54 protein-coding genes and 1 pseudogene (1 of these 55 running past the window's edge) are annotated in these 57,671 nt (G+C 53.8%); 21 read left to right on the top strand and 34 right to left on the bottom strand.

Translation table 11 applies throughout. The features are described 5' to 3' along the window. The 9 genes from ACLJR2_RS03505 to fkpA form a co-directional block, all read right to left on the bottom strand. Window positions 1-699: elongation factor Tu (locus ACLJR2_RS03505; protein ID WP_023181209.1), on the bottom strand; the 699-nt coding region annotated here is incomplete at its 3' end. A 71-nt stretch (window positions 700-770) separates the two neighbouring features. Continuing rightward, entirely contained in the window at window positions 771-2,885 is a 2,115-nt protein-coding gene (fusA, locus tag ACLJR2_RS03510) for an elongation factor G (RefSeq protein ID WP_000124693.1), read from the bottom strand. Between the two features lie 96 nt (window positions 2,886-2,981). Next, window positions 2,982-3,452, bottom strand: a complete 471-nt coding sequence (gene rpsG / locus ACLJR2_RS03515; RefSeq protein WP_001138042.1) for a 30S ribosomal protein S7 — start codon at window positions 3,450-3,452, stop codon at window positions 2,982-2,984. Between the two features lie 95 nt (window positions 3,453-3,547). Next, window positions 3,548-3,922 carry a 30S ribosomal protein S12 gene (rpsL, locus tag ACLJR2_RS03520; RefSeq protein WP_000246815.1) on the bottom strand — a complete coding sequence of 125 codons (375 nt, stop codon included), beginning with the start codon at window positions 3,920-3,922 and terminating at the stop codon, window positions 3,548-3,550. Window positions 3,923-4,047: 125 nt separating this feature from the next. Continuing rightward, window positions 4,048-4,335 (bottom strand): sulfurtransferase complex subunit TusB, encoded by a 288-nt coding sequence (tusB, locus tag ACLJR2_RS03525; protein WP_000903397.1) that lies wholly within the window; start codon window positions 4,333-4,335, stop codon window positions 4,048-4,050. Between the two features lie 7 nt (window positions 4,336-4,342). Continuing rightward, on the bottom strand, window positions 4,343-4,699 hold the full coding sequence (tusC, locus tag ACLJR2_RS03530; protein ID WP_000820705.1) for a sulfurtransferase complex subunit TusC: 357 nt from the start codon (window positions 4,697-4,699) through the stop codon (window positions 4,343-4,345). After that, entirely contained in the window at window positions 4,699-5,085 is a 387-nt protein-coding gene (gene tusD / locus ACLJR2_RS03535; RefSeq protein WP_001268016.1) for a sulfurtransferase complex subunit TusD, read from the bottom strand. Before tusD ends, tusC begins: the two co-directional genes overlap by 1 nt. Continuing rightward, entirely contained in the window at window positions 5,085-5,807 is a 723-nt protein-coding gene (locus ACLJR2_RS03540; RefSeq protein ID WP_000091471.1) for a transcriptional regulator, read from the bottom strand. Before ACLJR2_RS03540 ends, tusD begins: the two co-directional genes overlap by 1 nt. Before the next feature lie 276 nt (window positions 5,808-6,083). Continuing rightward, on the bottom strand, window positions 6,084-6,902 hold the full coding sequence (gene fkpA, locus ACLJR2_RS03545) for an FKBP-type peptidyl-prolyl cis-trans isomerase (protein ID WP_000838225.1): 819 nt from the start codon (window positions 6,900-6,902) through the stop codon (window positions 6,084-6,086). A 219-nt stretch (window positions 6,903-7,121) separates the two neighbouring features. Between fkpA and ACLJR2_RS03550 the strand changes: the two genes are divergently transcribed. After that, complete coding sequence (locus ACLJR2_RS03550; protein WP_001152701.1) at window positions 7,122-7,340, top strand: protein SlyX; 219 nt, start codon at window positions 7,122-7,124, stop codon at window positions 7,338-7,340. Window positions 7,341-7,528: 188 nt separating this feature from the next. Here the strand turns inward: ACLJR2_RS03550 and slyD are convergent, their stop codons facing one another. From slyD to kefG, 4 genes are all read right to left on the bottom strand, one after another. Beyond that, complete coding sequence (gene slyD / locus ACLJR2_RS03555; protein ID WP_000861341.1) at window positions 7,529-8,119, bottom strand: peptidylprolyl isomerase; 591 nt, start codon at window positions 8,117-8,119, stop codon at window positions 7,529-7,531. 94 nt (window positions 8,120-8,213) lie between these two features. Next, complete coding sequence (locus ACLJR2_RS03560) at window positions 8,214-8,414, bottom strand: YheV family putative zinc ribbon protein (RefSeq protein WP_001007735.1); 201 nt, start codon at window positions 8,412-8,414, stop codon at window positions 8,214-8,216. Window positions 8,415-8,424: 10 nt separating this feature from the next. Then, window positions 8,425-10,230 carry a glutathione-regulated potassium-efflux system protein KefB gene (kefB, locus tag ACLJR2_RS03565; RefSeq protein ID WP_001533866.1) on the bottom strand — a complete coding sequence of 602 codons (1,806 nt, stop codon included), beginning with the start codon at window positions 10,228-10,230 and terminating at the stop codon, window positions 8,425-8,427. After that, window positions 10,230-10,781 (bottom strand): glutathione-regulated potassium-efflux system ancillary protein KefG, encoded by a 552-nt coding sequence (gene kefG / locus ACLJR2_RS03570; RefSeq protein ID WP_000081820.1) that lies wholly within the window; start codon window positions 10,779-10,781, stop codon window positions 10,230-10,232. The genes kefB and kefG overlap by 1 nt, the downstream gene beginning before the upstream one ends. A gap of 265 nt (window positions 10,782-11,046) precedes the next feature. Here kefG and ACLJR2_RS03575 point away from each other — a divergent pair, with 265 nt between their 5' ends. Further along, a complete protein-coding gene (locus ACLJR2_RS03575) occupies window positions 11,047-12,954 on the top strand; it encodes an ABC transporter ATP-binding protein (RefSeq protein WP_000634754.1) in 1,908 nt (635 codons plus the stop codon). Window positions 12,955-13,116: 162 nt separating this feature from the next. Further along, window positions 13,117-13,338, top strand: coding sequence for a LysR family transcriptional regulator (locus tag ACLJR2_RS03580; protein WP_001054026.1), 222 nt, complete (start codon window positions 13,117-13,119; stop codon window positions 13,336-13,338). Between the two features lies 1 nt (window position 13,339). On the opposite strand, the gene ACLJR2_RS03585 is transcribed toward ACLJR2_RS03580, so the two are convergent. Beyond that, a complete protein-coding gene (locus tag ACLJR2_RS03585) occupies window positions 13,340-13,651 on the bottom strand; it encodes a monooxygenase (RefSeq protein ID WP_000047690.1) in 312 nt (103 codons plus the stop codon). 197 nt (window positions 13,652-13,848) lie between these two features. Between ACLJR2_RS03585 and ACLJR2_RS03590 the strand changes: the two genes are divergently transcribed. Genes ACLJR2_RS03590 through ACLJR2_RS03600 form a run of 3 tightly spaced genes read left to right on the top strand, consistent with a single transcriptional unit; the run spans window position 13,849 to window position 16,052 of the window. After that, complete coding sequence (locus ACLJR2_RS03590) at window positions 13,849-14,916, top strand: hydrolase (protein ID WP_001214116.1); 1,068 nt, start codon at window positions 13,849-13,851, stop codon at window positions 14,914-14,916. Next, the gene (locus ACLJR2_RS03595; protein ID WP_000586568.1) at window positions 14,913-15,131 is read left to right on the top strand and encodes a YheU family protein; all 219 of its coding nucleotides are present in this window, start codon (window positions 14,913-14,915) and stop codon (window positions 15,129-15,131) included. Before ACLJR2_RS03590 ends, ACLJR2_RS03595 begins: the two co-directional genes overlap by 4 nt. Before the next feature lie 51 nt (window positions 15,132-15,182). Continuing rightward, window positions 15,183-16,052, top strand: coding sequence for a phosphoribulokinase (locus ACLJR2_RS03600; RefSeq protein ID WP_001274690.1), 870 nt, complete (start codon window positions 15,183-15,185; stop codon window positions 16,050-16,052). 95 nt (window positions 16,053-16,147) lie between these two features. Here the strand turns inward: ACLJR2_RS03600 and ACLJR2_RS03605 are convergent, their stop codons facing one another. Beyond that, entirely contained in the window at window positions 16,148-16,552 is a 405-nt protein-coding gene (locus tag ACLJR2_RS03605) for an OsmC family protein (protein WP_001148919.1), read from the bottom strand. A 307-nt stretch (window positions 16,553-16,859) separates the two neighbouring features. On the opposite strand from ACLJR2_RS03605, the gene crp reads away from it, so the two are divergent. Then, window positions 16,860-17,492 carry a cAMP-activated global transcriptional regulator CRP gene (gene crp / locus ACLJR2_RS03610; protein ID WP_000242758.1) on the top strand — a complete coding sequence of 211 codons (633 nt, stop codon included), beginning with the start codon at window positions 16,860-16,862 and terminating at the stop codon, window positions 17,490-17,492. 48 nt (window positions 17,493-17,540) lie between these two features. Further along, the gene (locus tag ACLJR2_RS03615) at window positions 17,541-19,628 is read left to right on the top strand and encodes a YccS/YhfK family putative transporter (RefSeq protein ID WP_000269307.1); all 2,088 of its coding nucleotides are present in this window, start codon (window positions 17,541-17,543) and stop codon (window positions 19,626-19,628) included. 42 nt (window positions 19,629-19,670) lie between these two features. Here ACLJR2_RS03615 and ACLJR2_RS03620 read toward each other — a convergent pair whose 3' ends face one another. From ACLJR2_RS03620 to ppiA, 5 genes are all read right to left on the bottom strand, one after another. After that, window positions 19,671-20,888, bottom strand: coding sequence for an aspartate aminotransferase family protein (locus tag ACLJR2_RS03620; RefSeq protein ID WP_000190025.1), 1,218 nt, complete (start codon window positions 20,886-20,888; stop codon window positions 19,671-19,673). Window positions 20,889-20,973: 85 nt separating this feature from the next. After that, complete coding sequence (pabA, locus tag ACLJR2_RS03625) at window positions 20,974-21,537, bottom strand: aminodeoxychorismate synthase component 2 (RefSeq protein ID WP_000601877.1); 564 nt, start codon at window positions 21,535-21,537, stop codon at window positions 20,974-20,976. 31 nt (window positions 21,538-21,568) lie between these two features. Then, on the bottom strand, window positions 21,569-22,171 hold the full coding sequence (locus ACLJR2_RS03630; protein WP_001280665.1) for a putative adenosine monophosphate-protein transferase Fic: 603 nt from the start codon (window positions 22,169-22,171) through the stop codon (window positions 21,569-21,571). Further along, on the bottom strand, window positions 22,161-22,328 hold the full coding sequence (locus tag ACLJR2_RS03635; RefSeq protein ID WP_001519136.1) for a YhfG family protein: 168 nt from the start codon (window positions 22,326-22,328) through the stop codon (window positions 22,161-22,163). Before ACLJR2_RS03635 ends, ACLJR2_RS03630 begins: the two co-directional genes overlap by 11 nt. A 108-nt stretch (window positions 22,329-22,436) precedes the next feature. Then, complete coding sequence (ppiA, locus tag ACLJR2_RS03640; protein ID WP_000920478.1) at window positions 22,437-23,009, bottom strand: peptidylprolyl isomerase A; 573 nt, start codon at window positions 23,007-23,009, stop codon at window positions 22,437-22,439. Between the two features lie 276 nt (window positions 23,010-23,285). Here ppiA and tsgA point away from each other — a divergent pair, with 276 nt between their 5' ends. The 7 genes and pseudogenes from tsgA (at window position 23,286) to ACLJR2_RS03675 (ending at window position 36,602) form a co-directional block, all read left to right on the top strand. Beyond that, on the top strand, window positions 23,286-24,467 hold the full coding sequence (tsgA, locus tag ACLJR2_RS03645; protein WP_000185267.1) for an MFS transporter TsgA: 1,182 nt from the start codon (window positions 23,286-23,288) through the stop codon (window positions 24,465-24,467). 317 nt (window positions 24,468-24,784) lie between these two features. Next, the gene (gene nirB, locus ACLJR2_RS03650) at window positions 24,785-27,328 is read left to right on the top strand and encodes an NADPH-nitrite reductase large subunit (protein WP_000049258.1); all 2,544 of its coding nucleotides are present in this window, start codon (window positions 24,785-24,787) and stop codon (window positions 27,326-27,328) included. Beyond that, window positions 27,325-27,651 (top strand): nitrite reductase small subunit NirD, encoded by a 327-nt coding sequence (nirD, locus tag ACLJR2_RS03655; protein WP_000084817.1) that lies wholly within the window; start codon window positions 27,325-27,327, stop codon window positions 27,649-27,651. The genes nirB and nirD overlap by 4 nt, the downstream gene beginning before the upstream one ends. Before the next feature lie 181 nt (window positions 27,652-27,832). Continuing rightward, complete coding sequence (nirC, locus tag ACLJR2_RS03660; protein ID WP_000493576.1) at window positions 27,833-28,642, top strand: nitrite transporter NirC; 810 nt, start codon at window positions 27,833-27,835, stop codon at window positions 28,640-28,642. A gap of 11 nt (window positions 28,643-28,653) precedes the next feature. After that, window positions 28,654-30,027: a siroheme synthase CysG gene (cysG, locus tag ACLJR2_RS03665; protein ID WP_000349896.1), complete on the top strand. Its 1,374-nt coding sequence runs from the start codon at window positions 28,654-28,656 to the stop codon at window positions 30,025-30,027. Between the two features lie 326 nt (window positions 30,028-30,353). Beyond that, window positions 30,354-36,239: pseudogene (locus ACLJR2_RS03670) on the top strand (autotransporter adhesin BigA). A gap of 192 nt (window positions 36,240-36,431) precedes the next feature. Further along, window positions 36,432-36,602: a YhfL family protein gene (locus ACLJR2_RS03675; RefSeq protein ID WP_000472323.1), complete on the top strand. Its 171-nt coding sequence runs from the start codon at window positions 36,432-36,434 to the stop codon at window positions 36,600-36,602. Window positions 36,603-36,746: 144 nt separating this feature from the next. Here ACLJR2_RS03675 and trpS read toward each other — a convergent pair whose 3' ends face one another. From trpS to ACLJR2_RS03735, 12 genes are all read right to left on the bottom strand, one after another. Further along, window positions 36,747-37,751 carry a tryptophan--tRNA ligase gene (gene trpS / locus ACLJR2_RS03680; protein ID WP_000165562.1) on the bottom strand — a complete coding sequence of 335 codons (1,005 nt, stop codon included), beginning with the start codon at window positions 37,749-37,751 and terminating at the stop codon, window positions 36,747-36,749. Next, window positions 37,744-38,502, bottom strand: a complete 759-nt coding sequence (gene gph / locus ACLJR2_RS03685; protein WP_000359653.1) for a phosphoglycolate phosphatase — start codon at window positions 38,500-38,502, stop codon at window positions 37,744-37,746. Before gph ends, trpS begins: the two co-directional genes overlap by 8 nt. Beyond that, the gene (gene rpe, locus ACLJR2_RS03690) at window positions 38,495-39,172 is read right to left on the bottom strand and encodes a ribulose-phosphate 3-epimerase (RefSeq protein ID WP_000816286.1); all 678 of its coding nucleotides are present in this window, start codon (window positions 39,170-39,172) and stop codon (window positions 38,495-38,497) included. Before rpe ends, gph begins: the two co-directional genes overlap by 8 nt. 17 nt (window positions 39,173-39,189) lie before the next feature. Then, entirely contained in the window at window positions 39,190-40,026 is an 837-nt protein-coding gene (dam, locus tag ACLJR2_RS03695) for an adenine-specific DNA-methyltransferase (protein WP_000742132.1), read from the bottom strand. A 180-nt stretch (window positions 40,027-40,206) separates the two neighbouring features. Beyond that, window positions 40,207-41,484 (bottom strand): cell division protein DamX, encoded by a 1,278-nt coding sequence (gene damX / locus ACLJR2_RS03700; protein ID WP_000343147.1) that lies wholly within the window; start codon window positions 41,482-41,484, stop codon window positions 40,207-40,209. Between the two features lie 97 nt (window positions 41,485-41,581). Continuing rightward, window positions 41,582-42,670, bottom strand: coding sequence for a 3-dehydroquinate synthase (gene aroB / locus ACLJR2_RS03705; protein WP_000439824.1), 1,089 nt, complete (start codon window positions 42,668-42,670; stop codon window positions 41,582-41,584). Window positions 42,671-42,726: 56 nt separating this feature from the next. Next, window positions 42,727-43,248 (bottom strand): shikimate kinase AroK, encoded by a 522-nt coding sequence (gene aroK, locus ACLJR2_RS03710; protein ID WP_000818621.1) that lies wholly within the window; start codon window positions 43,246-43,248, stop codon window positions 42,727-42,729. A gap of 464 nt (window positions 43,249-43,712) precedes the next feature. Continuing rightward, window positions 43,713-44,951, bottom strand: coding sequence for a DNA uptake porin HofQ (gene hofQ / locus ACLJR2_RS03715; RefSeq protein ID WP_000832803.1), 1,239 nt, complete (start codon window positions 44,949-44,951; stop codon window positions 43,713-43,715). Next, window positions 44,866-45,267, bottom strand: coding sequence for a HofP DNA utilization family protein (locus ACLJR2_RS03720; protein ID WP_000648114.1), 402 nt, complete (start codon window positions 45,265-45,267; stop codon window positions 44,866-44,868). Before ACLJR2_RS03720 ends, hofQ begins: the two co-directional genes overlap by 86 nt. Next, a complete protein-coding gene (locus ACLJR2_RS03725; protein WP_000992489.1) occupies window positions 45,257-45,730 on the bottom strand; it encodes a hypothetical protein in 474 nt (157 codons plus the stop codon). The genes ACLJR2_RS03720 and ACLJR2_RS03725 overlap by 11 nt, the downstream gene beginning before the upstream one ends. Then, window positions 45,714-46,253, bottom strand: coding sequence for a PilN domain-containing protein (locus ACLJR2_RS03730; RefSeq protein WP_000951392.1), 540 nt, complete (start codon window positions 46,251-46,253; stop codon window positions 45,714-45,716). Before ACLJR2_RS03730 ends, ACLJR2_RS03725 begins: the two co-directional genes overlap by 17 nt. Then, entirely contained in the window at window positions 46,253-47,032 is a 780-nt protein-coding gene (locus tag ACLJR2_RS03735; RefSeq protein ID WP_000874748.1) for a hypothetical protein, read from the bottom strand. Before ACLJR2_RS03735 ends, ACLJR2_RS03730 begins: the two co-directional genes overlap by 1 nt. A 120-nt stretch (window positions 47,033-47,152) precedes the next feature. Between ACLJR2_RS03735 and mrcA the strand changes: the two genes are divergently transcribed. After that, on the top strand, window positions 47,153-49,705 hold the full coding sequence (gene mrcA, locus ACLJR2_RS03740) for a peptidoglycan glycosyltransferase/peptidoglycan DD-transpeptidase MrcA (RefSeq protein ID WP_000673819.1): 2,553 nt from the start codon (window positions 47,153-47,155) through the stop codon (window positions 49,703-49,705). Window positions 49,706-49,800: 95 nt separating this feature from the next. On the opposite strand, the gene nudE is transcribed toward mrcA, so the two are convergent. After that, entirely contained in the window at window positions 49,801-50,364 is a 564-nt protein-coding gene (gene nudE / locus ACLJR2_RS03745; RefSeq protein ID WP_000045725.1) for an ADP compounds hydrolase NudE, read from the bottom strand. 322 nt (window positions 50,365-50,686) lie between these two features. Here nudE and igaA point away from each other — a divergent pair, with 322 nt between their 5' ends. The 4 genes from igaA (at window position 50,687) to hslO (ending at window position 54,867) form a co-directional block, all read left to right on the top strand. Beyond that, on the top strand, window positions 50,687-52,819 hold the full coding sequence (gene igaA / locus ACLJR2_RS03750; protein ID WP_000104092.1) for an intracellular growth attenuator protein IgaA: 2,133 nt from the start codon (window positions 50,687-50,689) through the stop codon (window positions 52,817-52,819). Window positions 52,820-52,883: 64 nt separating this feature from the next. Further along, entirely contained in the window at window positions 52,884-53,552 is a 669-nt protein-coding gene (gene yrfG, locus ACLJR2_RS03755) for a GMP/IMP nucleotidase (protein WP_001520508.1), read from the top strand. Window positions 53,553-53,562: 10 nt separating this feature from the next. Further along, complete coding sequence (hslR, locus tag ACLJR2_RS03760; protein WP_000660721.1) at window positions 53,563-53,964, top strand: ribosome-associated heat shock protein Hsp15; 402 nt, start codon at window positions 53,563-53,565, stop codon at window positions 53,962-53,964. A gap of 24 nt (window positions 53,965-53,988) precedes the next feature. Beyond that, window positions 53,989-54,867, top strand: coding sequence for an Hsp33 family molecular chaperone HslO (hslO, locus tag ACLJR2_RS03765; protein WP_024134183.1), 879 nt, complete (start codon window positions 53,989-53,991; stop codon window positions 54,865-54,867). Between the two features lie 110 nt (window positions 54,868-54,977). On the opposite strand, the gene ACLJR2_RS03770 is transcribed toward hslO, so the two are convergent. Then, window positions 54,978-56,687: a DUF4153 domain-containing protein gene (locus ACLJR2_RS03770; RefSeq protein ID WP_000446458.1), complete on the bottom strand. Its 1,710-nt coding sequence runs from the start codon at window positions 56,685-56,687 to the stop codon at window positions 54,978-54,980. Window positions 56,688-57,066: 379 nt separating this feature from the next. Between ACLJR2_RS03770 and pckA the strand changes: the two genes are divergently transcribed. Next, window positions 57,067-57,671, top strand: partial view of a phosphoenolpyruvate carboxykinase (ATP) gene (gene pckA / locus ACLJR2_RS03775; RefSeq protein ID WP_001265691.1) — the 5' portion only. 1,015 nt of this gene lie beyond the right edge of the window; only the first 605 of its 1,620 coding nucleotides appear in the window; it begins with the start codon at window positions 57,067-57,069; the stop codon falls past the right edge of the window.

Consider the following 57,671-nt stretch of genomic DNA (forward strand, 5'->3'; position numbering starts at 1 on the left):
TTCTACACGACCGGTAACAACGGTACCACGACCGGAGATGGAGAATACGTCTTCGATCGGCAGCAGGAACGGCTTGTCAATCGCACGCTCTGGTTCCGGGATGTAAGAATCCAGGAAGCCAGCCAGTTCGATGATTTTCGCTTCCCACTCTGCGTCGCCTTCCAGCGCTTTCAGAGCAGAACCACGAACGATCGGAGTGTCGTCGCCCGGGAAGTCGTACTGAGACAGAAGTTCACGAACTTCCATTTCAACCAGTTCCAGCAGCTCTTCGTCATCAACCATGTCGCATTTGTTCAGGAACACGATGATGTACGGAACGCCTACCTGACGACCCAGCAGGATGTGCTCACGGGTCTGCGGCATCGGGCCGTCAGTCGCAGCAACAACCAGGATCGCGCCGTCCATCTGAGCAGCACCGGTGATCATGTTTTTAACATAGTCGGCGTGCCCCGGGCAGTCTACGTGTGCGTAGTGGCGGGTCGGGGTATCGTATTCAACGTGAGAAGTGTTGATGGTGATACCACGCGCTTTTTCTTCCGGAGCGTTATCGATCTGGTCGAATGCACGAGCAGCACCGCCGTAGGTTTTAGCCAGTACGGTGGTGATTGCAGCGGTCAGGGTAGTTTTACCGTGGTCAACGTGGCCGATGGTGCCGACGTTAACGTGCGGTTTTGTACGTTCAAATTTTTCTTTAGACACGGCTATATTCCTTACTATAGCGCTCTCCCCTTCAGGAGAGAGCACGGGATTTTGGTTTTTAACCCTGCGGCTTATTTACCACGGGCTTCGATTACGGCCTGAGCAACGTTGTTCGGCGCATCATCATACTTCAGGAATTCCATAGTGTACGATGCGCGACCTTTGGTCAGAGAACGCAGCTGAGTTGCATATCCGAACATTTCAGACAGCGGTACTTCAGCGTGGATCTTAACGCCTGTAACTTCAGATTCCTGACCTTTGAGCATACCACGACGGCGGCTAAGGTCGCCGATAACGTCACCGGTATTCTCTTCAGGTGTTTCTACTTCAACCTTCATGATCGGCTCAAGCAGAACTGGTTTTGCTTTCTTAAAGCCTTCTTTAAAGGCGATAGACGCAGCCAGTTTAAACGCCAGCTCAGAGGAGTCAACGTCATGGTAAGAACCGAAGTGCAGACGCACACCGAGATCAACTACCGGATAACCCGCCAGCGGGCCAGATTTCAGCTGCTCCTGGATGCCTTTATCAACGGCCGGGATGTATTCGCCAGGAATTACACCACCTTTGATGTCGTTGATGAACTCGTAACCTTTCGGGTTAGAGCCCGGCTCCAGCGGGTACATGTCGATAACAACATGACCATACTGACCGCGACCACCAGACTGTTTCGCGTGTTTACCTTCGATGTCGGTAACTTTCGCGCGAATCGCTTCGCGGTAAGCAACCTGAGGTTTACCCACGTTAGCTTCAACGTTGAATTCACGCTTCATACGGTCAACGATGATATCCAGGTGAAGTTCACCCATACCAGCGATGATGGTCTGGTTAGATTCTTCATCAGTCCATACGCGGAATGACGGGTCTTCTTTCGCCAGACGGCCCAGAGCCAGACCCATTTTTTCCTGGTCAGCTTTGGTTTTCGGTTCTACCGCGATGGAGATTACCGGCTCAGGGAATTCCATACGTTCCAGAATGATCGGGTTTTCCGGATCACACAGGGTGTCACCGGTAGTCACGTCTTTCAGGCCGATAGCAGCCGCGATGTCGCCCGCGCGAACTTCTTTGATCTCTTCACGTTTGTTGGCGTGCATCTGAACGATACGACCGAAACGCTCACGTGCGGTTTTCACGGAGTTCAGTACGGTATCACCAGAGTTAACCACACCGGAGTACACACGGAAGAAGGTCAGGTTACCCACAAACGGGTCGGTAGCGATTTTGAACGCCAGCGCAGAGAACGGCTCGTCGTCGCTTGCGTGACGCTCAGCCGGAGTATCTTTACCGTCGTCCAGAATACCGTTGATCGCAGGTACGTCTACCGGGGATGGCAGGTAATCAATTACCGCATCCAGCATCGCCTGAACACCTTTGTTCTTGAATGCAGAACCACAGGTTACCAGGATGATTTCGTTGTTCAGAACGCGCTGACGCAGAGCTTGTTTGATCTCTTCTTCAGTCAGTTCTTCACCACCCAGGTATTTTTCCATCAGCTCTTCAGAAGCTTCTGCGGCGGACTCGATCAGGTTCTGGTGCCATTCGTTAGCCAGGTCCTGCATGTCAGCCGGGATATCTTCGTATTCGAAGGTAACGCCCTGGTCGGCATCGTTCCAGTTGATGGCTTTCATTTTCACCAGGTCAACAACGCCGGTGAAACCTTCTTCAGCACCAATTGCCAGCTGCAGCGGAACCGGGTTCGCGCCCAGACGGGTTTTGATCTGACCAACCACTTTCAGGAAGTTCGCGCCCATGCGGTCCATTTTGTTAACGAACGCAATGCGCGGAACTTTGTATTTGTTTGCCTGACGCCATACGGTTTCAGACTGCGGCTGAACACCACCAACTGCGCAGTAAACCATTACCGCACCATCGAGAACACGCATGGAACGTTCTACTTCGATAGTGAAGTCAACGTGCCCCGGGGTGTCGATGATGTTGATGCGATGCGGTTCATACTGCTTAGCCATACCAGACCAGAATGCAGTAGTCGCTGCGGAGGTGATAGTAATACCACGCTCCTGCTCCTGCTCCATCCAGTCCATGGTAGCTGCGCCGTCATGAACTTCACCGATTTTGTGGTTTACACCGGTGTAGAACAGAATACGTTCGGTAGTAGTGGTTTTACCGGCGTCGATGTGCGCACTGATACCGATATTACGGTAGCGTGCGATGGGTGTTGTACGAGCCATTTGATTCCTCGTTGATATCTTTAGGCGTTCAGTTAAGTTATCCAAAACGGGCGACTTACCTGAAGCGCCCGCCTGGTGACTATGACTCCGAAGGGATTACCAACGGTAGTGTGCGAACGCCTTGTTGGCTTCTGCCATACGGTGAACGTCTTCACGTTTCTTAACTGCAGTACCTTTGTTGTCTGCAGCGTCAGAAAGTTCGTTCGCCAGGCGCAGAGCCATGGATTTATCACCGCGTTTACGAGCAGCTTCTACGATCCAACGCATTGCCAGAGCATTACGACGGACCGGACGGACTTCAACTGGTACCTGATAAGTAGAACCACCTACACGGCGGGATTTAACTTCTACAGTCGGGCGAACGTTTTCGAGAGCGACTTCGAAAGCTTCCAGTTCAGATTTACCAGAACGCTGAGCCAGGGTCTCCAGCGCGCTGTATACGATTGATTCTGCAGTAGATTTTTTACCATCTACCATCAGGATATTGACAAATTTAGCCAGCAGTTCTGATCCGAACTTCGGATCCGGCAGAATTTTACGCTGACCAATGACGCGACGACGTGGCATGGAAATACTCCGTTGTTAATTCAGGATTGTCCAAAACTCTACGAGTTTAGTTTGACATTAATTTAAAACGTTTGGCCTTACTTAACGGAGAACCATTAAGCCTTAGGACGCTTCACGCCGTACTTAGAACGAGCTTGCTTACGGTCTTTAACGCCGGAGCAGTCAAGCGCGCCACGAACGGTGTGGTAACGAACACCCGGGAGGTCTTTAACACGACCGCCACGGATCAGGATCACGGAGTGCTCCTGCAGGTTGTGACCTTCACCACCGATGTAGGAAGTCACTTCAAAACCGTTAGTCAGACGAACACGGCAAACTTTACGCAGTGCGGAGTTCGGTTTTTTAGGAGTGGTAGTATATACACGAGTACATACGCCACGTTTTTGCGGGCATGCTTCCAGCGCAGGCACGTTGCTTTTCGCAACTTTGCGAGCACGTGGTTTGCGTACCAGCTGGTTAACTGTTGCCATTAAATAGCTCCTGGTTTTAGCTTTTGCTTCGTAAACACGTAATAAAACGCCCTCACACAATATGAGGACGCCGAATTTTAGGGCGGTGTCGAAAAGGTGTCAAGAAATATACAACGATCCCGCCATCACCAGGCCATCTGGTTGGCATACTTAACCGTGAGTCTGACAAACTCAGTATAGTCAACCCTGACGACACTGTCTGAAATTTGACCACCCAGGCCGCGGGCGTCAATGTCTTCTTTCAAGGCATAGACTGTTATGTGGGCATCGCGCAGACTTTCAAGGAAGCGGTTACCTTCAATCGCGACGGTAACGCCATCCTGGAGCAACAAAAGCGCATCGCCCTCTTTTAGCAGGCGCAGCAAAGCGGGAAAATCAACGCCCGAAGCGCAATGAGGTAAGGTATGCAGCATAAACGCCTCAGAATCTCAGGATGACATCATAGTTGCCAAGCTCGCGGCGTAACGCCACGGGTTCCAGCGGCGTGGCGTCTACCACAAAATTAACGTTCTCCAGACCACGCTCGCGCAGCGATGCCGCGCAGATCCAGCATTGATCAATATCGTACAAATCAAAGAGCTTGAAAGTAGCAATATAGTCACGCGCCAGCACAGCGTCTGGTTTTTGTCCCGGTAATAACTGAAAGACGCCGTCGCTGATAAAAAAGACGCCCAGCGCTTCCGTTAGCGCTGACGTCGCCAGCAGCGCATCCAGTCCTTCACGGCCTGAGGCGCTGCCGTGCGGCGCGGTGGAAAAGACAAATGCAATACGTTTCATTAAAACTGCACCACCCGATCGCAGGTGAGAGATGCCTCCGCCAGCGCGCCCAGGCCGCTTAGCGTAAAGCCCGGCTGAAGATTGGCGGACGGCAACGCCAGTCTGCCGGCTTCAGTTTCATCAATAATACCGCGACGAAGCGCCGCCGCGACACAGATGTTCAGCGCTACGCCATGCTGCGTATTCAATTTCTGCCAGGCGCGTACCAGATCATATTCATCGCTCGCCGGCGAGGTCAGGAGATTGGCGTTATAGACCCCTTCCCGATAGAAAAAGACGCTGGCTAACTCATGCCCCTCATTGAGCAGCGCGTGGGCGAACTGCAATGCGCTGCTGGACTGCTGGGTGCCATATGCCGGCCCGGTGACCATAATGGCATAACGCATTATTTATCCTGCCCCTGAAAATCGCCGCTTTTGAACTGGCGAATATAGAGGTAAACCGTGTGTTTTGAGATATTCAGACGATCGGCTACCTGATTAATGGCGTCTTTAATATCGAAAATGCCTTTTTCGTACAAGTTAAGGACGATCTGACGATTTTTCGCATTGTTAGAGACATTACGATCGGCATTCACTTCTTCGATCGTGAACTCCAGCGTCTGGGTGACTAAATCTTCGACTGAGGAGGCAAAATTAACCGCTGAGCCGACTTCCGGCGTTTCCGGCGGAATAAAGGTATTCATAATCTGTGAAAATGGCACATCAAGATTCATGTTGATGCACAGTAGACCAATGACGCGCTGCTCGCGGTTGCGAATGGCAATCGTCAACGACTTCATCAAGACACCGCTTTTCGCGCGCGTGAAATAGCATTTCGACACGCTACTGTCCGCCCCTGTCATGTCGTGCAACATACGCAACGCCAGGTCGGTAATCGGCGAGCCAATTTTACGGCCCGTATGTTCGCCATTGGCAATACGAATGGCTGAACATTTTAGATCCTGCAAAGAGTGCAATACGATTTCACAATGGGAACCTATAAGCATCGCTAACCCGTCCACTACCGCTTCGTAGGATTTCAGAATATCGAAGTCGGTTTGCTCGAAGGGACGCTGATCCAGCAAATCAAGTTCACTGGTTTCGTTGGTTAAAAGCGACCTGGACATGAAAAAAAACACTCCTTTTCAGGAGCCTGTCGTTATGTTTTCAGGGCAGGCTCATTATTTACGCGGATGATTAAATTAATACAGTGAGGGTTCATCTTTCCAGTACTAATTTGCTCGTCTATTTCAGACTACGTGTGCGTTGGCGGACATTCAGCCTACGGTCTCGCCCTTAACGACCAGCGCAAGCGCCGTTATCCGCAAATCAAATTATGGTGAGTAATATATCCGGCCTGAATAAAAAAAACCGCCGCTATTACAAGCGGCGGCTCTCAGTTTTTATTTTTTAGCAGCATCTGCGGCTTTAGCGTCAGCCGCATCGGCAGGTTTAGCATCCGCTTTCGGCGCTGGTTTGATATCCAGCAGCTCTACGTCGAATACCAGGGTGGAGTTCGCCGGGATACCCGGAACGCCCGTTTTACCGTAGGCCAGCGCCGGTGGGATAACCAGCTTGATCTTGCCGCCTTTCTTAATATTTTTCAGGCCTTCAGTCCAGCCAGGGATAACGCCGTCCAGACGGAAGGAGAGCGGTTCGCCGCGCGTGTAAGAGTTATCAAACTCTTTACCGTCGATCAGCGTACCTTTGTAGTTCACCACAACGGTATCGCTATCTTTCGGCGCCTCGCCTGTGCCTTCTTTCTCTACTTTGTAAAGCAGACCGGTAGAGGAGGTTTTCACGCCTTTCTCTTTAGCAAAAGCGTCGCGGAACGTTTTACCTTTTGCTTCGTTATCGGCAGCGTCTTTTTCCATCTTCGCCTGAGCAGCGCTCTTCACGCGTGCTTCAAACGTCTGCAGCGTTTGCTCAATTTCCTGATCGGACAATTTGCTCTTATCGGCAAAGGCATCCTGAACGCCGGCAATCAACTGATCTTTATCCAGTTTGATGCCCAACTTTTCCTGCTCTTTAAGCGAATTTTCCATGTAACGACCCAGCGAGGCGCCCAGCGCATAAGCCGCTTTTTGATCGTCGTTTTTAAATGCTGCTTTGCTATCAGCGGTAGCTGCCGGTTTCGCCGCATCAGCAGCAAAAGTGATCGGTGCGTGCATAGCAACGGCCATCGTCGTTGCCAGCAGCGTGGCTTTAAACAGTGATTTCATCCATATCTCCAGGGCCGGGGCATCTCGCCCCATGTTAACTTACGTAAGAAGCGTACTATAAATCGTTGCAGAACAAATCAACATACGAACACGCCCTATTATCACTTCTTTTCAGACTCTTTTTGTTTAAATTAGTTTCGTAGGGCGCGTAATGGTTGCTGTGAAAGCCGGTAAAGTTAAGTAGAATCCGCCGACGGAGACAACATAAAGAGGTACATCATGCAGGATATCACGATGGAAGCTCGTCTGGCTGAACTGGAAAGCCGTCTGGCGTTCCAGGAGATTACCATAGAAGAACTAAACCTGACGGTAACCGCACATGAAATGGAGATGGCGAAGCTGCGCGATCATCTGCGTTTGCTCACGGAAAAGTTAAAAGCCAGTCAGCCGTCAAATATCGCCTCTCAGGCAGAAGAAACGCCGCCGCCGCATTATTGAGACGAAAAAAAAGCGGGGTTAACCCGCTTTTTTTGTGCCCGATGATTTATCGAACCAATGATAATACCCTAAGGATTTCGAGCCACAGCAAGGCGGCAAGCTTGAAAATTCCCCGGGAACATAGATAACTATGTGACCGGGGTTTGAAAGCGTAGCCAACACCGCGGTGGCTTGAAAGACGACGGGGATTAATGGCAACCGCAGCCGCCTTTACCACCACCACCGCAGCAGCCTTCGCCGCCGTGCTCGTGACCATGGTCATGACCATGACCGCCACAGCAGCCGTCTTCACCGTGATCGTGGTGGTGATCGTGCGCGCCGTGAACATGACCGTGGGCCAGTTCTTCTTCAGTCGCTTCACGAATCGCAACAACTTCTACGTTAAATTTCAGATTCTGGCCCGCCAGCATGTGGTTACCATCAACCACAACGTGATCGTCTTCCACTTCGGTAATCTCTACCGGTACCGGGCCCTGGTCGGTTTCCGCCAGGAAACGCATCCCTACCTGCAGTTCATCAACGCCCATAAAGACGTCTTTAGGCACACGCTGCACCAGATTTTCGTCATACTGGCCGTAAGCGTCGTTCGCGCCAACAGCGACATCAAATTTGTCGCCAACTTCATGGCCTTCCAGCGCGGTTTCCAGACCAGAGATCAGGGAGCCGTGACCGTGCAGGTAATCCAGCGGCGCACTCACCGGAGACTCATCAACCAACACACCGTCTTCTGTACGTACCTGATAGGCCAGGCTGACCACCAGGTCTTTTGCTACTTTCATGATATCTCCTGAGCATGGGAAGAATAGTGGCGCAGATTGTAGCGGAATTCTGCAGCCGTGTACCCCTTAGCTTAAAAAAACCTGCGGCATATCGCTAGTCCGGATGAAAAATCCCGATCACTTGCTCTTCTTTGCGAACATGCTCGCGGACGTCTTTATCCGCTTCCCGCATTTGATGCCCGCACTTAACGCATTCAACAATATCGACATTATTTTCACGCCACATCGCCATTGTATCCTGCGCCTGACAGGCCGGACATTTCGCGCCTGCAATAAAACGTTTACGGATTGCCATTGTTTTACCCCTACTCAAATTCATCCCAGCCATCCAACTGGCGCCGTTCCTGTTGCATTTCGCGCTGAAAAATCTCCTCCAGTTCGCGTCGGGCCTCTCTGGCGCGCGAAATCTGTACCATGTCGCTATGCTCCGGGATCAGCTCCCGCAACATTCGCATATCCAGCCGGCGAAAATGCAACTGCGCGCGTTGCGCCTGATGCGGATGCATACCTAACGACACCAGAGTTTTACGTCCCAATTCCAGCGCGCTGGAAAACGTTTCACGGGAAAACTGCGTGACGCCAGCCTGTAATAACTCATGGGCCTCCACACGTCCACGCGCTCGCGCAAGAATATGCAGATGAGGAAAATGCTGCTGACACAGCGCCACCAGCTTCATCGTGTCTTCCGGTTCATTACACGTCATGACTATCGACTCCGCCGCTTCCGCGCCCGCAGAACGCAGCAGCTCGACTTGTGTAGCGTCGCCGTAATACACTTTATAACCATATTTGCGCATCAGATTAACGGCGCCGATATCGCGTTCCAGCACGGTGATACGCATCTTATTCGCCATCAATAAGCGAGCGATCACCTGACCAAAACGGCCAAAGCCGACGACAATCACCTGGGGCTTATCATCTTCAACCCACGGCTTTTCATCATTCTCTTCCGGGCCGTTAAGGCGGCGCGATAACCACTTATCAATCCCTTTCATCAGTAGCGGCGTGGTCATCATTGATAATGTGACAGTCACCAATAATAACGCCATCTGATCGCCCTGAAACAGGCGCTGAGAAGAGGCGGTAGAAAAGAGCACAAAAGCGAACTCGCCCCCCTGGCTCAGCACGCTGGCAAACTGCATCCGTTCAGAACTTCTTATTCCATATACCCGCGCCAGCAGATACAGCGTCAGCATTTTTATGACGACCAGAATAACAACGCTCGCCGCCACCCACAGTAAATGGGTATAAAGTACGCCGAGATTTAGCGACATACCGACGGAGATAAAGAACAGCCCAAGCAGTAAACCTTTAAAGGGATCGATAGCATTTTCCAGCTCATGCCGGTATTCGCTCTCTGCCAGTAAAACGCCGGCAATGAAGGTTCCCAGGGCCATCGACAGTCCCAGCGCATCCATAAATAAGGCGGCGCTCAACACCAGCAACAGCGTCGCGGCAGTGAAGACCTCCCGCACGCCGGACGCAGCAATAAAACGAAATACCGGGCGCAACAGGTAACGACCGCCAATCAGCATTACCGCGAAAGCCAGTACCTTCATTGCCACTTTAAACCAGTCGAAATGCTCGTCGGCCGATCCCGCCAACAAAGGCACCAACGCCAGCGCGGGGATCACCGCTAAATCCTGAAACAGTAAGACGGAAAACCCTAACTGCCCGGACTCGCTACGGTTCATGCCTTTCTCGCGCATCAGTTGTAGCGCCATCGCCGTCGAAGACATCGCCAGGCCAATCCCGCCGACGACCGCCGCCTGCCATAAGAAATCAGCAAGCATCAATAATCCCGCCAGCACCGCCGCGCTTAACAGCACCTGAGCAGCGCCGACGCCGAAGATAGAGCGCCGCAGTTGCCAAAGCCGGGACGGATTGAGTTCGAGACCAATGATAAACATCAGAAACACGACGCCCAGTTCGGAAAAGTGCAGGATCTCGTCAACATCGCTGATAAATCCCAGCCCCCACGGACCGATGGCGATTCCCGCCAGCAAATACCCTAATACCGCGCCGATGCCCAGCCTGGCGGCTAACGGCACCGCCGCCACCGCCGCGAAGAGGAACAACACTCCCGCGGTCAATAAATCAGCACCTTCCATCAATAGCCTCCCGCGCTCACAGGATTCGCCAGCCACTCGCCATAGGCTTTCGCATGACTGGCCAGCGTCTGCGGCGACTGGCGGCGCGCCCAGTACACAATAATGGGCGGCATCCAGTGCATCCGGCACATGGCCGCGGTCAGTTCAAAGGGGCGGAGTACATCGCTCATTGGATAGCGGTTTAGCGCGTCATACCGATAAGCGCTCTCCGGCTCGCCGGTCGTAATCACGCTACGCCAGTACTTTCCCACCAGTTGGTTTCCCCCTGGTCCGCTGGCGAACCCCCGACTCAAAACGCGATCAAGCCATTCTTTCAGTAAAGCCGGACAGCTATAGGTGTAAAGGGGATGCTGAAAAACAATGACGTCGTGCTCACGTAACAGGGCTTGTTCATAGGGCGTATCGATAAAAAAATCAGGATAGCGCGCATAAAGATCGTGCACGGTTACGTTATTGTGCTGTATGGCCGGTTTAAGCAGTACCCGGTTAGCAACCGAGTCCTGAGATTCCGGATGGGCATACAACAGCAAGACTTTCGCTGGCTGAGACATCAATCCCCCTCCCGGTTGTTTTGGGTCGATACATGCCATTCTTCAGGCCGCTTCTACGTTGATAGCGTTTGGTCAACTCAGGAACGTACTCTATGTCCGCCGCTGGGGATTAATGAGAGATATTCTTGTCCCTCACCAAAGGCGGCCTGAATGATTTTGTGTATCGTTGTTGTTTTGAGCTACCATTGCGCTCCAGCGCGGCGGTACGCCCGAATATTACATTATCATAATGATAAATTAACATAGTCTGAACATACGGCGCCTTATGATTGTTTTCTCCTCGTTACAAATTCGTCGCGGCGTGCGCGTCCTACTGGACAATGCCTCGGCTACCATTAATCCAGGCCAGAAAGTCGGCCTAGTGGGTAAAAACGGCTGCGGTAAATCTACCCTGCTGGCATTGCTAAAAAATGAAATCAGCGCCGATGCCGGGAGTTTTACCCTGCCCGGAACCTGGCAATTAGCGTGGGTGAATCAGGAAACACCTGCGTTGCCTCAGCCAGCGATTGAGTATGTCATTGACGGCGACCGTGAATACCGGCATCTGGAGGCGCAGCTTAACGACGCCAACGAACGTAACGACGGGCATGCTATCGCCTCCATACACGGTAAGCTGGACGCCATCGACGCATGGACCGTTCGCTCGCGCGCCGCCAGCCTGTTACACGGCCTCGGCTTCTCTAACGATCAGCTGGAACGTCCGGTCAGCGACTTTTCCGGCGGCTGGCGGATGCGCCTTAATCTGGCCCAGGCGCTGATTTGCCGTTCCGATTTACTGCTGCTCGACGAACCGACCAACCACCTCGATCTGGATGCCGTTATCTGGCTGGAAAAATGGCTGAAGAGCTATCCAGGCACCCTGATTCTGATCTCCCACGATCGCGATTTTCTTGACCCGATAGTGGATAAAATTATCCATATCGAACAGCAGACTCTGTTCGAGTACACCGGTAACTACAGCGCGTTTGAAGTTCAGCGCGCCACGCGCCTGGCGCAGCAGCAGGCGATGTATGAGAGTCAGCAGGAGCGTGTGGCGCATCTGCAAAGCTACATCGACCGTTTCCGCGCCAAAGCGACCAAGGCCAAGCAGGCGCAAAGCCGTATCAAGATGCTGGAGCGTATGGAGTTGATTGCCCCGGCTCATGTCGACAACCCGTTCCATTTCAGCTTCCGCGCGCCGGAAAGCCTGCCGAACCCGCTGCTGAAGATGGAAAAAGTCAGCGCAGGTTATGGCGATCGCATCATTCTGGAATCCATCAAGCTGAACCTGGTGCCCGGCTCGCGTATCGGCCTGCTGGGCCGCAACGGCGCGGGGAAATCGACGCTGATCAAGCTGCTGGCGGGCGAACTGGAACCGTTGCACGGTGAAATCGGCCTCGCCAAAGGCATTAAGCTCGGCTACTTCGCCCAGCACCAGTTGGAGTTCCTGCGCGCGGATGAATCCCCGTTGCAACATATGGCGCGTCTGGCGCCGCAGGAACTGGAGCAGAAGCTGCGCGACTATCTCGGCGGCTTCGGTTTCCAGGGCGACAAAGTAACGGAAGAGACGCAACGCTTCTCTGGCGGCGAGAAAGCGCGTCTGGTGCTGGCGCTGATCGTCTGGCAGCGTCCAAACCTGCTGCTGCTCGATGAACCGACCAACCACCTGGATCTCGACATGCGTCAGGCGCTCACCGAAGCGCTGATTGATTTTGAAGGCGCATTGGTCGTCGTGTCGCACGACCGCCACCTGATTCGCTCCACCACTGACGACCTCTATCTGGTTCACGACAAAAAGGTCGAGCCGTTCGACGGCGACCTGGAGGATTATCAGCAGTGGCTGAGCGACGTGCAGAAGCAGGAAAACCAGGCCGACGACGCGCCGAAGGAAAACAACGCCAACAGCGCCCAGTCACGCAAAGATCAGAAGCGTCGCGAAGCCGAGCTACGCACTCTGACGCAGCCGCTGCGTAAAGAGATTACCCGTCTGGAAAAAGAGATGGAAAAGCTCAACGCCCAGTTAGCGCAGGCGGAAGAGAAGCTCGGCGACAGCAGCCTGTATGACCCCAGCCGTAAAGCGGAGATGACCGAGTGTCTGCAACTGCAGGCCAGCGCCAAATCCGGGCTGGAAGCGTGTGAAATGGCCTGGCTTGAGGCGCAGGAGCAGCTTGAGCAGATGATGCAGAACGACTAAGAGCCTATCCCATTAGGCTATTTTATTCGCCATTTTAGGGCCGGGCAGTGCTCGAAATCCTCACGTACTATGTGTACGCTCCGGTTTCTGCGCGCTGTCCGGCCCCAAACTGGCTTCAACAATTACGCCTACTGGGATAGGCTCTAACGCACGGGGCGGACGATGAACCTGTCAATCACCGATGACATTACCTTCCGCAAGCTCACCATCTTCATGATGTTTGTGGAGAAGGGTAACATCGCCCGCACCGCCGAGGCGCTGCACACGCTGGAAGAGAACGTTCGTGGTCCGCTGTTCGTCCATAAAGGCCTCTTCGGTACTCGCCCCGGTATAAAGACTACCGTTGCGGTCGGCAGCACCGGAACAGAAGCCTGCGTTATGTGATTTAGCGGCAAAGGTTGCCGTGATTTATTTTCGTCAGCGCGTCGTTCACGCCAAATAATGTAAACGTCACCTCATCAACGCCAAGATTTTTCAGACGCGCAGTGTGTTTCTTAATATAAGCCTGCGCCGTTTCTTCGGATTCAAACAAGTAAATGCCGCCAGCTTGCTGGTTTTTCTCGCTTTCTGTCCAGATTTTCCAGATGAAGCCCGGCTCCTCATTGATAGACTCCGCCAGCCCGACCAGTTGCTGAGTCATCTCCTCGCCAAAAGGGCCGCTAAAGTTAAAATGGATCTGTAAAAGTGTTTTCGACATGCCTTCTCCTTGAGTCACATAACTATCGTGTTGCCACACTACCACGATTAATTCGGCTGATGCAGAGGTTCACGCGATTTCTGTGGGGTATTGCGCGCGCCTTGCATACCGCCCCCGCTGGTGAAATGAGGCGCAATTTTATTTCGCCAGACGACCAATTGAACGTAAAATCACATATTGACTAATCTGTGAACCTTATGCGCGGTATAGTATTGTTTCCAATTATCAATTGTTCTGGTGCTATGGTTGAGATCACGTCCACAGAAATGACCCCGCCTGTCAATGACTCGCATGAATTTATTCCCATGCGTGGCATTCGTAATCGCCATTTACAAACTATGCTGCCGCGCTTAATCCGCCGCAAAGTGAAGTTCAACGCCCACTGGCAGCGGCTGGAGCTACCGGACGGCGATTTTGTCGATCTGGCATGGAGCGAAGAACCGCAACAGGCAAAGCATAAACCGCGGCTGGTGGTCTTTCACGGTCTGGAAGGCAGCCTGAACAGCCCCTATGCCCACGGGCTGATTGAGGCGGCGCAAAAGCGCGGCTGGCTGGGCGTGGTGATGCACTTTCGCGGCTGTAGCGGCGAACCCAACCGTCTGAATCGTATTTACCACTCCGGTGAAACGGAGGACGGAGCCTGGTTTTTACGCTGGCTACAGCGGGAGTTCGGCACCGTTCCGACAGCCGCCGTGGGCTATTCGCTCGGCGGTAATATGCTGGCGTGCCTGCTGGCGAAAGAAGGCCGCGATATTCCCATCGAGGCGGCGGTGATTGTTTCTGCGCCCTTTGTTCTCGAAGCCTGTAGCTACCACATGGACAAAGGGTTTTCCCGCGTCTATCAGCGTTATTTGCTTAATCTGTTAAAAGCGAATGCGTCACGCAAGCTGGCGGCGTATCCCGGGTCGCTGCCGGTGAATCTGGCGCAACTGAAATCAATGCGCCGAATTCGCGAGTTTGACGACCTGATCACCGCGAAAATTCACGGCTTTGCCGACGCCATCGACTACTATCGTCAGTGTAGCGCCATGCCGTTGCTTAACCAGATTGCTAAACCGACGCTGATTATTCACGCTAAAGACGATCCGTTTATGGATCATCATGTGATCCCTAAAGCGGAAGATCTGCCCCCGCAGGTGGAGTATCAGCTAACTGAGCATGGCGGACACGTAGGATTTATCGGCGGTACGCCGCTGCGCCCTGAAATGTGGCTGGAACGCCGAATTCCTGACTGGCTGACAACGTACCTGGAGGCGTCATCATGATCATTCCCTGGCAGGGGCTCGCCCCCGACACGCTGGACAACCTGATCGAAAGCTTTGTGTTGCGCGAAGGCACCGATTATGGTGAACATGAACGTTCGCTTGAACAAAAAGTCGCTGACGTAAAACGCCAACTGCAATCCGGCGAGGCCGTGCTGGTATGGTCTGAATTACATGAAACGGTCAATATTATGCCGAAAAAGCAGTTTCGCGAATAAAACGCCTTTGCCGACAATACATTATTACTAAAGCTCAATCATGGAGTTGCCATGTCAGCCAAACATCCGGTGATAGCAGTAACAGGGTCAAGCGGCGCGGGGACCACCACCACCAGCCTCGCGTTTCGTAAAATTTTCGCGCAGTTAAATCTGCACGCCGCCGAGGTGGAAGGCGACAGTTTTCATCGTTACACCCGCCCGGAAATGGATATGGCGATCCGCAAAGCGCGTGACGCCGGGCGGCATATCAGCTATTTCGGGCCTGAAGCCAATGACTTCAGCCTACTGGAACATACCTTTATTGAGTACGGGCAGACGGGTAAAGGCCAGTCGCGTAAATATCTGCATACCTATGATGAAGCCGTACCGTGGAATCAGGTTCCCGGCACGTTTACGCCCTGGCAGCCGCTTCCCGAACCGACCGATGTGCTGTTTTATGAAGGACTGCACGGCGGCGTCGTCACCCCGCAACATGATGTCGCGCGTCATGTTGATCTGTTGGTTGGCGTGGTGCCTATCGTCAACCTCGAGTGGATTCAGAAACTGATTCGCGACACCAGCGAGCGCGGGCACTCCCGTGAAGCGGTGATGGATTCCGTGGTGCGTTCCATGGACGACTACATCAATTACATTACGCCGCAGTTCTCGCGTACCCATATCAACTTCCAGCGCGTACCGACCGTCGACACGTCCAATCCGTTCGCCGCAAAGGGTATTCCCTCGCTGGATGAGAGTTTTGTGGTGATCCATTTCCGCAATCTGGAAGGGATCGATTTTCCCTGGCTCCTGGCGATGCTCCAGGGCTCGTTCATTTCTCACATTAATACATTAGTGGTGCCGGGCGGCAAAATGGGGCTGGCGATGGAGCTGATTATGTTGCCGCTGGTGCAGCGATTAATGGAAGGCAAAAAAATCGAATAACCGCGGTGAAATGCCCGATGGCGCTACGCTTATCGGGCCTACGAGATAAAAACGGGTAGGCCGGATAAAGCCACGCCGCCATCCGGCATCACATGTTACGCCGCAATCACTTCATACGAATGGGTAATATTGACCGCTTTTTCCAGCATTAGCGCCACCGAGCAATATTTTTCCGCGGAGAGATCGACAGCGCGCGCGACGGCAGCCTCTTTCAGATCGCTGCCGGTAACGATAAAATGCAGATTAATGTGCGTAAACAGGCGCGGCGCGTCTTCCCGGCGCTCGGATGTCAGCTTCACTTCGCAGTTGGTGACATTCTGACGGCCCTTTTGCAGGATTGATACCACATCAATAGCGCTACATCCGCCAGCCGCCATTAATACCATCTCCATCGGACTCGGCGCTTTGTCACCGGAGTTACCATCCATTAAAATCTGGTGGCCGGAGGAGGACTCTCCGAGGAACGTGAGCCCTTCAACCCACTTTACACGCGCTTGCATATTTCGTAACTCCAATGTTTCAATTTTCCTGAAAGATTACGCGCATACAACAAAACTCGCAATGGAAGGCGACCTGGGTCATGCTGAAGCGAGACACCAGGAGACACACGGCGAAAGCTATGCTAAAACAGACAAGATGCTACAGTAATACATTGACGTACTGCATGTATGCAGAGGACATCACATTACAGGCTACAATCTATTTTCGTAGCCCCCTTCCCAGGTAGCGGGAAGTATATTTTTGCAACCCCAGAGACAGTGCCGTTTTCTGGCTCTGGAGACAGCTTATAACAGAGGATAACCGCGCATGGTGCTTGGCAAACCGCAAACAGACCCGACTCTTGAATGGTTCTTGTCTCATTGCCACATTCATAAGTACCCGTCAAAGAGCACGCTGATTCACCAGGGTGAAAAAGCAGAAACGCTGTACTACATCGTTAAAGGCTCCGTGGCAGTGCTGATCAAAGATGAAGAAGGGAAAGAAATGATCCTTTCTTATCTGAATCAGGGTGATTTTATTGGTGAACTGGGCCTGTTTGAAGAAGGTCAGGAACGCAGCGCCTGGGTACGTGCGAAAACCGCATGTGAGGTCGCTGAAATTTCCTACAAAAAATTTCGCCAATTAATCCAGGTCAACCCGGATATTCTGATGCGCCTCTCTTCCCAGATGGCTCGTCGCTTACAAGTCACCTCTGAAAAAGTAGGTAACCTCGCCTTCCTTGACGTCACCGGGCGTATCGCTCAGACGCTGCTGAATCTGGCGAAACAGCCCGATGCCATGACGCACCCGGATGGGATGCAGATCAAAATCACCCGTCAGGAAATCGGCCAGATCGTCGGCTGCTCCCGCGAAACCGTTGGTCGTATTTTGAAAATGCTGGAAGATCAAAACCTGATCTCCGCGCATGGCAAGACCATCGTCGTCTACGGCACCCGTTAATTCCGTCAGAATGGCGCGTTTTATCATGCGCCATTTTTGTTTGCATCGATGTGGCGAAGACTGATTTATCACCCAGAGATTAATTACGCACTACGGCAAACGCTGGTGCTGTGCCTGCCTGTGGCTGTCGGTTTATTGATAGGCCAGCTACACCTGGGCTTGCTTTTCTCTCTCGTTCCCGCCTGCTGCAACATTGCAGGTCTGGATACCCCGCACAAACGTTTTTTTAAACGCCTGATCATCGGCGCGTCGCTGTTCGCCGGATGCAGTCTGGTAACGCAACTTCTGCTGGCGGAATCCATCCCCCTGCCGTTGATCCTGACCGGGTTGACGCTGGTGCTTGGCGTGACGGCGGAAATTAGCCCGCTTCACGCGCGGCTACTGCCAGCGTCGCTGATTGCCGCCATCTTTACCCTGAGCCTTGCGGGGTACATGCCCGTCTGGGAGCCGCTGCTCATTTATGCGCTGGGCACGCTATGGTACGGCGTGTTTAACTGGTTTTGGTTCTGGCTATGGCGCGAACAGCCGCTGCGCGAGTCATTGAGTTTGTTATACCGTGAACTGGCCGATTATTGCGAAGCGAAATACAGCCTGCTCACCCAACATATCGATCCGGAAAAAGCGCTGCCTCCCCTGCTGATACGCCAGCAAAAAGCGGTCGATCTCATTACCCAGTGTTACCAACAGATGCATATGCTTTCGGCGCACAACAATAATGATTACAAGCGTCTACTGCGGGCTTTTCAGGAAGCGATGGATTTGCAGGAGCACATCTCCGTCAGCTTGCATCAGCCGGAAGAGGTACAGAAACTGGTAGAACGCAGCCATGCGGAAGAGGTGATTCGCTGGAATGCGCAAACGGTCGCCGCCCGTCTGCGCGTGCTGGCGGATGACATTCTTTATCATCGTCTGCCGACGCGCTTCTCCATGGAAAAACAGATTGGCGCTCTGGAGAAGATCGCTAATCAGCATCCTGAAAATCCGGTAGGCCAGTTCTGCTATTGGCACTTCGGTCGAATCGCCCGTGTGCTGCGTACTCAGCGGCCGCTGTACGCCCGCGACCTGATGGCCGATAAACAGCGTCGTCTGCCGCTACTTCCGGCGCTGAAAAATTATATGTCTCTAAAATCGCCGGCGCTACGCAACGCCGGACGCATCAGCGTGATGATGAGCATCGCCAGTCTGATGGGCAGCGCGTTGCACCTGCCTAAACCGTACTGGATCCTCATGACGGTGCTGTTTGTCACCCAAAACGGCTATGGCGCGACGCGCGTACGTATTCTGCACCGTTCGGTCGGAACGCTGGTCGGCCTGGTGATTGCCGGCGTCACGCTGCACTTACATATTCCCGAAAGCATTACGCTGGCGGTCATGCTGGTACTAACGCTGGCAAGTTATCTGATTATTCGTAAAAACTACGGCTGGGCGACGGTCGGCTTTACGGTGACGGCGGTATACACCATCCAGTTACTGACGTTAAACGGAGAGCAGTTTATTGTGCCGAGGCTGATCGATACGCTGATTGGCTGTTTAATTGCCTTTGGCGGCATGGTCTGGCTGTGGCCGCAATGGCAAAGCGGGCTATTACGTAAAAACGCCCATGATGCGCTGGAAGCCGATCAAGAAGCTATCCGACTGATCCTCAGTAACGATCCGCAGGCCACCCCGCTCGCTTATCAAAGAATGCGGGTCAACCAGGCGCATAACACGTTATTCAACTCGTTAAATCAGGCAATGCAGGAACCCGGATTCAATACCCACTATCTGTCGGATATGAAACTGTGGGTCACGCACAGCCAGTTTATTGTCGAGCATATCAACGCCATGACGACGCTGGCGCGGGAACACACCATGCTGACGCCGGATCTGGCGCAGCGCTATCTGGAATCTTGCGAGATTGCGATTCAGCGCTGCCAGCAGCGCCTGGAGTACGACAGGCCAGGCGGCTCCGGCGATGTCAATATTCTGGAGTCGCCGGACATGCCGTCACATGGCTTATTGAGCACTCTGGAACAACATTTACAGCGCATCATTGGCCATCTGAACACCATGCACACCATTTCGTCGATGGCCTGGCGTCAGCGTCCGCATCACGGTATCTGGCTGAGTAAGCGGCTACGGGATACAAAAGGTTAAGTCCGACTGCCGGATGCGCTACGCTTATCCGGCAATCCGCCATCAGGCCACCACGTTCCCTACCGCCTGCGCAAAGCGCTGCATTCCTTCATTGATATCCGCCTCTTCCACCACCAGCGACGGGGCAAAACGCATCACGTCGGCTCCGGCATTGAGCACCATCACGCCAGCCTCCGCGCCTGCGTACAGAAAATCGCGCGCCCGGCCTTTGTACTTCGGCTTCAGTTCCGCGCCAATCAGCAGCCCCATGCCGCGAATATCGCTGAAAATGTCAAATTGCTCGTCAATCGCCTGCAAATGTTGCACAAACTGTTGCCGCTTAGTGTGAATGCCTTGTAGTACCTCTGGCGTATTAATAATATCGAATGCTGCGCCAGCCACCGCACAGGCCAGCGGATTGCCGCCATAAGTTGAACCATGCGAACCGACATGGAAGGCCGAGGCGATTTCCTGCGTGGTCAGCATGGCGCTCACCGGAAAACCGCCGCCTAACGCTTTGGCGCTGGTGAGGATATCCGGCGTGACGCCGTAGTGCATATAAGCAAACAGGTCTCCGGTGCGCCCCATCCCGCACTGCACTTCATCAAACACCAGCAACGCCTGATGCTCGTCACACAGGTCGCGTAACCCTTTGAGGAATTCCGGTGTAGCCGCCTGCACGCCGCCTTCACCCTGAATCGGCTCGACCACCACCGCGCAGGTGTGGTCATCCATCACCGCTTTCACCGCATGAAGATCGTTGAAGGGAACGTGAATAATATCGGCGGGTTTCGGCCCAAAGCCGTCGGAATATTTCGGCTGCCCGCCTACAGAGACGGTAAACAAGGAACGGCCATGAAAGGCGTTATGGAAGGCAATGATTTTCGTTTTGAACGGGCTATGGCGCACGCAGGCATAATGACGCGCCAGTTTAAAAGCGGTTTCGTTCGCTTCGGTGCCGGAATTCATAAACAGCACGCGCTCGGCAAACGTGGCGTCGATCAGTTTACGTCCCAGACGCAACGCCGGTTCATTGGTAAAAACGTTACTGGTATGCCACAAGGTTTCCCCCTGGGATTTCAGCGCCTCGACCAGCGCCGGATGGCAATGGCCCAGCGCAGTCACTGCAATCCCGCCGGCGAAATCAATATACTCTTTGCCCTGCTGATCCCATACTCGGCTGCCTTTACCTTTGACCGGAATAAAGTCCGCCGGTGCATAAACAGGCAGAATCACCTCATCAAAAGTTGCGCGCGTAATAGCCGTTTGTTCAGTTGCCATATCATTACCACCCGGTTAAGTAGAAATGCCAGTGAAATTATAATCACAAAATATGAATAAAAAATCACTCAATAGCAACCACAAATCAACGCCGGAGGAAATTTTTCAGCAGAGCGTGTCCTTGTTCGCTGAGAATACTTTCCGGGTGGAACTGCACGCCTTCCAGATCCCACTCGCGGTGGCGAATGCCCATAATCTCCTGCGTTTCGCTCCAGGCGGTGATCTCAAAACACTCTGGCAACGTGGCAGGGTCGACAATCAGCGAGTGGTAACGTGTCACGGTTAACGGGCTGGGCAATCCCCGAAACACGCCCTGTCCATTATGCGTAATAGGTGACGTTTTACCGTGCATCACTTTCGCTGCCCGCACCACCGACGCGCCAAAGGCCTGCGCCATCGCCTGATGACCCAGGCAAACGCCCAGCATCGGAATACGTCCGGCATAATGGCGGATGACCGCCAGTGAAATGCCAGCGTCATTCGGCGTACAGGGGCCAGGAGAGATAACGATTTTTTGCGGGTTCAAAGCGTCAATGTGCGCCAGCGTCAGCGCATCATTGCGCCGGACCTGCACTTCCGCGCCCAGTTCACAAAAATACTGGTAGAGGTTCCAGGTAAAGGAATCATAGTTATCGATAAGCAGGATCATGGCGGCTCCGGGTCAGTAGAACCGCACTATTTTACTCAGTTTCGCGAGCTTCGCTTATCGCTTTCTGAAAAATCGCCTGCAAAGCAGAGAGATCGCCCATCGCGCCGCTCTGGTTCGCCTGCTTCCATGTTTCAACCGCAATACCTTGCCAACTCAGCGCGTAGCCTGCATGTAACGCCAGCTGTTCAAAGAAGATGCGCTGCGCCAGCCCGCTCCCCAAACGAAACGGATGAAGCACGTTAATTTCACAGTAGTAATGCGCCAGCCGCTCGACAAACTTCTCGTGCGCCAGACCGACCAGATAGCCCTCTTCTTCCAGATCCTGCATCAGAGCGTTGCCCTCTTTTTCGATATAGGCAAAGTGGCAGAAACGGGTATCGCCCTGGTAAATATCGACCTCCCGCAGTTGCCCTGCCCAGTCGAAAATATCCTGATAGAGCTGGCGATGAATCGCGCACAGATGAGGCAAGCCGCGTATCAGCGGCCCCAGTTCAATCGTGGCGGCACGGAGCGCGGTCATTTCATATGCCGCTTGCGCCAGTCGCTGGGCCTGATGAATCCCCAGCCGATTACGCATCACATTCAGCCCCGGATAGAGGTACGGATCGCGCCCTTCGCCAAATTTATCGCTCATAGTGCCTCCGAAGCTCGTCAAGACGTGCCAGCGCTTCATCGGCGGTCAGAGTTACTAAGGGGATCTCAATACCTTCGAGACGGCGGCTTTGCTGGAAGTTAACGTTGCGCCGCTGTTCCCAAAAGCGTGACTTTTGTTTATCGGTAAGTTTCTTCACCGGGCCTCCCTGAATATGTCTGTGCTTGACCACAAGTATAAGCAGCAATTTCAGGTTACGCTGAGACAGGGAGAAAACGCGGGCGGCTCGCGCCCGCGCAGGCATGTTTTATGGCAGGACTTTCGCGGAAAGGATAACGACTGGTTTTGTCGGCACATTCTGATAAGGCCCGACATCGTGCGTCGGTACCTGTGAGATTTTATCGGCGACATCCATACCTTTTACCACTTTACCAAATACCGCATAGCCAAAGTCGCGCTGGCCGTGGTCGAGAAAAGCGTTATCCGCGACGTTAATAAAGAACTGGCTGGTGGCGCTGTCTTTATCTGCGGTGCGCGCCATCGCGATCGTGCCGCGAGTATTACGCAGACCGTTGTCGGCTTCATTCTTAATCGGCGGATTCGGTTTCTTCTGCTGCATCTGCTCGTTAAAACCACCGCCCTGAATCATAAAGCCAGGAATAACTCGGTGAAACGTAGTGTTGTTATAGAAACCACTGTTGACGTAATCGACAAAGTTTTTCACAGAAACCGGCGCTTTCTGGCTGTTCAGCTCCAGCTCAATATTCCCGGCGGAGGTGGTTAACAGCACATGAGGATCGCCTTTTGCTGCCAACGCTGCGGGAGAAAGAGCAGAAAGAGCGAAAACAGCTGCGACAGCCGCCAGAGTCGATTTGAGCATGAGATTTCCTTAAAGAGAGCAGAAATAAAGCAAGTGGAATGATTTTAAAGAGCCTTCCTGGGCCAGGCCAGCCCTTTACCTAATTTTACGTATATGAAACAAATGTAACGTTACGACGCAACGCCGTATTCTTGCAATATGATGTGACAAACATCACATTAAAAAATGCAATGAACATTACTATCACTAATAATTATTTAAATGCATCACAAAAGCGCCTAAAATCTGCCCGCTTAACGCGCCCTCCACGCGCTTCACTTCTCTTCAAGGCCAGACATGACTAACAGCAACCGCATCAAGCTCACATGGATCAGCTTTCTTTCCTACGCCCTGACCGGGGCGCTGGTGATTGTCACCGGGATGGTGATGGGAAATATCGCAGACTATTTTCAGCTGCCCGTTTCCAGCATGAGTAATACCTTTACTTTCCTGAACGCCGGGATTTTGATCTCGATCTTCCTCAATGCGTGGTTGATGGAAATCATCCCGCTGAAAACACAGCTACGCTTTGGTTTTATCCTGATGGTGCTGGCGGTGGCCGGGCTGATGTTCAGCCACAGCCTGGCGTTGTTCTCAGCGGCGATGTTTGTGCTGGGGCTGGTCAGCGGGATCACCATGTCGATTGGCACCTTCCTGATTACGCAACTGTATGAAGGGCGTCAGCGCGGTTCCCGACTGCTGTTTACCGACTCCTTCTTCAGCATGGCGGGGATGATTTTTCCTATGGTCGCCGCCTTCCTGCTGGCGCGTAGTATTGAGTGGTACTGGGTCTACGCCTGCATCGGCCTGGTCTACCTGGCGATTTTCATCCTGACCTTCGGCTGTGAATTTCCGGCGCTGGGTAAACATGCGCAGCACTCTCAGGCGCCTGTCGTCAAAGAAAAATGGGGCATTGGCGTACTGTTTCTCGCCGTCGCCGCGCTGTGCTATATCCTTGGCCAGTTGGGCTTTATCTCCTGGGTGCCGGAATACGCCAAAGGCCTCGGCATGAGCCTGAATGACGCCGGGGCGCTGGTGAGTGATTTCTGGATGTCCTATATGTTTGGCATGTGGGCGTTCAGCTTTATCCTGCGCTTTTTCGATCTGCAACGCATTCTGACCGTACTGGCGGGTATGGCGGCGGTACTGATGTATCTGTTTATTACCGGCACGCAGGCGCATATGCCGTGGTTTATTCTGACGCTGGGCTTCTTCTCCAGCGCCATTTATACCTCCATCATTACGCTGGGATCGCAGCAAACGAAAGTGGCCTCGCCTAAGCTGGTTAACTTTATTCTGACCTGCGGCACCATAGGAACGATGCTGACCTTCGTCGTCACCGGCCCGATTGTGGCGCACAGCGGTCCACAGGCGGCGTTACTCACCGCGAATGGTCTGTATGCGGTGGTCTTTGTGATGTGCTTTGCGCTCGGCTTTGTGTCCCGTCATCGCCAGCATAGCGCGCCGGCTACGCATTGATAATGATTGCCGGATGGCGACGCGATGCGTCTTATCCGGCCTACAGCGTAAGCTGTTGGTAGGCCGGATAAGGCGACGTCGCCCTCCGGCACTCTATCCCCCTCCTGACGAGGTAGGCCTGTTGGTCTAAAAACCCCTCATTTTGTATGTTATTTGTACAAACCTGAAAAGCCTGACAATTCCGCCACTTATAAAAATCCAGACAAATCAGCCATATACCCATTAAGAGGTATATAAAGGTGAATTTGATTTACATCAATAAGCGAGGTTGCTGAATCGTTAAGGTAGGCGGTAATAGAAAAGAAATCGAGGCAAAAATGAGCAAAGTCAGACTCGCTATTATCGGTAATGGTATGGTCGGCCACCGCTTTATTGAGGATCTCCTTGATAAATCCGACGCTAGCCTGTTCGACATTACCGTGTTCTGTGAAGAACCCCGTAAAGCCTATGACCGTGTCCACCTGTCATCCTACTTCTCTCACCACACCGCGGAAGAGCTCTCTCTGGTGCGTGAAGGATTTTACGAGAAGCACGGCGTGAAGGTACTGGTTGGCGAACGCGCAATTACCATTAACCGTCAGGAGAAAGTGATTCACTCCAGCGCGGGTCGTACCGTTTATTATGACAAGCTGATCATGGCGACCGGTTCATATCCGTGGATTCCGCCGATTAAAGGCTCCGAAACCCAGGATTGCTTCGTTTACCGTACCATTGAAGACCTCAACGCTATCGAAGCCTGCGCCCGTCGCAGCAAGCGCGGGGCGGTGGTCGGCGGCGGTCTGCTGGGGCTGGAAGCCGCTGGCGCGCTGAAAAACCTCGGCGTGGAAACGCACGTCATTGAATTTGCGCCAATGCTGATGGCGGAACAGCTCGATCAGATGGGCGGCGAGCAGCTACGTCGCAAGATCGAAAGCATGGGCGTGCGTGTACACACCAGTAAAAATACGCAAGAGATTGTTCAGCAGGGTAACGAAGCGCGTAAGACTATGCGTTTTGCCGATGGCAGCGAGCTGGAAGTCGATTTTATCGTCTTCTCTACCGGTATTCGCCCCCGCGACAAGCTGGCTACCCAGTGCGGTCTGGCCGTCGCGCAGCGCGGCGGGATCGTGATTAACGACACCTGCCAGACGTCCGACCCGGATATCTACGCTATCGGCGAGTGCGCCAGTTGGAACAATCGCGTTTACGGTCTGGTCGCACCGGGCTATAAAATGGCCCAGGTTGCCGTTGACCATATCCTCGGCAGTGAAAACGCCTTTGAAGGGGCGGATCTCAGCGCCAAGCTGAAGCTGCTGGGCGTGGACGTCGGCGGCATCGGCGACGCGCATGGCCGCACGCCGGGCGCGCGTAGCTACGTTTACCTCGATGAAAGCAAAGAAGTCTACAAACGTCTTATTGTCAGCGAAGATAACAAAACGCTGCTCGGCGCAGTACTGGTCGGTGACACCAGCGATTACGGCAATTTGCTGCAACTGGTACTGAATGCCATCGAACTGCCGGAAAACCCGGATTCGCTGATCCTGCCGTCGCACGCGAGCAGTGGTAAACCCGCTATCGGCGTGGATAAACTGCCGGACAGCGCGCAGATCTGCTCCTGCTTCGATGTGACTAAAGGCGATCTGATCGCCGCTATCAATAAAGGCTGCCATACCGTGGCGGCGCTGAAAGCGGAAACCAAAGCCGGAACCGGCTGCGGCGGCTGCATCCCGCTGGTGACGCAGGTACTGAACGCCGAACTGGCGAAACAGGGTATTGAAGTCAACAACAACCTGTGCGAGCACTTTGCTTATTCTCGTCAGGAACTGTTCCACTTAATCCGCGTGGAAGGTATCAAAACCTTTGAAGAACTGCTGGCGAAACACGGTAAAGGCTACGGCTGCGAAGTGTGTAAGCCAACCGTCGGTTCGCTGCTGGCGTCGTGCTGGAACGAATACATCCTCAAGCCGCAGCACACGCCGCTACAGGATACTAACGATAACTTCCTGGCGAATATCCAGAAAGACGGCACCTACTCGGTGATCCCGCGCTCGGCGGGCGGTGAAATCACCCCGGAAGGTCTGGTGGCCGTGGGTCGTATCGCCCGCGAGTTTAACCTCTATACCAAAATCACCGGTTCTCAGCGTATCGGTCTGTTTGGCGCGCAAAAAGACGATCTGCCGGAAATCTGGCGTCAGCTGATTGAAGCGGGCTTCGAAACCGGTCATGCGTACGCCAAAGCGCTGCGAATGGCGAAAACCTGCGTCGGCAGCACCTGGTGCCGCTACGGCGTGGGCGACAGCGTCGGTTTCGGCGTCGAGCTGGAAAACCGCTACAAAGGCATTCGCACCCCGCACAAAATGAAGTTCGGCGTCTCCGGCTGTACCCGTGAGTGTGCGGAAGCGCAGGGTAAAGATGTCGGTATCATCGCCACTGAGAAAGGCTGGAACCTGTACGTCTGCGGTAACGGCGGCATGAAACCGCGTCATGCGGATCTGCTGGCAGCCGATCTCGATCGCGACACGCTGCTCAAGTATCTCGACCGCTTTATGATGTTCTACATCCGTACTGCCGACAAACTGACCCGTACCGCGCCGTGGTTAGATAACCTGGAAGGCGGCATCGAGTATCTGAAATCGGTCATCATCGACGACAAGCTGGGCCTGAACGAACATCTGGAAGAAGAGATGGCCCGTCTGCGTGAAGCAGTGGTCTGCGAGTGGACAGAAACCGTTAACACGCCAGCGGCGCAAGTTCGCTTTAAGCACTTTATCAACAGCGACAAGCGCGACCCAAATGTCCAGGTCGTTCCAGAACGCGAACAACATCGTCCGGCCACGCCGTATGAACGTATCCCGGTCACTCTGGTGGAGGAAAACGCATGAGCCAGTGGCAAAACATCTGCAAAATCGATGACATTCTGCCGGGAACCGGCGTCTGCGCGCTGTCAGGCGGCGAACAAGTGGCGATTTTCCGTCCTTACCATAGCGATCAGGTGTTCGCGATCAGCAACATCGACCCGTTCTTTGAGGCCAGTGTGCTGTCTCGTGGGCTGATTGCGGAACACCAGGGCGAACTGTGGGTCGCCAGCCCGCTGAAAAAACAGCGCTTTCGTTTAAGCGACGGTCTGTGCATGGAAGACGAACAGTTTTCTGTGAAACAGTACGACGCGCGGGTAAAAGACGGCGTGGTGCAGTTGCGCGGTTAATTATTTTTGGGAGGCGCAACGCCTCCCCTTTTTTGACGTATTTGTAGGTCTTTTATTGGTAGGCCTGATAAGCGTAGCGCCATCAGGCAATTGCAAAAGCACATTGCCTGATGGCGGCATAAATGCCTTATCCGGCCTACGGTTACGATTTTTTTATTTTTTGTACTTCAAGGATAATCAAATGTTTACAGACACTATTAATAAGTGTGCGGCTAACGCTGCGCGCATCGCACGCCTGTCGGCGAATAATCCGCTCGGCTTCTGGGTCAGTTCGGCAATGGCCGGGGCTTATGTCGGCCTCGGTATTATTCTCATCTTCACCCTTGGTAATTTACTCGATCCTTCCGTACGTCCTCTGGTGATGGGGGCCACCTTTGGTATCGCCTTAACGCTGGTCATCATCGCGGGTTCTGAACTGTTTACCGGCCACACCATGTTCCTGACGCTGGGCGTCAAAGCAGGCACTATCAGCCACGGTCAAATGTGGGCTATCCTGCCGCAAACCTGGCTCGGCAACCTGGTTGGTTCCGTGTTTGTCGCCCTGCTTTACAGCTGGGGCGGCGGCAGTTTGTTGCCGGTCGATACCAGCATCGTTCACTCAGTCGCGCTGGCGAAAACCACCGCGCCCGCCACGGTACTGTTCTTCAAAGGCGCGCTGTGTAACTGGCTGGTTTGTCTGGCAATCTGGATGGCGATTCGCACCGAAGGCACGGCAAAATTTCTTGCTATCTGGTGGTGTCTGCTGGCGTTTATCGCTTCCGGCTACGAGCACTCCGTCGCGAATATGACGCTGTTCGCCCTCTCCTGGTTTGGTCATCACAGCGACGCCTATACCCTGTCCGGAATCGGACACAACCTGTTATGGGTCACTCTGGGTAATACTTTGTCCGGCGTCGTGTTCATGGGATTGGGTTATTGGTATGCTACGCCGAAATCGGAGCGTCCTGTTCCGCAAAAAACCAACCAAATTAAGGTTACAGCCAACCATTAAGGGGTAATGTCGTGGACCATTTGCCTATATTTTGTCAATTACGCGACCGCGACTGTCTGATCGTCGGCGGTGGCGATGTCGCAGAACGCAAAGCACGGTTACTGCTGGAAGCAGGCGCACGTTTAACGGTCAATGCGCTAACCTTCATTCCACAGTTCACCGTATGGGCAAATGAAGGCATGTTGACTCTGGTTGAGGGACCGTTCGACGAAACGCTTCTCGACTCGTGTTGGCTGGCGATCGCGGCCACTGACGACGATACCGTCAACCAGCGCGTCAGCGACGCGGCGGAGTCACGCCGTATCTTTTGCAACGTGGTGGATGCGCCGAAAGCCGCCAGCTTTATCATGCCCTCCATTATTGACCGCTCGCCGCTGATGGTCGCCGTCTCCTCGGGCGGCACTTCCCCGGTGCTGGCGCGTCTGCTGCGCGAGAAACTGGAATCGCTGCTGCCGCAGCATCTGGGGCAGGTCGCGCGCTATGCCGGACAACTCCGCGCCCGAGTGAAAAAGCAGTTTGCCACGATGGGCGAGCGTCGTCGCTTCTGGGAAAAATTTTTCGTCAATGACCGGCTGGCGCAGTCGCTGGCGAATGCCGATGAGAAAGCGGTTAACGCGACAACCGAACGCCTGTTTAGCGAACCGCTGGATCACCGTGGCGAAGTCGTGCTGGTCGGTGCCGGGCCGGGCGATGCCGGACTGCTGACGCTGAAAGGGTTACAACAAATCCAACAGGCGGATATCGTGGTTTACGATCGCCTCGTCTCCGACGACATTATGAACCTGGTACGCCGCGATGCCGATCGGGTCTTTGTGGGGAAACGCGCGGGTTATCACTGCGTCCCTCAGGAGGAAATCAACCAGATCCTGCTGCGTGAAGCGCAAAAAGGTAAACGCGTGGTACGCCTGAAAGGCGGCGATCCCTTTATCTTTGGTCGCGGCGGCGAAGAGCTGGAAACGCTGTGTCATGCCGGTATTCCTTTCTCGGTAGTGCCGGGGATTACCGCGGCTTCCGGCTGCTCCGCCTACTCCGGTATTCCGCTGACCCATCGCGATTACGCACAGAGCGTACGTCTGGTCACGGGTCACCTGAAAACCGGCGGCGAGCTGGACTGGGAAAACCTAGCGGCAGAAAAACAGACGCTGGTGTTCTACATGGGGCTTAATCAGGCAGCGACTATCCAGGAAAAACTGATCGCATTCGGTATGCAGGCCGATATGCCGGTTGCGCTGGTAGAAAACGGTACCTCCGTGAAGCAACGCGTCGTCCACGGTGTGCTGACGCAGCTCGGTGAATTAGCGCAACAGGTTGAAAGCCCGGCGCTGATTATCGTTGGCCGGGTCGTTGGCTTACGCGATAAATTAAATTGGTTCTCTAATCATTAATTAAAATAAGGCCCTGTTATTCAGGGCTTTATTTTACGACTACCCGTAATCTCAAATTATTTTTACTTAAAAGTGAATTAAGCAATCCATTTTAAATAAACCATACGAATTTAAATAGTAATAATATTGCGTAAAAACCCTTTTATTCGTCAAATTCACCCATTATTCATTCACGTAACAAATAATACCGTTAAACATTCAATTTGACCTGACCTGGTTATCAGGTGATAAAATAAACACTAAAGCATAATTTTCTTCAGGCCATTTCATCATTGCCTGTATCGCTACCTGCATATGTTTAGTACGCAAGGAAATATTAATTAAGGATGAGCCCTATGCAAAAGAAAAAACTTATTTCTATCGCTATCGCTTTAACGCTGCAAAGTTATTACATTCCGGCCATCGCCGCAGAGAATAACGATGATGAAAAAGAATGTCCCAGTAATATCTCCTCCCTGCCTAAAGAAAAACGCGCAAAACTCTCACCGACCTGACTTGCTACACCTGAAAATGATAATCACTGGGGCTGGGTTGCTGGCGGCGTTGCTGCACTGGTCGCAGGTGTGGCTATTGGCGTTGAAAATAACGGTGGCGGAGATTCTAATCATTCTTATACCCCCCCTACGCCCGATAATGGCGGCGACGTTACCCCGCCCGACGATGGCGGCAACGTCACCCCGCCTGACGATGGCGGCGATGACAATGTGATCCCACCCGATGATAGCGGCGATGATGATGTGACCCCACCCGACGATAGCGGCGATGACGATGTAACCCCACCCGACGATAGCGGCGATGACGATGTAACCCCGCCTGATGATAGCGGCGATGACGATGTAACCCCGCCCGACGATAGCGGCGATGACGATGTAACCCCGCCTGACGATAGCGGCGATGACGATGTAACCCCGCCTGACGATAGCGGCGATGACGATGTAACCCCGCCCGACGATAGCGGCGATGACGATGTAACCCCGCCCGACGATAGCGGCGATGACGATGTAACCCCGCCCGACGATAGCGGCGATGACGATGTGACCCCGCCCGATGATAGCGGCGATGATGACGACACGCCCCCAGATGACTCTGTTATTACCTTCAGCAACGGCGTCACCATAGATAAAGGCAAAGACACCCTAACCTTCGATAGCTTCAAACTGGATAACGGCAGCGTTCTCGAGGGTGCCGTGTGGAATTATTCAGAACAGGACAACCAGTGGCAGCTCACCACCGCAGACGGCAAAACGCTGAACGTCACCGGCTGGGACGTGACCGACGCCAATGCCGCCGTGATTGAAGGCACCCAGGAAAACGGTCTCTACTGGAAGTACGACAGCCGTGGCTATCTGATTATTGCCGACGATAAAACCACCGTTATCAGCGGCGATGACCAGGCGCATAATTCCGATCGCGGCATGGATATCAGCGGCCAGGATCGCACCGGCGTGATTATTTCCGGCGATCGAACCGTCAACACGCTCACCGGGGACTCCAGTGTGACCGACGGCGCCACCGGCATGGTTATCTCCGGTGACGGCACCACCAACACCATTTCGGGCCACTCCACGGTGGACAACGCCACCGGCGCGCTGATTTCCGGCAACGGCACCACCACTAATTTCGCCGGTGACATTGCCGTGAGCGGCGGCGGCACCGCCATCATCATCGACGGCGACAACGCCACGATTAAGAATACCGGTACCTCTAACATCAGCGGCGCAGGCTCCACCGGCACCGTCATTAACGGCAATAGCGCACGCATCAGCAACGACGGTGACATGAACATCACCGACGGCGCCATCGGCGGCCACATTACCGGTGATAACGCGGTTATCGATAACACCGGGGACACCACCGTCAGCGGCGCGGACTCAACGGCGCTGTACGTCAACGGCGACAATGCGCTCGTTATCAATGAAGGCGACCAGACCCTATCCGGTGGTGCCACCGGTACGCAAATTGACGGCGACGGTGCCCGTATCGCCAACACCGGCGATATCGCCGTGGATGGCGCAGGCTCTGCCGCCGTGGTCATCAATGGCGACAGCGGCAGCCTGACCCAGGCGGGCGATCTGCTGGTCACCGACGGCGCGACGGGTATCGTCGCCAACGGTACCGGCGATGAGGTGAAAAATACCGGCAACGCCACCGTCCGCGATCGGGACTCTGTGGGGTTTGTGGTTGCAGGCGAACAAAACACCTTTAGCAATAAAGGGGATATTAACGTTAGCCTAAATGGTACAGGCGCGCTGGTAAACGGCAATACGTCGCAGATTACGCTGGACGGCGATATTAACGTGAACTCAGCACAGGACAGCAGCGGCATATTTCGCGGCGCAACGGGCGTGAACGTGAGCGGCGACAGCAACGCCGTTGATATCACCGGCGACGTTAATTTGAGCGCAGATTACGCAAAAGAAGATAAAATTGACAGTGGCTCCCCGCTAACCGGCGTTTCCGTCAGCGGTAACAACAACGATATTACCCTGGACGGCGCGCTGAATTTTGACGTTAACGCCCAGACCTCGGCTACCGAACAGATTGTGGGGCTGAACGTTAACGGTGACAACAACAGCGTCAGGATAGACGGTGGTATCAACGTCAACCACAATTCATCTGAGGATTCCAATGTATCCATCACGGCCATTAATATTGACGGCGACAGCCAGGTCATATTAAGCGGCCAATCTTCCATAGATACGACAACCATAGTGGGCGGAATGGTTACGCTGGCGGAAGTCAATAACGGCGGCTCGTTAATTCTGACTGACGCCTCCAGCATTGATATCAGTGCCCATTATGTGAGTAATTACTCTTTCACCGACAACGCCCTATTACTCGCCAGTGGCGAAGGTTCCTCAATTGAGAACAACGGGAGTATTACCAGCCACGGCGTCTATTCCATAATAAAAGCCAGCAACGGAGCCGAAGCCAGCAACAGCGGTGATATTCTGGTCTATGCCACCGACAACGGCAGCAATGATGACGATCGTACCGCCGTTGTCCGCGCTAAGGGCGAAGGCTCCATGGTTCACAACCAGTCCGGCGGCGATATCTCCCTTATTTCCGACCAAAAGCCATCAGCAAACGGTGGTATCGCTGAATTTCCGCTGATGTGGTATAACCATACCTTCTACGCGATGGCAGCTACAACAGAAGATAGCAGCGTCATTAATGATGAAGGTGCCACCATCCATTTGCAGGGCGCAGGCGTGTATGGTGTTTCCGCCAGCAAAGGGACAGCGCGAAACGAAGGTGATATCTACCTGGACGGCTTTGTCCCGACGCTGGATGATGAAGGCAACATCACCGGCACAAGTTACTGGCATCCGTCATCGCTCTATCTCACCAGCACGGGTATGGTCGTCGGCTCAACCGACAGCGGTCAGGGCGACGCCACCGCCACCAATACTGGCACCATCACCGTCAACAACGCTGGCTTCGGCATGATGGCGCTCAGCGGCGGCACCGCCATTAACCAGGGCACCATTAACCTGACCGCCGATGAAGGCGTTACACAAACCGACGAAAATCAACTGGTCGGTATGGCCGCGTTAAACGGCGGTTTGGTAATTAACGACACCAGCGGCACGATCAATATTGAAGCTGCCTACGGTAAACCCTTCCTGACCGACAGCAGCAGTAACATCGTTAACTACGGCACGGTCTGCTTTGGCGACGATTGCCAGGACAGCGACGAATACAACCCGACCGACAACAATGTTTCCCTTTCTCTCCTCGATGGTGGCGTTATTACCGCTGAAGGCGAAACGCTGACGGATAAAACCATCATCACCGATCCGGCCGCAACGGGAACCGTGCATGTCACCAACGCTGGCACCGTCAGCGGCGGCAAGGTTATCGTTAAAAATTATGGCGACGTGACCAACGAATCCACCGGTAGCATCAGCAGCGTGAGTATCGACACTGGCGGGATTTATACCAACGATGGGACAACGGCGACGGTATCCGTAGACGGCGGAGTATTCAACAATACCGGCACCGTCACCGGCAAAACAGGGACAACAGTAGCAGGCTCTGTCATTAACAACAGCGGTTCAATGAACACGGTTGAGCAGTGGGCCAGCACCATGAACAATACCGGTATGGTTAATTCCTGGACTGGCGCATCCGGCGGCGCCGTGCTGAACAACGACGTGGGTGGCGAAGTCGATAAACTGACCTTCACCGCGGCGTCAACCGTCAATAACGCCGGCGTGATCAAAAACGGCTCCGTCGATAAAAACGGTACGCTCAATAATCTTGAAGGTGGCGTCATGACGCTGGCGGATAATAGCCTGTGGTCCGGAGAATTTAATAACTGGGGGACGGTAAATAGCGACGCGGATATCGCCACTGGCGGTAGCGGGCACACGCTGTACAACGGCACCACCGGCGTGATTAACGGCCAGATTACAACGTCAAAAAATAATGGCGGCAGCAAAGCCATTAACGACGGCACCATCAACATTGATAAAACCAACAATGTGGCGATGTCTGCCCACGGCAGTTCGAAGATGGTCAATAACGGTACCATTAACGTCGGCACCAAAGGCACCACACAAACCGGCATGGTCGGGATGCAGCTTGAGTCCGATGCAACCGCCGACGCGGTAATTGAAAACAACGGCACCATTAACATCTATGCCAGCAACTCATATGCCTTCAGCCAGTTGGGCAGCAACGGCCATATCGTTAACAATGGCACGGTCTACATTGATGACAGCGTGACGGGCTCCGGCTTTATCAAGCAGAGCGGCAAAACCATCGAAGGCAGCGGCGAAAATGGCGACGGCACGGAAGTGCATTACGTTGATTTCACCGCCCCGACGGAGCCGACTGACGACAGCGGCACAACCACCGTGACGAATGGCGATAGCACATCCTCAGGCACCAACGATCTGACCGGCTACGTAGTCGGCACCAGCGCTGACGGCAGCAACGGTAAACTGATGGTTAGCAACGCCAGCATGGACGGCGTAGAGATCAACACCGGCTTTACCGCAGGTACTGCCGACACCACCGTAACTTTCGACAATGTAGTGGAAGGCAGCAACCTGACTGATGCTTCCGCTATCCAGTCCACTTCCGTAGTCTGGAACGCCCAGGGCAGCCAGGATGCCGACGGTAACGTTGACGTCACCATGACCAAAAACGACTACGCAGATGTTGCCACCGACGCCAGCGTTTCCGGCGTGGCGAGCGCGCTTGACGCCGGCTACACCAACAATGAGTTGTACACCAGCCTTAACGTAGGCACCACCGCCGAGCTGAATAACGCTCTAAAACAAGTGAGTGGCAGCCAGGCAACAACGGTATTCCGTGAAGCACGCGTGCTCAGCAACCGCTTTACGATGCTGGCCGACGCCGCGCCGCAAATTAAAGACGGCCTGGCGTTCAACGTGGTGGCGAAAGGCGACCCGCGTGCGGAGCTGGGCAACGACACCCAGTACGACATGCTGGCATTACGCCAGACGTTGGATCTCACCGCCAGCCAGAATCTGACGCTGGAGTACGGTATTGCGCGTCTGGATGGCGACGGTTCGAAAACCGCAGGCGATAACGGCCTGACCGGCGGCTACAGTCAGTTCTTTGGTCTGAAGCACAGCATGGCGTTTGATGAAGGTCTGGCGTGGAACAACAGCCTGCGCTATGACGTGCATAACCTCGACAGCAGCCGTTCTGTCGCCTATGGCGATGTCAACAAAATTGCCGATTCCGACATGCGTCAGCAGTACCTTGAGTTTCGCAGTGAAGGGGCGAAAACTTTCACCATGATGAGTGATACGCTGAAAGTCACGCCGTATGCCGGAGTGAAATTCCGTCACACCATGGAAGATGGCTACAAAGAGCGCAGCGCCGGAGATTTTAACCTGTCCATGAACTCTGGCAACGAAACGGCGGTAGACTCTATTGTCGGCCTGAAGCTGGATTACGCCGGGAAAGACGGCTGGAGCGCTACCGCTACCCTGGAAGGCGGCCCGAACCTGAGCTACAGCAAGAGCCAGCGTACAGCGTCATTACAGGGTGCGGCGGGTCAATCGTTCGGCGTGGATGACGGTCAAAAAGGCGGCGGCGTTAATGGTCTGGCAACCATCGGCGTGAAATACAGCAGCAATGATACCGCGCTACATCTGGATGCCTACCAGTGGAAGGAAGACGGTATCAGCGATAAAGGCTTTATGCTTAACGTTAAGAAAACATTTCGTTAAATAAACGACATTATATAACACTAATAAAGGCCGCTTATTATTAAGCGGCCTTTTTAAATCATATCCCCTGGTAAAGATAAAGTCCTTATTTGGACTACCTGTATAGTTTAATAATTGCTATCGTACTATACGCTAAATAGATCTTATATTTATTCCACCAGTAGTGCTCGTTTTATCAACAAGGATTTTGAAATGTTTAAATTTGTAAAAATTGCCGTTGTGGCAGGGGTTCTGGCGACGCTCACTGCTTGTACTGGTCATATCGAAAACAAAAAAAATAACTGCAGCTACGATTATTTGCTGCACCCTGCAATTTCTATTTCTAAAATTATTGGCGGTTGCGGCCCAGCTGCCGATCAATAATAGAAACGACTGCGCAGATACAAAAAAACCGGGATTTTCCCGGTTTTTTTACAGGTCTGATAAACGGTACGGCGCAGATGCCTTGTCCAACTTACGCTCGTTTGTAGGCCCGATAAGCCAGCGCCATCGGGCACGCAATACCCCTTACGGTTTCGCCACAAAGCCAATGGCTTCGTAAACGGCTTTCAGCGTTTCGGCCGCACGTGCGCTGGCTTTTTCCGCCCCGTCTTTCATCACCTTCTGCAAGAACGCTTCGTCGTTGCGGAAACGGTGATAGCGCTCCTGCAACTCAGACAACATTCCGGAAACCGCCTCCGCCACTTCGCCTTTCAAATGGCCATACATTTTACCTTCAAACTGTTTTTCCAGTTCAGGAATGCTCTGACCGGTCACGGCGGAAAGAATATCCAGCAGGTTAGAGACACCCGCTTTCTCTTTCACATCATAACGCACTACCGGCGGCTCGTCGGAGTCAGTGACCGCACGTTTGATTTTCTTCACTACCGATTTCGGATCTTCCAGCAGGCCGATCACGTTATTACGGTTATCGTCCGATTTGGACATTTTCTTCGTCGGCTCCAGCAACGACATCACACGCGCGCCGGATTTTGGAATAAACGGTTCCGGTACTTTGAAAATATCGCCATACAGCCCGTTGAAACGCTGGGCGATATCGCGGCTCAGTTCCAGATGCTGCTTCTGATCTTCGCCTACCGGCACCAGATTGGTTTGGTACAACAGGATGTCTGCCGCCATCAGCACCGGGTAATCAAACAGGCCGGCGTTAATGTTTTCCGCATAGCGCGCAGATTTATCTTTAAACTGCGTCATACGGCTCAGCTCGCCGAAATAGGTATAGCAGTTCAGCGCCCAGCCAAGCTGCGCATGTTCCGGCACATGGGACTGAACAAAAATAGTGCTCTTTTCAGGATCAATACCACATGCCAGGTACAGCGCCAGCGTATCCAGCGTCGCTTTACGTAGCTGCTGCGCGTCCTGACGCACGGTAATAGCATGTTGGTCTACGATGCAGTAGATGCAATGATAGTCATCCTGCATGTTTACCCACTGACGCAATGCCCCCATATAGTTGCCAATGGTCAATTCACCTGAGGGCTGTGCGCCACTAAAAACGATGGGCTTAGTCATTTTTTATTTCCTGGTTATCGCTATGCGGAAGCCCAAGTGCGGGCAAAAGATCGTTAAAACTGTCATAAATGACGTCCGGCTCGCTAAGAGCGATCGCTTCGCCATAATTGTAGCCGTATGTCAGGCCAACCGAAGGGCAGCCCGCCGCTTTTGCAGCCTGAATATCATTACGCGAATCGCCGACAAAAAGCATCTGCTCCGGCATCATGCCCAGCCGACTTGCCACCAGCAACAGCGGCTCCGGATGCGGCTTCTTATTTTGCACATCATCGCCGCCGATAACCACACTAAAGTATTTGGCGATATCAAGCGATTCCAGCAACGGCGCGACGAACTGCGTCGGCTTATTCGTCACCAGACCTAATGACAACCCGCTGGCGTGCAGCGCGCCCAGCGTGTCGGCGACATGCGGAAATAAAAAGGTGCCTTCTTCCGCCACTTCGCCATAATACCTGTCGAACAGTTTACGCAGAATGCGTACCTGTTCCTCGGCAGGAATATCTTCATCAACGGGCGGTTTCCCCATCGTCTTACGCAGCGTGGCGCGCTCCTCGCGAGCCCAGGTCAGCGCGCGTTCCATCAATACGTCTGCGCCGTTACCAATCCAGGTAATCACGCGCTCCTCGCCCGCGACCGGCAGTTCCAGCGCATACAGCGCCATATCCACCGCCGCGGCAAGACCCGGCGCGCTATCCACCAGCGTACCGTCAAGATCAAAGGCGACGCCCCGAATATTCTGCAACTTATCCATGACTTACCTTTGCCAGCTCACTGCGCATTTCATCAATCACTTTTTTGTAGTCGGGTTTATCGAAAATTGCCGACCCCGCAACAAACATGTCCGCACCTGCTGCGGCGATCTCGCCGATATTGTTCACCTTCACGCCGCCGTCCACTTCCAGGCGAATGTCGTAACCGGAGGCATCAATGCGGCGACGCACTTCGCGCAGTTTATCCAGCGTCTGCGGAATAAAAGACTGGCCGCCGAAGCCTGGGTTCACGGACATCAGCAGGATCACATCCAGTTTGTCCATGACGTAATCGAGATAACTGAGCGACGTTGCCGGGTTGAATACCAGCCCCGCTTTACAGCCGTGTTCTTTAATCAACTGTAGCGTGCGGTCAACATGTTCGGAGGCTTCCGGGTGAAAAGTAATGATGCTCGCGCCAGCGGCGGCAAAGTCGGGCACGATACGGTCGACTGGCTTGACCATCAGGTGGACATCAATAGGCGCGGTAATACCGTATTGACGCAGGGATTTCAGCACCATCGGGCCAATAGTCAGGTTCGGCACATAGTGATTATCCATGACGTCAAAGTGTACAACATCAGCACCGGCAGCCAGCGCTTTGGCGGTGTCTTCACCCAGGCGAGCAAAATCAGCCGACAGAATTGAGGGGGCAATCAAATACTGTTTCATCCGCTTCTCCTTGAGAATTATTTTCTTGCAGGCGTTGCGACTCCTGGTTGGTACAGAGCCAGCAGTTCGTCCACCTTTTTACGTGTGCCGCCGTTGCTGCTTATACTGCGTCTAACTTTGACGACATGCAATTTTGCGAGTTGATACCACTCGCGTGTGAGCGCCGTATCATGGTTGGAAATGAGCACCGGTATCCGGTTACTGACCAGATTCTCAGCGATTTCCGCCAGATGCGCTTGTTGCGTCAGGCTAAAACTATTGGTGTGATACGCTGTGAAGTTAGCCGTGGCGGACAACGGCGCATAAGGCGGATCGCAATAGACCACCGACGACTTGTCCGCACGCGCCATACTGTCTGCGTATGACTCACAGTAAAAGAACGCATTCTGCGCTTTTTCTGCAAAGTGGTACAACTCCGCTTCCGGGAAGTAAGGTCTTTTATAACGACCAAACGGTACATTAAATTCCCCGCGCAAGTTATAGCGGCAGAGTCCGTTATAACCGTAGCGGTTCAGATATAAAAACAGTACCGCCCGACGAAAGGGGTCCTGGCAGGTATTGAACTCCTCACGGAGTTGGTAATAGACCTCAGCCTGGTTAGTTTCAGGCATAAACAGCTCGCGCGAAGCCTGTACATACTCGTCAGTACGTAACTTCACGATGTTATAGAGGCTAATAAGGTCGCTGTTGATATCGGCGAGGATATAACGAGAAAAGTCGGTGTTAAGAAACACCGATCCGGCACCCACAAAAGGTTCGACAAGGCACTCGCCTTTTGGCAAATGTCGTTTGATATCATCAAGCAGAGGGTATTTTCCCCCTGCCCACTTCAAAAAAGCGCGATTTTTTTTCATGCTGACTAACTAATTACACCTTCTCCGGCTGTGGAGAAAGCTCCGACAGCATCCTGCGCTTTAGGCTGTGCCGCGTTGCTTTACGGCGCATTTGACGGTAGCAAATGCGCCCCTCGCGCCTGTCCTGAACAAAAATAGCTGTCAGCGACACTCACAGGCAATTGCAGGACACAGCCTGGATTATTTCAGATCGGCCTGAACCTGATGCAACGGTTTTGCCCACGGGTTTTTCGCCTGCACATCGGCAGGTAAGGTGGACACCGCACGTTTAGCATCTTCTTTCGAAGCATACATCCCCGTTACCAGCACATACCACGGTTGTCCATTACGCGTCGTCTCGTATACCACATAATTTTTCAGGTTCTCTTTCTTCGCCCAACCGTTCAGGTTGTCGTAATTTGAAGAACTACTGAGCTGCAATGTGTAGTGGCTGGATGGCGCGCTCTTTAATGCGCCAACGTTGCCGGCGCTTTTCCCGCCGCCTGCGACAGGCGTCGTCGAGGCTTGCGCTGGCTTCGCGGTTTGTACCGGCGCAGCGCTTGCCGTCGCTGTCGGCGCAGCCGTCGTGGTGGTCGCTTTCGGCGTCGCGGCTGGCGCTGCCGGTTCCGTGCGTTTCACTGGCGCGACCGGTTTCTTCGGTTCCGCAGTGGTGGTTTTCGCCGTGGTCTGCGGTTTCTTAGGTTCAATGACGGCCTGTTTACGTTCCGGACGCGTGGTATGACGCTCGGTAGGTTCGCTAACCGCCGCCTGACGCGTCGTGCTGCCATTGCGAACTGGCGCGACGGTTGCAGGCTCTGTCGGCAACGTAGAGTTCACCGCAACATTGTTCATCTGCTCTGGATTCTGCGTCAGCGCATTATTCAGATCGCCCTGCACTTCCACGCGCTGCTGACCGTCAGCGACCACAGGCGACTGTCCCTGCGTCGGCGTTGAAGAAATCGGCGGCAACGAAATATCCTGCGACGTATTGCCCGCGGTTTGTTCTGCGGAGGTGGCGCCCGGCGCAGGCTGGGTCGCATTCGCCTGATCGGCGGCGTTACCGGAAAGATCGATACTCTTTTCGCCAGAGGCCGACGGCTCGCTGGAAGACGTAGAGGGGGCTTTCAGCGCGGAGCCGATACCGATAATCAACAGCAGCAGCACCAGCACGCCAACGCCCATCATCATGTACTGACGAGAGGCTGGCTTATGGGCCGCTTTTTTACGCTTACGTGGACGGCGTTCAACACGCTCCTCGTCCACCGTATCGTCTTCATCGGATTCGTACTCTTCTTCAACTTCAGGTTCTTCACTACGCGCTTTACGCGTACGCGTCGGACGGCGATCGTCGGCGTCCAGATCAACGTCATCAAAGTTGATCTGCGGCTCATTATCGCGTTCTGAAGATTGACGAGAACGACCAGTACGACGATCGCTGGGATCGGGTTTCAGCTCGTCTTCTGGTTTGAATTCATCCATTTAACACCCCACTCAAAGGTTAATGCTTACGACATTGCACATAACCTGAAGCTAAAAGACTGACATCTACGCAATATCAGTCTGACCTTTCTTGTTGTTACGCCTGCTGACAGTCAGCAATCGCGCTAAGAACGACTTCGTGCGACACTCCGCCGCGCACTTCACTTTTCCCTATGGCCAGCGGAAGCACTAAACGCAGCTCCCCCGCTAACACTTTTTTATCTCGCAGCATGTGCGGCAAATAGTCCTGCGCGGACATCTCGCAAGGGCCATTGACTGGCAGCCCGGCCCGTTCGAGTAAAGCGATGATGCGCTGCGTATCAGCAGAACTGAACTGCCCCAAACGCTCGGATGCGCGCGCAGCCATCACTATACCTGCGGCAACGGCTTCACCATGTAACCAATTGCCATATCCCATTTCCGCTTCAATGGCGTGGCCAAAGGTATGTCCAAGATTCAGTAAAGCACGTAAGCCCGCTTCACGCTCGTCGGCGGCAACAACTTCGGCTTTCAGCTCGCAACAACGACGAATACAGTACGCCATCGCCGGGCCGTCCAGACGCAATAGCGCATCCAGATTACCCTCAAGCCAGGTGAAGAAGTCCGCGTCGAGTATAATGCCGTATTTGATCACCTCTGCCAGTCCCGATGCCAGTTCGCGTGCGGGAAGCGTTTTCAGGCAATCAAGATCGACAACCACAGAAGCGGGTTGGTAAAACGCGCCAATCATGTTTTTGCCAAGGGGATGGTTGACGGCGGTCTTCCCGCCCACGGAAGAATCAACCTGCGACAGTAAGGTAGTTGGCACCTGGATGAAACGTACGCCTCGCTGGTAGCTGGCCGCCGCAAAACCGGTAAGATCGCCAATCACGCCGCCGCCAAGCGCGACCAGCGTGGTATCACGACCATGCGGTTTTTTCAGTAACGCCGTAAACACCGTATCCAGCACCGTCAGGCTCTTATACTGCTCGCCGTCAGGAAGAATCACGCTGTCTACGTTAACGCCCGCCCGTTCGAGTACGCCGCGAACCTTGTCCAGATAAAGCGGCGCCAGGGTTTCGTTGGTCACTAACATGACCTGATCGCCTGATTTCAGCGGCAAGAATGAAGCTGGTTCGTTAAACAAACCAGCCGCGATGGTGATCGGGTAACTACGTTCCCCGAGAGTGACTGTAATCCTCTCCATGACGCGACATCCACCTTAGTTACTTGTGCCCGCTTACCCAGCGTATTCTGCTTGAATTAGTTGCTTTCCAGCATATGAATAATCTGGTTTGCCACAACCTTAGCGCTTTGATCGTCGGTGCGAATGGTGACGTCGGCAATCTCTTCGTACAGCGGATTGCGTTCGTTAGCCAGCGCTTCCAGAACTTCGCGAGGCGGTGCTTCAACCTGCAACAGCGGGCGTTTTTTATCACGCTGCGTGCGCGCTAGTTGTTTTTCGATGGTCGTTTCAAGGTAGACCACGACGCCACGCGCGGAGAGACGGTTACGCGTTTCACGCGATTTTACAGAGCCACCGCCGGTTGCCAGCACAATACCCTGTTTTTCCGTCAATTCGTTGATAACTTTTTCTTCACGATTACGGAAGCCGTCTTCACCTTCAACATCGAAGACCCAGCCCACATCAGCTCCGGTTCGTTTCTCAATCTCTTGATCAGAATCGTAAAATTCCATATTGAGTTGTTGAGCTAACTGGCGCCCAATAGTGCTTTTTCCGGCACCCATAGGCCCAACCAGAAAGATATTGCGTTTCTCTGCCATTTTTTCGGTACTACTAAGACTATTCGTTAATGGTAAACCCGCTTCACAGACACCCAGCGCAGCAGGACATGAACTGAAACCTCATAAGATATTGCGAGAGTCAGACTGAAAATTATCTCAATACTCAAGCGGGTTTGGCAACTGAATAAATCACCAAGCCTGATTGTTGCAAAACCCGAGTTAGCGTTGCCGGATGGCGGCCAGAACAACATATCCGGCCTACAAATTGTTCTACTTTCAAACAATTGTGCGCAATCCGCAGAACCAATACGTCTGCATCAGCGGACATTCAGCCGTTTATCATCGGTCTTATGCACACCTTAGGCAAGGCAAAGCGCATTAATCAATGCGTAAGCAACGAAAAGCACGACTCTCAAATCGGTACTCCTTGTATGCTAAATACATCCGCACGTCAAATCCCGCAGATGCGTTCAGTGCAAAAACAGCGCTTTTTTATGCATAAATTATTCTGTCGCCACCAGTCTGGGGGTGATAAACACCACTAATTCGCGTCGCTCGTCCTCTTTGCCGTCATGGCGGAAGAGCTGACCAAGCCAGGGAATATCCCCCAACAGTGGCACGCTATCGCTACCCGATTTATTTTTTCGCGAAAAAATACCGCCCAGCGCCAGCGTCTCGCCGCTTTTTACCTCTACCTGCGTTTCAATTTCCTGTTTATCTATCGCCAGCACTTCGCCGTCAGCCTGTTGTAGTACCTGACCGGGGACATTCTGGCTGATATGTAACTTCAGGCGGATGCGCCCTTTTTGCAAAACGGTGGGCGTCACCTCCATTCCCAGCACCGCTTCTTTAAATTCCACGGAGGTCGCGCCGCTTTCGCCGCTGGAAACCTGATAAGGAATTTCGCTGCCTTGCTTGATACTGGCTGGCTGCAGATGCGAAGCCAGCAGCCGGGGGCTGGCGATAATATCCAACTGCTGCTTTTGCTCCAGCGCTGACAGCTCCAGATCCAGCAAGCGTCCGTTAATGCGCCCGATGTTAAACCCGACGCGTGAGGTGGCGGCGGCGACGGATAAATCACTGGAAAGCGTCGTCACGTCACCCACCGCGCCCGCTTGCGTCGCGTCAGCCAGCGTCCACTTTACGCCCAGTTCCCGTAGACTCTTTTCGTTAATGGTGACGATATGCGCCGCCAGTTCCACCTGCGCCACCGGCAGATCCATTTGCGATACCCATTTTTCCAGCTCCGCCAGGGCCGCGCGGTTATCGCGCAACAGCAGGCGGTTGGTGCGCTTATCTACCATGATGGTTCCCTTCGCGCTCAGGAGTTTCTCGCCCGCTTTCGCCAGTTCGGCGGCATCGGCGTATTGCAGGCTAATGCTGCGGTTTTCCAGCGGTAAATTAGCCTGAAGCCTTAACCGCTCGGCATCCTGCCGCGCACTGTGTTCTTTCTGCCAGGCCTGTGAATGAACATGGAGAATATTCCCCTCCTGACGCAGCACCAGCCCCGCGCTATTGACCACCGTCTGTAGCGCCTGTTTCCACGGCACATCCGTCAGATGTAGCGATAATGTCCCACTGACGTCCGGCGACACCACCAGATTCTGCCGCTCCTGTTCGGCTAAAGTCTGCAAAACCTGCACCACAGGGACGTCGTCAACCACCAGCGTCACTTTCGCCGCTTTTCCCGCCTGCGCGGCGGGCATCAAGGCTATCAGTATTATGGCTATCCATCGCTTCATTGTCCGCTCCCTGACGTAGCCACCGCCACTGCGGCGGCGCACAATTTTCACCGGTCGTTAACGTTAAGGCTTCCGCCGTCAGGCGGACAATCGTCCAACCGTTTTCCAGCGTCTGCCCTTCTTCCACTCGTCGCCATTTTTGCTGACTGTCTTTAAGAATGCCTGTCCATCGCTCGCCTTTACGCACCGCGCCCTGATACCGCCACTGCGAGAGTTCCGCTATCCGGCAGCGATCTTCCGGCGGGCGGAAGGGATCGCGCATTCCCGTCAACGTCAGCAAACAAAAACAGAGCAATACACCGCGGCTAGCCTTCATTCGCCAGGCGCTCCAGTTGCAGCGTCATCAATAATTCCGCCCCCTCTCTACGCAATGAAAACCGACTTACGCTCATCTCGCTTTCGGCCAACCGGACAAACAGCGACGGCACCGCATCCCAGGACGTTTTCAGCGCCATTTCTCCCCCCTGCGCCGATGGCTGCCAGTGCAGCAAACGCAGGGGAGGCGCCTGGAAATCTAACGGCGAAAAAGGACGCGGATTTTCAACGGTGCCCCCGAAAAGCGGTTCAGCCGCGACGCTCAGACGGCGCAGATGACGCCACTGTTGCCGGGCGGCCTCGCGCTGCTGGCTTAACCGCGCATGTTGCGTATCCAGCGTCTTCCAGCCGGGATAGCCCACAGATAACGCAACCGTCAGCGTCAGGCACAGCACGCCTGCACACCAACCGAAAACCCGACCACGGCGCGACATCCCGTACCAGATATCAAAGAGCGCGTTCACGGGCGGCGCTCCTCGTTAACTGATAATGGAACTGCCAGCGCCCTTGCGCATCCTGCCGTGTGGCGCCCGTGCGGTTTAGCGGAAAACTGACATAGTGACGAAGCGATGTTTCAAGCGTAAGCAGGGCGTCAAACGTTCTCACCAGCCCTTCCAGCTCTAGCGTCTCTTGCTGATAATTGAGGCTTGTCAGCCATGCCTGTTCTGGCAACAGGTTGGCAAGGTCAGTCAAGATAGATTGCCAGGCTTGCGTCAGTTCACGCTGCGCCTGACGTTGTAATCGCGCCTGTTGCTGTCGCTGACGCTGCTGCAACTGCGGTATGTTCGCCGCAAGCGCCGTCGTGCGTCCGTTTTCCGCCGTCAGTAGCAGTTCATTAATCCTCCCCTCCTGCCAAAAAACCAACCGGGCGATCGTCGCGAGGCTTGCTATCAGCAGCAGGGACGCGCCCCATACCACGCACCACAGCCGCAGACGCGCTACGTAATGTTGGCGCCGCCAGGGGAGCAAATTGACAGAATGCGCCATCAGCGTATCTCCCCCATGGCTAAACCCAGCGCAATCGCAAAGCGATAACCGTCCGGCGGAACCGGCGGTTGGCGGACGGTAACGGCGCGCCAGGGGTCGAATTCGCCTTCGGCGCATAACGAAATATGTTCCGGCACGACGGATAACGTCGCGGCAAGGTCATGCAGCGTCGTCGCCTCGCGCGCCGATTTACGCCCCCACGCATAGCGCGTCGCCCACAGCCACTGGCTCTCATCGCGCCAGACCAGACATTGCCGCCCCGAAGGTATAAACGGCAACAAGCGCTGTAACGCGCAGGCATCGGGCGTTACAGCAGCGATGCGTACATTGAGCGTTTGCGCCAGCGTTAACAGCTCTGAAATTTCTTTGCTTTGCACGGCGGTAACGTTGAACGCAGGGCTTAGCGCATCGTCCTGAAAGTCGAAACGCAATAAGTCCGGATCCATATCCAGCTCACGCGCCATCGTTTGTGAAAGCCATGCGACTTGCTCACGTTCCCGCAGACGCATCGGCGGATGTGGAAAAGCGCGTTGCAATGTCCGATTTGCGGGAAAAGAGAGATAAATACGGTGACGTAGCGGCAGCTCACGGCTCCAGGGTCGCAGTACGTGAGCCAGCGATTGCGGGTCAGGAATCGTACCCTCTGCCGTGGAGGCGTTCATCAGCGGCAGTCGCCACCAACGTTGCAGGGACCAGCCCGATGCGCCGCGAATAACGGCGATGGCCAGCGCTTCATGCTGCTGAATATGCAATCCTATTTGCCAGGTTTTAAAAGCCATAACGGTCGATCTCCTTATCACCCGTCGCGTTAACGGGTATATCAATGCGTCTGGCTTGCCTTTATACTACCGCGCGTTTGTTTATAAACTGCCCAAATGACACTAAATGGGAAATCTCCAGTGAAGTTCGTAAAGTATTTATTGATCCTTGCAGTATGTTGCATCCTGCTGGGAGCAGGCTCGATTTATGGCCTTTATCGCTATATTGAGCCGCAGCTACCTGACGTCGCGACATTGAAAGATGTGCGTTTGCAAATTCCGATGCAGGTTTACAGCGCGGATGGCGAACTTATCGCGCAATATGGCGAAAAACGTCGTATTCCCGTTACGCTCGATCAAATTCCGCCGGAAATGATCAACGCCTTTATCGCCACCGAAGATAGCCGATTTTATGAGCATCACGGCATTGACCCGGTAGGTATTTTCCGTGCGGCCAGCGTCGCGCTCTTCTCCGGTCACGCATCGCAGGGAGCAAGTACCATTACCCAGCAACTGGCGCGAAACTTCTTCCTTAGCCCCGAACGCACGCTGATGCGCAAGATCAAGGAAGCGTTTCTGGCGATTCGTATTGAGCAGTTGCTGAATAAAAATGAGATCCTCGAACTCTATCTGAACAAGATCTATCTCGGCTACCGCGCCTATGGCGTTGGCGCGGCGGCACAGGTCTACTTTGGTAAGACGGTCGACCAGCTTAGTCTAAGCGAAATGGCGGTCATCGCCGGGCTACCTAAAGCGCCTTCTACCTTTAACCCGCTCTACTCGATGGATCGGGCGGTGGCGCGCCGTAACGTAGTGCTTTCGCGAATGTTAAGCGAGGGATATATCACTCAGGCGCAGTACGATCAGGCCCGTAGCGAACCTATCGACGCAAATTATCACGCGCCGGAAATCGCCTTCTCCGCGCCTTATCTGTCGGAAATGGTGCGCCAGGAAATGTATAACCGTTATGGCGAAAGCGCCTATGAAGATGGTTATCGTATTTACACGACCATCACCCGCAAAGTGCAGCAGGCCGCGCAACAGGCGGTGCGTAATAACGTGCTGGACTATGACATGCGCCACGGTTATCGCGGCCCGGCGAATGTGCTATGGAAAGTGGGCGAAACGGCGTGGGACAGTAAAAAAATTACCGATACGTTGAAAGCGTTGCCGACCTACGGACCGCTGCTTCCCGCCGTGGTCACCAGCGCTAATCCGCAAGAGGCGACCGCTGCGCTTGCCGACGGTACGTCCGTTTCGCTACATATGGAAGGAATGCGTTGGGCGCGGCCTTACCGCTCGGATACACAGCAGGGGCCGACGCCGCGTAAAGTTACCGATGTCGTCCAGACAGGTCAGCAAATCTGGGTTCGTCAGGTGGATAACGACTGGTGGCTGGCGCAGGTACCGGAAGTGAACTCCGCGCTGGTTTCGCTTAACCCGCAAACAGGCGCGGTACTGGCGCTGGTCGGCGGTTTCGATTTTAATCAGAGTAAATTTAACCGCGCGACGCAAGCTTTGCGTCAGGTGGGGTCGAACATCAAACCGTTCCTCTACACCGCCGCAATGGATAAAGGGCTGACGCTCGCCAGTATGCTCAACGATGTGCCGATTTCCCGCTGGGACGCCGGGGCAGGTTCAGACTGGCGTCCGAAAAACTCCCCGCCGCAGTACGCCGGACCGATTCGTTTACGCCAGGGGCTGGGGCAGTCGAAAAACGTGGTGATGGTACGCGCCATGCGCGCCATGGGCGTCGACTATGCGGCGGAGTATCTGCAACGCTTCGGCTTCCCGGCGCAGAATATCGTGCATACCGAATCGCTGGCGCTGGGCTCCGCCTCCTTCACGCCGATGCAGGTTGCGCGCGGTTATGCGGTGATGGCGAACGGCGGTTTCCTGATCGATCCGTATTTCATCAGCAAGATTGAGAACGATCAGGGCGGCGTGATCTTCGAAGCGAAACCGAAAATCGCCTGCCCGGAGTGCGATATCCCGGTCATTTACGGCAATACGCAGAAATCCGACGTGCTGGAAAACACCAATGTGGAAGAGGTCGCGGTTTCGCAAGAGCAGCAAAACAGCGCCGTACCGATGCCTGAGCTGGAACAGGCAAACCAGGCGCTGGTCGCGCAAAACGGCACGCAGGAGTACGCGCCGCATGTGATCAATACGCCGCTGGCGTTTCTGATCAAAAGCGCGCTGAACACCAATATCTTCGGCGAACCCGGCTGGATGGGTACCGGCTGGCGTGCGGCGCGCGACCTTAAACGTCGCGATATCGGCGGCAAAACCGGTACGACCAACAGCTCGAAAGACGCATGGTTCTCCGGCTATGGTCCTGGCGTCGTCACTTCCGTATGGATCGGCTTTGACGATCACCGCCGTGATTTAGGCCGCACTACCGCTTCCGGCGCGATCAAAGATCAAATCTCCGGCTATGAGGGCGGCGCGAAGAGCGCGCAACCTGCATGGGACGCCTATATGAAAGCCGTGCTGGAAGGCGTGCCGGAACAGCCGCTAACGCCGCCGCCGGGCATCGTCACGGTGAATATCGACCGCAGTACCGGACAACTGGCGAGCGGCGGTAACAGCCGTGAAGAGTATTTCATCGAAGGCACGCAGCCGACACAACAGGCGGTACACGAGGTGGGAACTACCATTATTGATAATGGTGAAACACACGAACTGTTCTGATCAAAAAAGGCGCTCCGGCGCCTTTTTTATTGTGTTTAGCGGATGACGGCGAACGGGGAGACAAACTTTCCGTTAGCTTGATCAACGCCGCGCCATCAGGCAATTCGGCCCTGCGCTTTCAACCACTCGCGTACCAGAAACAGCGCGCTGACGTTGCGGGCCTCGTTAAAATCGGGGTCTTCCAGCAGATCCATTAAATGCGCCAGCGGCCAGCGTACCTGCGGCAATGGCTCAGGCTCGTCGCCTTCCAGCGACTCCGGATAGAGATCTTCCGCCACCACGATATTCATTTTGCTGGAAAAATAAGAGGGCGCCATGCTGAGTTTTTTTAAGAAGGTCAGGTTATGCGCGCCAAACCCGACCTCTTCTTTGAGCTCCCGGTTCGCCGCTTCAAAAACGGTCTCGCCCGGGTCGATCAATCCTTTCGAGAAGCCCAGCTCATAGGATTCGGTTCCCACCGCATACTCACGAATAAGAATCAGATGCTCATCAACGATCGGCACAATCATTACCGCCTCACGGGTTGATGGTCGCATACGTTCATACACGCGACGCACGCCGTTGCTGAACTCCAGATCCACGCTTTCTACGTTAAACAGTCGGGATTGTGCGACGGTTTCCACTTTCAGAATGGTGGGTTTTTGTAATGATTTGCTCATTGTGAGAATCTTTGCAGTGTAATCTGTGGTCATTGTGCGACATACCGCACGGTTTCGGCAATGCGAATTGCCGTTTATTTACATTTATGTAACGTAATAAAAATTAATTCTTATTTCAAATTAAAAGTCAATAGGTTGAAATAACTCCAGGAATTTGCTGATATTCCGTTTTTGGTGGTATTGCTATGATTTGCCTTCACTGGGATGCGCTTTACAATGCTCAAGTTCAACTCCACGCTTGCCGATAGCCAACCACAGAAAAATGTTTATTGGACAGGGTGCGACTGACCACGCCTGACAGACTTAGTAAGATGGGGAAAGCATGAGCACCATTCTGATTTTTATAGCTGCTTTGCTGGCCTGCTCTCTACTGGCAATATGGCGGTTCCGGGTAAAGTCCAGACGAGGAAGCTTACCGTGGATCAGCGCCTTTCAGGACGCGCAAACGCGTAAACTGTTGCCCGAAGAGCGCAGCGCGGTAGAAAACTATCTCGATAACCTTAGCCAGATCCAGCAAGTTCCGGGGCCGACAGGCGCCAGTGCTGCGCCCATCTCGCTGACGCTGAACGCGGAAAGCAACAGTGTCGTGATACTGACCCACTCCATCACCCGCTACGGCATTACCACTGACGATCCTAATAAATGGCGCTACTACCTCGACTCCGTCGAAGTCCATCTGCCGCCTTTCTGGGAACAGTACATCAATGATGAAAACAACGTTGAGCTGATCCTCACGGATACGCTGCCGCTGGTGATCTCTTTAAACGGCCATACGCTGCAAGAGTATATGCAGGAGTCGCGCGGCTACGCGCTACAGAATACGGCCTCTACGCAGGCGTCGATTCGCGGCGAAGAGAGCGAGCAGATTGAGCTGTTGAATATCCGTCAGGAGACCCACGAAGAATATGCGCTCAGCCGCCCGGCTGGCTTGCGCGAAGCGTTGTTAATCGTCGCCTCCTTTTTGTTATTCTTTTTCTGTCTGATAACGCCAGACGTTTTTGTACCGTGGATGATAGGCGGCGCTATCCTGCTGCTGGCAGCCGGACTTTGGGGGCTTTTCGCGCCGCCGTCGAAAAGCGCGCTGCGGGAAATTCACTGTCTGCGGGGAACGCCCCGCCGCTGGGGACTGTTTGGGGAGAATAATCAGGAGCAGATTAACAATATATCCCTGGGCATCATCGACCTTATTTACCCTGCCCACTGGCAACCCTACATTACGCAGGATCTTGGGCAACAAACGGATATTGATATTTACCTTGATCGCCATGTCGCCCGCCAGGGCCGGTTTTTATCCCTGCATGATGAAGTGAAAAACTTCCCGTTGCAGCACTGGTTACGCAGCACTGTTATTGCTATCGGTTCGCTGCTGGTGTTGTTTATGCTGCTGTTCTGGATCCCGCTGGATATGCCAATCAAGTTCACGCTATCGTGGATGAAAGGCGCGCAAACCATTGAAGCGACAACGGTAAAACAGCTTGAAAAAGCTGGCGTGCGGGTGGGCGATACGCTGCACCTGAGCGGTAAAGGAATGTGTAATATTCATTCCGGCGCGACCTGGAGCGGCCAGTCTAACTCACCGTTTATGCCGTTCGATTGCTCGCAAATCATCTGGAATGACGCGCCTGCGCTACCGCTGCCGGAATCAGACCTGGTGAATAAAGCGATGGCGCTAAGCCAGGCGGTAAATCGTCAGCTCCATCCAAAACCCGAAGACGACTCGCGCGTCAGCGCATCTTTACGCTCCGCGATCCAAAAATCGGGCATGGTATTATTAGATGACTTTGGCGATATTGTTCTGAAAACTGCTGATTTGTGCGCGGCGGAAGACGAGTGCGTGCGTCTGAAAAATGCGCTGGTTAATCTCGGTAACAGTAAGGACTGGAACGCGCTGGTGAAACGCGCGAACGCCGGCAAACTGGACGGCGTCAACGTGCTGCTACGCCCCGTAAGCGCAGAGTCGCTGGAAAATCTGGTCACGACCTCAACGGCGCCGTTTATTTCTCGCGAGACCGCGCGTGCCGCCCAGTCGCTGAATAGCCCCGCTCCCGGCGGATTCCTGATCGCCAGCGATGAAGGCAGCGAACTGGTTGATCAGGCCTGGCCGTCAACGCCGCTGTATGACTATCCCGCGCAGGAACAGTGGAGCGCCTTCCAGCGTCTGGCGCAAACACTCATGCAGACGCCATTTAGCGCCGAGGGCATTGTCACCAGCGTGTATACCGATGCCAACGGTACGCAGCATATCAGCCTGCATCGTATCCCCGATAAATCCGGCTGGTGGCGTTACCTCGGCACCACGCTGCTGATGCTGGCAATGATAGTGAGCGCGGTCTACAACGGCATTCAGGCGTTCAGGCGTTATCAACGCCACCGTACCCGTATGGCGGACATCCAGGAATACTATGAAAGCTGCCTCAATCCCAGGTTAACCGTCTCTCCGGAAAATCTCATCTGATAGCGCCGCCGTGCGACAGGGTATGCTACCCTGTCGCGCAAATTGCGTTACCCTGGAGTTCCCCATGCATATTGATATTGACTGGCAAAACGTGGATACCGTTTTGCTGGATATGGACGGCACGCTGCTCGATCTCGCGTTCGATAACTATTTCTGGCAAAAGCTGGTACCGGAAACCTACGGCGCGCAGCAGGGTATTTCGCCGCAGGACGCGCAGGAATATATTCGTCAGCAGTATCATGCCGTACAGCATACGCTAAACTGGTACTGTCTGGATTACTGGAGCGAGCGTCTGGGTCTGGATATTTGCGCCATGACGACGGCGCAAGGGCCGCGCGCCGTTTTGCGCGACGATACCGTACCGTTTCTGAATGCGTTAAAAGCCAGCGGAAAACGTCGGATTCTGCTCACCAATGCGCATCCACATAACCTGGCGGTGAAGCTGGAGCATACCGGTCTGGCCTCACACCTTGATTTATTACTTTCCACCCACACATTTGGTTATCCCAAAGAGGATCAGCGGTTATGGCGCGCTGTCACTGAGGAAACGGGAATAAGCGCAGAGAAAACGCTGTTTATCGATGACAGCGAACCGATTCTCGACGCCGCCGCCCGGTTTGGTATTCGCTACTGTCTTGGCGTGACGAATCCCGATTCCGGCCTGGCGGAAAAGCACTATACGCGCCATCCGTCCCTGAACGACTACCGCCGTCTGATCCCCTCGCTGATGTGAAGGAGACGCCATGAAAGAAAAGTCCTCCGTTGAGGTCAGACTGGATAAATGGCTGTGGGCCGCGCGTTTTTATAAAACCCGCGCGCTGGCCCGCGAGATGATTGAAGGCGGTAAGGTGCATTACAACGGCCAGCGCAGTAAGCCGAGCAAAATCGTCGAGCTGAACGCAACCCTTACCCTGCGTCAGGGAAATGACGAACGGACGGTGATCGTTAAAGCCATCACCGAACAGCGCCGTCCGGCCAGCGAAGCCGTCGCTCTGTATGAAGAGACGGCGGAAAGCGTGGAAAAACGCGAAAAAATGGCGCAGGCGCGCAAGCTTAACGCCCTGACCATGCCGCATCCGGACAGGCGACCGGACAAGAAAGAGCGCCGCGACCTGTTACGATTTAAACACGGCGACAGCGAATAACTGTCACCCGCAAGAGAGATGATTATGCCGCAACATGACCAATTACATCGTTATCTGTTTGAAAACTTTGCCGTTCGCGGCGAGCTGGTGACCGTTTCGGAAACCTTGCAACAGATCCTCAACAATCATACCTACCCGCAGCCGGTGAAAACCGTACTGGCCGAACTGCTGGTCGCCACTAGCCTGCTGACCGCGACGCTGAAGTTTGCCGGTGACATTACGGTACAGCTCCAGGGCGACGGGCCGTTAAGCCTGGCGGTGATCAATGGCAATAATCAGCAGCAGATGCGCGGCGTGGCTCGCGTTCAGGGCGATATCCCTGACAATGCGGATCTCAAAACGCTGGTTGGCAACGGCTATCTGGTGATCACCATTACGCCGGAAGAGGGTGAACGCTATCAGGGCGTGGTGGGTCTGGAAGGCGATACTCTGGCGGCGTGCCTGGAAGATTACTTCCTGCGCTCCGAGCAGTTGCCGACGCGCCTGTTTATCCGTACCGGCGATGTCGACGGTAAACCGGCGGCAGGTGGAATGTTGCTTCAGGTGATGCCGGCACAGAACGCGCAGGCGGAGGATTTCGACCATCTGGCTATGTTGACGGAAACCATTAAAAGCGAAGAGCTGCTGACGTTACCGGCAAATGACGTGCTGTGGCGTTTGTATCACGAAGAAGAAGTCACGCTCTACGATCCGCAAGATGTTGAATTCAAATGCACCTGTTCACGCGAACGTTGCGCGGGCGCGCTGAAAACATTGCCGGATGAAGAAGTGGACAGCATTCTGGCGGAAGAAGGTGAAATCGATATGCACTGCGATTACTGCGGCAATCATTACCTGTTCAATGCGATGGATATCGCGGAGATCCGTAACAACGCCTCTCCTGCCGATCCACAGGTTCATTAATCGCCTTTCAGTCGACAACATCATTGCCTGATGGCGCTGCGCTTATCTGGCCTACAGCATCCCGCTCCGTAGGCCGGATAAGGCATTTATGCCGCCATCCGGCAAAAAGCTTACTCGTTGTAGTAATCCACATCCAACCGCTGACCATCAACAATGATATCGCGCCAGGCTTTGGGGGCTGAGTCTAACTGATGCCCGGCAATCGCGTGCAACAGTTGCGTCTTAGAAAACCCGTCCGGCAGTCGGGCGAACGCTTTCTGCGTCCATTTCCCCTCTTTTAAGCCGTAGACCTGGCTCTCGGCAACAATAAAGTTATACAGCACCTGCTCAGGCTGACCGTCGCCGTTAAGATCCTGACTCACCAGCACGCAGGCATCCGGTTCAAGGCAGGAATCGTCCGAATAACTCTGCTCTTTGACAAACGCCCAAAATGCGGCATCCGGCTTCTGGCTACCGGGCGCAATCATCACCACCCGCGCTAAATCGTCCGCCGTCGGAGAGACCTTATTTCTCTGCAAAAACGTCATCAGTTTACGATTGCGCTTTCTGTTCTGCGTAAACGCCTCGTCATCCCGCAACGATTTCAGCGCTTCCTGGCCAGGTTTGCCGCTGTGATCCAGCATATACAGGCTGATCTGATCCGCAGTAATTTTACCGCTATGGTAACGCGCCATATGGCTGTTGACGCTAATACGCCAGACATCAAGTACAGGCGAGGCCAGCAACAGCAATATCACCAGCGTCAACAAAGAGACGCTCAGTATCACCTTGCCTTGCCACTCACCAGGGTCGCGTCCGCGGCGTAACAGACCGATCAGATAACCGAAGGACCATACCAGCAAGACAGACGCCGTCAGCGCGCCATACAGACGATCCGGCGTCCAGCCGTATTGCTGAATGCGTACCCATAACGCCCAGCCCGCCAGCAGCATATATATCGGGGCAACGCACAGCGAGGCGCTAATCATGCCGCGTAGTACGCGCGGATAGGGTAATACGCGCTTTTGCGGTTCATTGACAATCGCCACGAGGAGCAGCAGCATCAGCGTCAGCGTGGATAGCAGCCCCGCAGCGGAAACACGCGCAGAAATTGCCTCCAGTCCGGTAAAGGGTAACGTCACAATAAACAGCAATGCCAGCAGCGACACCACCGGCAGTAAACCCGTCGCGATCAGCGTCAGCAGCTTTTGCACCGCCGCCACAAGGCGCGACTGCGTGCGGGCGAGAATGACCGCCAGCGCCGTAATCAGGCCGATGGTCACATAAATAAAGGCTTCAGTTTCAAAGAAAAGGGTGCTGAAAAAGCGGATGCCCACCAGCCTGAATAGCGCGCTCCAGAGCAGAAGCACCAGCCAGAACAGTCCGTTGGCGACCAGGACGATAAACAATGTCAGTACGTTATGCCATAACCGCAGATAAAACTGGGGATAACGCGCCGAACCGGTTTGCGAATGTAACTGATATTGCATCCAGGGTAAGACCAGCATCGCCATCAACACAAGCCGGAGACCATACAGCCAGAGGAGCTCGGCCAGGCGCCATTTCTCCACCGTCTCAACCTGCCATTTCAGCCAGCCGCTCATTGCCAGCACGACCACAAAGGTCAGCCCCAGCCAGCCCCACAGCGCGCGCTGTTTAAAAGAGACCACGGTAAGCAATAGCATTGACGACAACGCTATCGTCGCAGGCATACCATAGAACAGCCAGTCGCTATTTTGTGGTACCAGCCAGGCCATCAGCAGGTAGCACAAGACGCCCTGCAGCAAACCGGTGAGCAACATCCCCCAGCGAGTAGTACGTGAAAGCGCTACACTTTCCATGTCGTTATCCAGAATGATGAGAAAGTCGCATTATTGCATCATCTGTTCACCGCCAGGCGTCGTCATGCATAATTCAGAAAAAAACGCAGAGAGGTGAATCGATATTGTTAATGTTGGTGTTACGTAACTTTCTTACATGAATGCGATTACAGTCACATTATGTCGGTCAAAAACACTTCCTTTTAACGTTTTCAGAACATTTTCCACAACAAAAGTAGGTTTCCTGCCATAATAACCGCCGCTGCGTGACAGGAGTCACAGTGTTTTTCGTCAATCGTGATTTTGTCCAGATACGTAAATCTATGAGCCTTGTCGCGGTTAACCAACCTCAAAAAACCTTACTATTTTCGGTAATATATATTGGCTAAGGAGCAGTGATATGCGCGTTAACAATTTAACCCCGCAAGATCTCAAGGCTTATGGTATCAACGACGTCCAGGATATCGTTTACAATCCCAGCTACGACACCCTTTATCAGGAAGAACTTAATCCTGGTCTGGAAGGCTATGAGCGTGGCGTGTTAACTAACCTGGGCGCTGTTGCCGTTGATACCGGTATTTTTACCGGTCGTTCGCCTAAGGATAAGTATATTGTTCGCGACGACACCACGCGTGATACGCTGTGGTGGTCCGATAAGGGTAAAGGTAAAAACGATAATAAGCCGCTTTCCCAGGAAACCTGGCAACACCTGAAAGGTCTGGTGACGCATCAGCTTTCCGGTAAACGCTTATTCATTGTTGATGCGTTCTGCGGCGCAAATGCCGATACGCGTCTTTCCGTGCGCTTTATTACGGAAGTCGCCTGGCAGGCCCACTTCGTTAAAAATATGTTCATTCGCCCAACGGACGAAGAGCTGGTAGGCTTCAAACCTGACTTTATTGTCATGAACGGCGCGAAGTGCACCAACCCGCAGTGGAAAGAGCAAGGGCTGAACTCGGAAAACTTCGTGGCGTTCAACCTGACTGAACGTATTCAGCTTATTGG

This window comes from Salmonella sp. SAL03688 (genome assembly GCF_046551895.1).
GTDB classification, from domain to species: Bacteria; Pseudomonadota; Gammaproteobacteria; order Enterobacterales; family Enterobacteriaceae; genus Salmonella; species Salmonella enterica.

What these genes read in the sequence shown, in the direction of transcription:
- fusA (WP_000124693.1), bottom strand. Translation starts at nt 2,885, where the DNA reads ATGGCTCGTACAACACCCATCGCACGCTACCGTAATATCGGTATCAGT.
- rpsG (WP_001138042.1), bottom strand. Translation starts at nt 3,452, where the DNA reads ATGCCACGTCGTCGCGTCATTGGTCAGCGTAAAATTCTGCCGGATCCG.
- rpsL (WP_000246815.1), bottom strand. Translation starts at nt 3,922, where the DNA reads ATGGCAACAGTTAACCAGCTGGTACGCAAACCACGTGCTCGCAAAGTT.
- tusB (WP_000903397.1), bottom strand. Translation starts at nt 4,335, where the DNA reads ATGCTGCATACCTTACCTCATTGCGCTTCGGGCGTTGATTTTCCCGCT.
- tusC (WP_000820705.1), bottom strand. Translation starts at nt 4,699, where the DNA reads ATGAAACGTATTGCATTTGTCTTTTCCACCGCGCCGCACGGCAGCGCC.
- tusD (WP_001268016.1), bottom strand. Translation starts at nt 5,085, where the DNA reads ATGCGTTATGCCATTATGGTCACCGGGCCGGCATATGGCACCCAGCAG.
- ACLJR2_RS03540 (WP_000091471.1), bottom strand. Translation starts at nt 5,807, where the DNA reads ATGTCCAGGTCGCTTTTAACCAACGAAACCAGTGAACTTGATTTGCTG.
- fkpA (WP_000838225.1), bottom strand. Translation starts at nt 6,902, where the DNA reads ATGAAATCACTGTTTAAAGCCACGCTGCTGGCAACGACGATGGCCGTT.
- ACLJR2_RS03550 (WP_001152701.1), top strand. Translation starts at nt 7,122, where the DNA reads ATGCAGGATATCACGATGGAAGCTCGTCTGGCTGAACTGGAAAGCCGT.
- slyD (WP_000861341.1), bottom strand. Translation starts at nt 8,119, where the DNA reads ATGAAAGTAGCAAAAGACCTGGTGGTCAGCCTGGCCTATCAGGTACGT.
- ACLJR2_RS03560 (WP_001007735.1), bottom strand. Translation starts at nt 8,414, where the DNA reads ATGGCAATCCGTAAACGTTTTATTGCAGGCGCGAAATGTCCGGCCTGT.
- kefB (WP_001533866.1), bottom strand. Translation starts at nt 10,230, where the DNA reads ATGGAAGGTGCTGATTTATTGACCGCGGGAGTGTTGTTCCTCTTCGCG.
- kefG (WP_000081820.1), bottom strand. Translation starts at nt 10,781, where the DNA reads ATGTCTCAGCCAGCGAAAGTCTTGCTGTTGTATGCCCATCCGGAATCT.
- ACLJR2_RS03575 (WP_000634754.1), top strand. Translation starts at nt 11,047, where the DNA reads ATGATTGTTTTCTCCTCGTTACAAATTCGTCGCGGCGTGCGCGTCCTA.
- ACLJR2_RS03580 (WP_001054026.1), top strand. Translation starts at nt 13,117, where the DNA reads ATGAACCTGTCAATCACCGATGACATTACCTTCCGCAAGCTCACCATC.
- ACLJR2_RS03585 (WP_000047690.1), bottom strand. Translation starts at nt 13,651, where the DNA reads ATGTCGAAAACACTTTTACAGATCCATTTTAACTTTAGCGGCCCTTTT.
- ACLJR2_RS03590 (WP_001214116.1), top strand. Translation starts at nt 13,849, where the DNA reads ATGCGCGGTATAGTATTGTTTCCAATTATCAATTGTTCTGGTGCTATG.
- ACLJR2_RS03595 (WP_000586568.1), top strand. Translation starts at nt 14,913, where the DNA reads ATGATCATTCCCTGGCAGGGGCTCGCCCCCGACACGCTGGACAACCTG.
- ACLJR2_RS03600 (WP_001274690.1), top strand. Translation starts at nt 15,183, where the DNA reads ATGTCAGCCAAACATCCGGTGATAGCAGTAACAGGGTCAAGCGGCGCG.
- ACLJR2_RS03605 (WP_001148919.1), bottom strand. Translation starts at nt 16,552, where the DNA reads ATGCAAGCGCGTGTAAAGTGGGTTGAAGGGCTCACGTTCCTCGGAGAG.
- crp (WP_000242758.1), top strand. Translation starts at nt 16,860, where the DNA reads ATGGTGCTTGGCAAACCGCAAACAGACCCGACTCTTGAATGGTTCTTG.
- ACLJR2_RS03615 (WP_000269307.1), top strand. Translation starts at nt 17,541, where the DNA reads ATGTGGCGAAGACTGATTTATCACCCAGAGATTAATTACGCACTACGG.
- ACLJR2_RS03620 (WP_000190025.1), bottom strand. Translation starts at nt 20,888, where the DNA reads ATGGCAACTGAACAAACGGCTATTACGCGCGCAACTTTTGATGAGGTG.
- pabA (WP_000601877.1), bottom strand. Translation starts at nt 21,537, where the DNA reads ATGATCCTGCTTATCGATAACTATGATTCCTTTACCTGGAACCTCTAC.
- ACLJR2_RS03630 (WP_001280665.1), bottom strand. Translation starts at nt 22,171, where the DNA reads ATGAGCGATAAATTTGGCGAAGGGCGCGATCCGTACCTCTATCCGGGG.
- ppiA (WP_000920478.1), bottom strand. Translation starts at nt 23,009, where the DNA reads ATGCTCAAATCGACTCTGGCGGCTGTCGCAGCTGTTTTCGCTCTTTCT.
- tsgA (WP_000185267.1), top strand. Translation starts at nt 23,286, where the DNA reads ATGACTAACAGCAACCGCATCAAGCTCACATGGATCAGCTTTCTTTCC.
- nirB (WP_000049258.1), top strand. Translation starts at nt 24,785, where the DNA reads ATGAGCAAAGTCAGACTCGCTATTATCGGTAATGGTATGGTCGGCCAC.
- nirD (WP_000084817.1), top strand. Translation starts at nt 27,325, where the DNA reads ATGAGCCAGTGGCAAAACATCTGCAAAATCGATGACATTCTGCCGGGA.
- nirC (WP_000493576.1), top strand. Translation starts at nt 27,833, where the DNA reads ATGTTTACAGACACTATTAATAAGTGTGCGGCTAACGCTGCGCGCATC.
- ACLJR2_RS03675 (WP_000472323.1), top strand. Translation starts at nt 36,432, where the DNA reads ATGTTTAAATTTGTAAAAATTGCCGTTGTGGCAGGGGTTCTGGCGACG.
- trpS (WP_000165562.1), bottom strand. Translation starts at nt 37,751, where the DNA reads ATGACTAAGCCCATCGTTTTTAGTGGCGCACAGCCCTCAGGTGAATTG.
- gph (WP_000359653.1), bottom strand. Translation starts at nt 38,502, where the DNA reads ATGGATAAGTTGCAGAATATTCGGGGCGTCGCCTTTGATCTTGACGGT.
- rpe (WP_000816286.1), bottom strand. Translation starts at nt 39,172, where the DNA reads ATGAAACAGTATTTGATTGCCCCCTCAATTCTGTCGGCTGATTTTGCT.
- dam (WP_000742132.1), bottom strand. Translation starts at nt 40,026, where the DNA reads ATGAAAAAAAATCGCGCTTTTTTGAAGTGGGCAGGGGGAAAATACCCT.
- damX (WP_000343147.1), bottom strand. Translation starts at nt 41,484, where the DNA reads ATGGATGAATTCAAACCAGAAGACGAGCTGAAACCCGATCCCAGCGAT.
- aroB (WP_000439824.1), bottom strand. Translation starts at nt 42,670, where the DNA reads ATGGAGAGGATTACAGTCACTCTCGGGGAACGTAGTTACCCGATCACC.
- aroK (WP_000818621.1), bottom strand. Translation starts at nt 43,248, where the DNA reads ATGGCAGAGAAACGCAATATCTTTCTGGTTGGGCCTATGGGTGCCGGA.
- hofQ (WP_000832803.1), bottom strand. Translation starts at nt 44,951, where the DNA reads ATGAAGCGATGGATAGCCATAATACTGATAGCCTTGATGCCCGCCGCG.
- ACLJR2_RS03720 (WP_000648114.1), bottom strand. Translation starts at nt 45,267, where the DNA reads ATGAAGGCTAGCCGCGGTGTATTGCTCTGTTTTTGTTTGCTGACGTTG.
- ACLJR2_RS03730 (WP_000951392.1), bottom strand. Translation starts at nt 46,253, where the DNA reads ATGGCGCATTCTGTCAATTTGCTCCCCTGGCGGCGCCAACATTACGTA.
- ACLJR2_RS03735 (WP_000874748.1), bottom strand. Translation starts at nt 47,032, where the DNA reads ATGGCTTTTAAAACCTGGCAAATAGGATTGCATATTCAGCAGCATGAA.
- nudE (WP_000045725.1), bottom strand. Translation starts at nt 50,364, where the DNA reads ATGAGCAAATCATTACAAAAACCCACCATTCTGAAAGTGGAAACCGTC.
- igaA (WP_000104092.1), top strand. Translation starts at nt 50,687, where the DNA reads ATGAGCACCATTCTGATTTTTATAGCTGCTTTGCTGGCCTGCTCTCTA.
- yrfG (WP_001520508.1), top strand. Translation starts at nt 52,884, where the DNA reads ATGCATATTGATATTGACTGGCAAAACGTGGATACCGTTTTGCTGGAT.
- hslR (WP_000660721.1), top strand. Translation starts at nt 53,563, where the DNA reads ATGAAAGAAAAGTCCTCCGTTGAGGTCAGACTGGATAAATGGCTGTGG.
- hslO (WP_024134183.1), top strand. Translation starts at nt 53,989, where the DNA reads ATGCCGCAACATGACCAATTACATCGTTATCTGTTTGAAAACTTTGCC.
- ACLJR2_RS03770 (WP_000446458.1), bottom strand. Translation starts at nt 56,687, where the DNA reads ATGGAAAGTGTAGCGCTTTCACGTACTACTCGCTGGGGGATGTTGCTC.